Raw genomic sequence first — 57,671 nt, 5'->3', positions numbered from 1 at the left:
GGCCTTCTCCATCGTCGACCCGCTGACCGACGAGCCGTACTCCCGCGATCCTCGTCAGGTCGCCGGCAAGGCCGAAGCTTACCTGAAGTCCACCGGTATCGCCGACACCGCATCCTTCGCTCCTGAAGCTGAGTTCTTCATCTTCGACAAGGTTCGTTTCGAGAACGGCATGAACCGTTCCTTCTACGAGGTCGACTCCATCGAAGCTCCGTGGAACTCCGGCGTTGACGTTGAAGAAGACGGCACCCCGAACATCGGTTTCAAGAACCGCGTCAAGCGCGGCTACTTCCCGGTTCCGCCGATTGACCACACCCAGGATCTGCGCGACGACATGGTCGCCAACCTGCAGAAGGTTGGTCTGATCCTCGAGCGTTCCCACCACGAGGTGGCCGGCGCTGGTCAGCAGGAGATCAACTACCGCTTCAACACCCTGCAGCATGCAGGCGACGACCTGATGAAGTACAAGTACGTCGTCCACGAGACCGCTGCTCTGGCCGGTAAGTCCGCAACCTTCATGCCGAAGCCGATTGCTGGCGACAACGGCACTGGTATGCACTGCCACCAGTCCCTGTGGAAGGACGGCAAGCCGCTGTTCTACGATGAGAAGGGCTACGCTGGCCTGTCCGATCTGGCTCGCTGGTACATCGGCGGCCTGATCAAGCACTCCTCCTCCGTGCTGGCCTTCACCAACCCGTCCCTGAACTCCTACCACCGTCTGGTTCCGGGCTTCGAGGCTCCGGTCAACCTGGTGTACTCCGCTCGTAACCGTTCCGCAGCCATCCGTATCCCGCTGGCTGGCACCTCCCCGGCTGCAAAGCGTATCGAGTTCCGCGCTCCGGATCCGTCCTGCAACCCGTTCCTCGCCTTCTCCGCTCAGCTGATGGCTGGTCTGGACGGCATTCTGAACCACATCGAGCCTCCGGAGCCGGTCGACAAGGACCTCTACGAGCTGCCGCCGGAAGAGCACGCTGGCATCAAGCAGGTTCCGAGCTCCCTGTCTGAGGCCATGGACGCCCTGGAAGAGGATCACGACTTCCTCACCGCTGGCGACGTCTTCACCGACGATCTCATCGAGACCTGGATTGGCCTCAAGCGCGACGAGATCGATCAGGCTCGCCTGACCCCGACCCCGCTCGAGTACGAGCTCTACTACCACATCTGATAGGTAGTTTCAGGTCATGGTAAAACCCCAGTTGCTTAATGCAGCTGGGGTTTTACTGTTTCTTTCCTATTGCTGGATTCCTGATGCGCACAGGACACTGAAATGTCTTAGAACAACGGCTCCATACCTTCGGCTTGAGGCTTACGCACCTTGGTCACCCTGCCGGCGTAACGCGCATACACCAGCCAGCTGCCATCCTGATTCTCCATGCGGGCCTCAAATTTGCCGCCCTCGAAACCACGGCGCTCGCCATTGCGGATTTTCAACACCGCCTTATTGGCCGCCGCACGATTAACCGACTCGCCCACCTTATACCAGCCGGGATGCGCCTTCAGCCATGCCGCCAAAGCCGGACCATTGCGCTTGACCTGCGGGCGCGAGTCCTCCACCTGCGCATCATAACCTTTTCTACGGCATTGTTGCAGGAAATGCGCCGCCTCAAGCGGGTCATCAAAAGCTACCCTGATCGTCGTTTTTCCCATGAGTGGCTAGTATACCCTGAAAGTACGTTACAGGCGCCTATAATGCTGCCTCGAAAGAGGGAATCATCATGTCTGATCAGAAGAATGCAGGAGCCGCAGTCAAGGCTGCTCTGCTTGCCAATGTCGGTGTCGCCTGCGCAAAATTCGCCGCCGCGGCATTTACCGGCTCGTCTTCAATGTTTTCGGAATCCGTGCATTCGGTGGCTGATTGCGCCAACGAACTCGTGCTGATGTTGGGAGATAAGGCTTCTGATCATAAATCCCGCGGAGATCACCCATTCGGCTTGCATCGTGTGAAATATCTGGCCAGCTTCATTGTGGCAACGTTGCTGTTCTTCGTCGGCGGCGTCTTTGCGGTTTCGCAGGCCGCCGGCAAACTCGGCGGTCTGATTGAAGGCACCGTGCCGCGCGAGGCCGAATCGCTGGAATTGATCGCCGCATTGGTTGTGGTAGGTGTTTCCGCATGCTTGGAAGGCTATGGCCTGCATACTTCCGTGCATGAGGCCCGCGAACGTATGAAACGAGTCAAGGTTGAGGATAGTTCCTTGGTCGGGTTCTGGCGCCGCACCAAGTCGGCCGAACTCGCTTCAGTAATGATGGAAGACACACTGGCATTGATCGGCTTGGCTTTCGCAGGGCTCGGCATCGGCTTGTCCATTATCACCGGCGACGAACTCTATGATGCCATCGGTGGTATGCTCGTCGGCTTGGTGCTGGTCTGCGGTTCGGCGGCCTTGGCTTTTAAATCCGGTTCCCTGCTGGTTGGCGAAAGCCTTGACCCAAGCACGCGCGCCCAAGTGGTCAAGGCAGTGGAAAGCACCAGCGGCGTGGACCGCCTGATCAATATGCAGGCGATTCACATGGATGAGGATTCGGTACTGCTGTGCCTGAAAGTCGAGACCTCGAAGCTTGACCGTGATTTCGACGTGCAGACCGTCGATAAGATCGAGACCAATATTCGCGGCGCATTGCCGTGGTATGAGTGGGAGATCTACGTCGAGCCGGACATCTGGCGCGCTCAGCATTAGCTGCCCTTCCCACAGCGAATGGTTCTCAATAAGAAGCGTGCGGGGATTATTTGGGTGTAATCTCACATGATCAGGCTGGAATTCGCAGAACGAAGCCAATTTCAACCCTGTTCGGTTGTGCGTTTATGCGCGTTTTCCCCGCACGTTTCTTATTGAGAACCATTCGCTGTGGGAAAGTAATGTGGATAACTTCCAAAGCTCGAACCACATACCCCCAATTAGCTTGCAGACTATGCCCCAAGACATTTACCGTCGAGGCATGGTTTCCTTTATGAATGAGAGCATCGCCGCCAAGCGGAAAATCGAACGGGACCGATGCAATGAGGCAGCGCAACGAGCCCGTGGTCCATTACGCGTCGGGTTCACCAACGCCGCAAATTATTGGGGTGCACCAATACCTAAGAGTTGCGCACTTACCTTAGATACCGTCCACGCAACCGTGCCGAACGCATCCATGAGAAGCGAGATCAAAGGTGTGACCTTCCATGTATTTAAAGGCAAAGAGGAGTATCTCAAACGTGAATATGAGCAATTTTGGGTGACATCACCAGCTATGACATGGGCACAAATGGCGAAATATTGCAGTGTGGAAGAACTAGCCGCCTTAGGCTCAGCATTGATGAGCCGTCATCGCAGCCGCAAAGTCACGACACTCAATAAATTGAAAAAATATTTAGATACTAGCCCGAAATTCGTAGGCCGTAATACGTGCCTTGCCGCACTCCCCTACATCGTTGAAAACACGGATTCACCACCTGAGACAACATTGTATGGAACGCTTAACGACTCGGGCCTAGGTAAACCGATTCCTAACTACCGTATCAATTTCGGCGACAATTCCTATGTCATTGCGGATATGGCCTACCCCGATTGCAAAGTCGTGTTTGAATACCAAGGCGCATACCATGCAGATCCCGCTCAAATGCGCGCAGATATGGCACGCATCAATAAGCTGCAGACACGCGGATGGGTTGTCATATTAGTCACCGCCGATGATTTTCGTACCTCCGAAGCTCGCCAGCATTTTCTTGACATGGCGAAAACCATAGTCAATCGGCAACGACATCTTGTACGGTCAGCCCGGCTCTGGGATTTCCCCGCAGCAAATGGTTCTTAATAAGAAACGTGCGGGGAAAACGCACATAAACGCACAGATGCATAGGGGCTGAGAATGGCTTTATTCAGCCACTCCCAGCCCCTACCATGTGCGATTCGCCGGCAAAAATCCCCGCACGGTTCTTATTGAGAACCATTCGCTGCGGGATGTGCTATGCTGACATCGCAAAAGAAAGGACATACTAAGTTGCTGATCTGATAGCTGCGGATACCATGCGCATCGACGCGCACTGCCATGCTGCTATCAATCTGTATCCGCTGCCATCACTCGCAAAAAGGCAGTGCGCCCAACCATATGGAGGCGCTTATGCAACCTATCACCTTGTCCTTAAGCAATATCACTTTTACCTATCCGACGGCCGACAGTCCGCTCTTCGCTCAGGCCAATTGCACTTTCCCACAAGGTTGGACTGCGGTATTGGGCGATAACGGCATCGGCAAATCAACATTGATGGCAATCGCGCGAGGCAAACTCCGTCCTGATAGCGGTCAAGTGTCGCCCAATAATCTCGTGTTGAGCTACTGTCCACAAGATATAGCGGTCCGGCCCGTGAATCTGGAAGACTTCGCCGCCGATTGGCAGCCTGAAACCATTCGGATTCGAGAGCGACTCGGCATTGAAGATGATTGGGCATACCGGTATGACACCTTGTCAGGAGGAGAAAGGAAGCGTCTGCAAATCGCATGCGCGTTGATTTTGAATCCCGATGTACTGATACTCGATGAGCCGACAAACCATGTTGACGAGCCCACTCAGCAAGCCATCATTGAGGTCATGCGAAATTACCAAGGAATTGGCATCGTTGTCTCCCATGATGTGACGCTCATCGACGCCACCTGCACGCGCTGCATCATGTTTGAACGCAGGCACGTCAACGGGCGAAATCTCACCGAGATCATTACCTATCAGGGCAATTACAGTCAAGCCACGCAACAGAAGCACTGTAATGACCGTGCCGCTTCGCAACGGCTTGCCGATGCTCGAAAAGAGATCAGCCGATTGGAATCCGCACAGTCGCAACGATTTGCCAAGGTGCAGCAGATCGAATCCGCCAAGCAGCACGGAGAGCGCATCAATCCCAAGGACCACGACGCCCGCAATCGCAGGAATCTGGCAAAAATGACCGGACTGGACGCCGGAGTCAGTCGCTCATACGCGCAGCTCAATGGCCGGCTCGCCAAGGTCCGGCAAACCGGCGAAGCGATATCGACGGCATCCAAACGGTACGACGGCAATATTTGGCTGAATATCGAACCCAGTAGCAGACGCGAATTAATCCGCCTGAAATCAGAAGTCATTCCATTCAATAAGCAACTATTGCCGGAACAGCTTAAGGACAAATCGTTGACTATGGCGGCTCAATCAAGCAATGTCATTCGGCTTAATCCTCCACAGGATGGCGAAGCTCCTCAAGGAGTGAAAATACCATTGATCAGCATTGGTCCGCGTGACCATCTTGCCATTATTGGGCCAAATGGAGCTGGGAAAACAACATTGATACGCGCGATGATTGATGCTGCCATTGATATACCTATGCTGGTCATCCAGCAAAATACAACGCTTGCGGATACCGAGCGGGCTATGACATTGCTGCATGGTTTAAGCCAAGCCGATAAATCGATGGTGTTAAGCGCATACGCGCAGCTTAATGCAGATCCTGATCGGCTTCTTCAAGGTGAGGTGGCCTCCCCCGGTGAGCTGCGCAAACTGCTGCTATGCCTTGGACTGGTGAGTAAGCCGCAGCTTATTGTGATGGATGAGCCAACGAATCATCTTGATCTCAATTCCAAGGTTGCCTTCGCACGCACGCTCGGTAGCTACCCTGGCGCATTGATTATTGTTTCGCATGATGATTGGTTTGTGCGGCAGCTTACCGCAGCGAATGGTTCTCATTAAGAAGAGTGCGGGAAAAACGCACATAAACGCACAGATGCATAGGGGCTGAGAATGGCTTTATTCAGCCACTCCCAGCCCCTACCATGTGCGATTAACCAGCAAAAAATCCCCGCACAGTTCTTAATGAGAACCATTCGCTGCGGGGTATGCTACGCCATTAGCTGCTCCGCCAGGGACCGGAAGGTCTTGCCGATGCCATCATTGCGCAATGCACCGTCGGCATCCAAGACGGCTGGGCGTCCGGCCTCGCCGGTTTCGCGTACTTCAGGTTCCAACGGCAGCTGAGCCATCAACGGCACGTCATAGCCCAACGCTTCGGTCAGCTGCTCGCTGACTCGCTGACCGCCGCCTTCGCCGAAGATGCGCAGTTTTTCGCCCTTATGCTCGTAGTAGCTCATGTTCTCCACGACGCCGCGCACCTTCATCGGCACCTGCAGTGCAACCAGGCCGGAGCGTACGGCGATGTCGGAGGCGGAAGGCTGCGGTGTGGTGATTACGACCAGCTCCGCATTCGGCAATGCCTGGGCCACGGAAATCGCCATATCGCCGGTTCCTGGCGCCAAGTCAAGCAACAGCACATCCGGCTGACCCCACCATACGTCGGACAGGAACTGCTCCAGCGAGCGCTGCAGTCGCGGCCCGCGCCAGAGGATCGCGCGATCAGCGCCCGCGAACATGCCGATGGAAATAAGCTTTACGCCCCAAGCAGTAACCGGCATCAGCATGCCGTTCAGGTTCGTCGGCTGCGTATGCACACCGAACAGGCGCGGCAATGAGAAACCGTAGATGTCCGCATCAATGGCGGCAGTGTCATAGCCCAGCGCCGCAAAAGTGGCTGCAAGATTCGCGGTCACCGAGGACTTGCCTACACCACCTTTACCGGATGCGATGGCGAAGATACGGGTTTTGACACCCGGCTTGTTGAACGGATTCTGCTTACGCTCGGCTTTTAGATCGGCCACCAAGTCGTCCAGTTTGTCCCGGCTCATTGAGGAGACTTCAATATGCGGGGTGAGTTTGGCATCCGGGTAGGAGGCGACCGCGCCGTTGATCTGATTGGTGATGGTTTCCGAAAGTGGGCAGCCTTCCACGGTGAGTTCCACGTGCACAGTGACGTCGTACTCACCATCGGCGCCATCCGCAGGCACCGCGTTAATGGCGGCAATCATGCCCAGATCAGTGACCGATCGACCTAATTCCGGGTCGATCACACGGCTCAAACGGTTGTAGATTGCTGCTTCAATCTCGCGGGTTTCGCTCATCAATCCTCCTTATTGCCGCCCACTAGAGTACCGTGCAATTCGCCGGCATGCTAGAGCTATGATGAGATTACTTTCGCCGAAGAAAAGGAGCGATGATGCCCATCATCCTGCAAATAGTGCTCAGCGAAGTAATACTCATCGCGATTGGCGTATTCCTGCTGTGGAAGCCTGATCTTGTCTGGAAACTGGAGCATTTCCTTGATGTCAAAGGCGGGGAGCCCACAGATTTTTACACGGGAAATGTACGCCTATTAGGCACGCTCATGCTGGTAGGTGCGATTGTATTCCCAGTGATCATGCTTGCAATGCACTGACTTCGCCGGTTTCCAAGAGTTCACCGAATTGGTCTTCATTGAGCATCGGAATACCAAGCTCCTCGGCCTTGGCGGCTTTGGAGCCAGCGTTCGCGCCAACCACCACATAATCAGTTTTCTTGCTCACCGAGCCTGCGGCTTTGCCGCCACGCTCGAGAATCGCTTCCTTGGCGGAATCACGTGAATAGCCTTCGAGCGAACCGGTGACCACCACGGTTTTGCCAGCCAAGGTCTGCGGCAATGTGCTCTTTTCCGCAGCTGCCACGCCGACGCCGGCTGCCGTCCATGCTCGCAAGGTCTCTCCACGCCAATCCCCCGGTTCGCGCGCGGCGGCAAACCAGTTCACCACAGATTCTGCGATTTCCGGGCCGACACCATCGATTTGCGTCAAATCCTCCACGCTGGCAGCTTCAATAGCTTCCAGCGAGCCCATTGCCGAGGCAATCAGGCGCGCAGTGGGCGGACCGAGACGACGAATCGACAACGCCACCAGCACACGCCATAGGTCGGCATGACGAGCCTTGTCCATTTCCTCGAACATCTTGCGCGTGTTCTCGCCCGGGCGGATGTACACCGGCACATCCGTCTCACCGGTACGGGTCTTCTTATGGTCCACACGCACAATCACCGCATCAGCCGGAACATCGTAATCCGGGTAGGCGGTCACCGTGATATCTGAAGCCGCCGCTCCCCCGCGCGCGGCCAACTGCTTGGCGGTCAATTTCTTGGCGGCAACCGGCGCCGTCCAGAATGCCGGCACCTGATGCCACAGGCCAGAGCCGCCCACCCGCTTACGGGTACGCTTCTTCTTACCGTTGGCATCCACGGTTTCACGTAATTCGATGATCGCCGCTTCACGCCAGACACGCACGTCCTTCAAATCGTTGGCATTCAGCGCGAACAAGCCAGCTTCACTGGAAAGCACTGGCGTCTGCTCGGCCGGCAATTCCAATCCGGCGACCGGCTCGTATGGCTCAGGCTCCTCACCAGGCTTGACGATGATTTCCGCGATGTTCGGCGCATAGGTGTCTACCGAACCTGGGCGGTTTTCCTCAGGATTCGTCAACGCCATAGCTGATTGATCGCCCAAATGCTCGATATCGAAGGCCTTCCGGGAAGCCAGAGAGATGACTCGTTCGGTCAACTGCGCCGGGCAGCTTTCCACGTTCGGGCAGCGAATGTCCTTATCGCCTTCTTTGGCGGGAGCCAGCTTGGCACCGCAGGATGGGCAGTATTCAGGCATTACGAATTCACGAAGCCGGTCTTCGCGGCCCTTACGCCGCTCCAATACCGGGCCGACGAGTTCAGGAATCACATCGCCGGCCTTACGCACCACCACGGTGTCGCCAATCAAAATGCCTTTGCGCTTGACTTCGAACGCATTATGCAAGGTGGTGCGGGCCACCGTGGAGCCCGCCACATATACGGGCTTCAAAATGGCCACCGGCGTGACTCGACCAGTGCGCCCCACCTGCACACGGATGTCGAGCAGTTCGGTGTTCACTTCCTCAGGCGGGTATTTGTACGCAATGGCCCAGCGCGGTGCGCGCGACGTGGCGCCCAACGTATGCTGCAATGCCAAATCGTCGACTTTGACCACGATGCCATCGAGCGCATGTTCGATATCGCCGCGATGTTCGCCATAGTAATCGATCATGTCCAAAATCTCTTGGAACGATGTCACCGAACGATTGTGCGGGGAAACCGGCACACCCCATTTCTGGTACAGCTCATAGGCCTGTGACTGGTCGGCGACCACATCATGGGTACCGCGAGGATGGTCGGCACCCCACGTGAGCTGGCCCAAACCGTGCGCGTAGAAGCTGAGACGTCTGGTGGCGGTGATGCGCGGGTCCTTTTGGCGCAGGGACCCGGCTGCGGCATTGCGCGGGTTGGCGAACGGCGCACGGCCGGCGTCCTCCTGCTCAGCGTTCAAAGTACGGAAATCATCCCAACGCATGAACACTTCGCCTCGGATTTCCACAAAGTCTGGAATATCCTCCTTGGGCCCTCCCAGATTCGCCGGAATGGAACCGATGGTGCGCACGTTCAACGTGATGTCTTCACCGGTGACGCCATCGCCTCGGGTCAGGCCCTGCTCCAGTACGCCATTGCGGTAGATCAGGTTCAGCGCGAGACCATCGATTTTCACCTCGCAGCTCATCGGCAGCGGCTTTCCTTCAGGCCAGTCGAGGTCGCGGATCACCGAATCGTACCAGTCTTTGAGCTCTTCGATGGAGAACACATCGTCAAGGCTCATCATGCGGCTGGGATGGCGTACGGAAACGAAATCGTTGGAGAACGTGCCGCCGACGCGATGCGTGGGCGACTGCGGATTATCAAGCGCGGGGAATGCGGCCTCGAGCCGTTCCAGCACCCGCATGCGGGCATCATAGGCGGCATCGGAGCTAACCGGGGAATCGTCGATATAGTATGCGATCTGGTCGGCCTCCACCCAGGCGGCCACACGCGCCCACAGCCGTGCGGCGGCTTCGGCGCTCAGCGTGTTCACATCCAACCGATCAATGCGCACGGCATCATCGTCAGTTGGCTGCAATGCGGCTATCCATTGCTCGGAGCCAGGCGCGAACTTGGTTGCACCTTCATTCGGCTTTACCGCAACGGTATCGCCATCGTCAAAATCCCATGCCAACTGTTCAATGCTCATATTCGACTATCCTAGCCGAGCTAGGGAATCGAAGATTATTCCAAAGCTTCTCTCCCTCAGTCAGCTTTACATCCATACGCTGTTCCATCAGAGGGAGCCGATAATGGTCAGGTAGTCAGGGAGCGCAGGTACTGAGCCTGGATAACGTCGATGTCGCCGCCTTCGCCATCGTTCATGCGTGCCACGGCCACCGACAGCGTGCGGGCCGGCACGAACATGCCCTCGTCCACGCAAACACGGGCGGCGTCGCGCACGATGCCGCCGACCTCGATATTCGGCCATACCGGCAGATCATGCGATGCCAGCACATAGGAGGCGGATTCCACGGATTCCGGCACATGGATGCACTGCGAGTCGGCGCGTGCCACGAGCTCCTGCAGTTCACCTTCCAAGGAAGCGATGGCACCGGGCGCAATATGATCGCTCATAATGTATGCGGCCACCGCGGTCTCGAAATGATCGAGCATCCATTCGCAGTAGGCGAAACGGTAATAGGCGAACGCCGCATCATCACGGTCCAGGGCCACGCGCAACGCGTTCAGACAGGCGGCACGGGCCGAATCCCAATCCTCATTGCGCGCCAGTTGAATGGCCAGCTTTAAATGCGAAAGCGGATATGCGGGGGCGTAGGCAACCATACGGTTCAGATGCGGAACGGCGGCCGCGGCGCCCTTGATCTGGCCGAGCACGTCGGCTAGCTCCATATGCGCGTAGAACAGGTTGTCCGGAATAAGCAACGTACGTTCATCGCGCGTAGCGAACAGACGGTTGTAGACCACACGTTCGGCATAGGAGTTGAAATAGCGCGGCACGCCCGAGCCGGCCGCAAAAATCTGATCCATTCGGGCGACCGCCGCTTCAGCCACCTCGATGGCTTGGTCGGCCTGACCGGAAAACAGCAGGTCGCGAGCCCGCAAACGTTCCTTGTCAAGCTCGTCGGCAAGCGTGAACTTGAAGTCCGGCGTATCCTTGCCGTCGATTAGCGCGCTGGTCACCTGAGAGGCAAGATTGGTCAATTCCGGATCGCACATGGTATCGATGATGCTCATCGCCTGCTGTGCTTTCTCCACGGAATCCAGCTGATCGTTGTGGGCGATGGTGTGGAATTCATTGACTGCGCGCTGCAGCCTGTCCACGCGCTGAATCGCCAAGCCGTCGCTGCCGGAGGCACCCAACACCTGTGCGGTGGCCGGGTTGAACTCACGTTCCGCCAGTTCGGGTTCCTCCTGCGATCCCAATGGGGAGAAACGGGAATCGGCAAGATCGAAGTCCGCGTTGATGGGCTTCAGACCGCCTTCGCCGTCCACATCCATCACCGCGCCGAACATGCGGTAGGTGGCTTGCGGATGATCAAGACCGTCCGTATGCAGACGCTCAAGGAAAGCGTCACGGGTGAGCGTGACCGTGACCATGTTGCGCACAGTCGGATTGCTGCGCAGCACGCTCATCGGATCGGCATTGCTGATGTCCATATCGGCATCGTCCGTGCTCTGGTCATCGCCGGCTTCGTCATCCGATCCGAGTCCAAAGGCCATCTCATCGATGTCGATGCCTTTCATCAGATCCTCGAACTGGGAATCGATGGATACGTTATCGGCACCGGAAGCATTGTCGCCTTCCTGCGCCTCGGCATGCTGATCCGAGCCAGACTCCGCCGCATTCGCCAGACCGGAGCCAGCACCTGCACCCGATGACGAGGATTTCTGGTTGAACGTCTCCTCGTGTGTGATCGGACGCGTCGGATCACCGTGGAAGTCGCCGTCCTTGGGATCGGCCTTGGAGCCGGAGCGGCCCAAATCGCCGCTGCGCAGATGCTCGAACGCGCGCAACGCCTCGCTCATCATCTGTTCGATGGCACTGTCTTGTTCGGCGATGGCTTCTTCCAATCCGATGGAATCGATATGCAACGAAACTTGTTTGACAGCCGGGCTGGCGCCGAAGCTCATCGCCGCCATCATCAGACCAACGCGCAGATTGTAGGCCACGCTCATGGCCGCGCGCTCGGTGCTGGACAGGTTGCGCCATGTGTGTCTGGTGTCGTCATATCGACTGTTCGGCATCATTGATGTGCCGGCAGTGGTGAAACCAATCGCCACCTCCCCGTTCTCCAGGCAGGAGCGGAATTCCACGTCGAAACGGTATGGCAGGCGTAGGCGGCGTAACAGTGTGGAAAGGGTCTGACGATACACCCATTCGCTGGGCTCGCCGGATCCGTTTGGCCCGCCCAGCCCACTCGATTCGCCATTATGCGCAAATCCGGCATCAGTATTGCGTGGATCCGGAAAATCGTCGCGAATCTGTTCAGCCGTCTGCTTGGCGATATCCACCAGGCGAAGCACCGCCTGATGCTCGTCGGCGCCGTCGTATGGATCAAGGGCCATAATCGCCGGATTCTCGATGAGCTTCATGTCGATCTGCGCGGCCTCGGCACGGGTCACCGTATCTTCGGTCAGCGTGCGGCCGAGCGAGGAATTGCGTTCCAACCATGCGCTGACCGCAGCGAACCGGTTGAGATTGCCTTCGATCTTCAACGCCTTCAATGCCTGGGTGAACGCCAGGGACTTGTCCCAAGCGAAGAAGTAGCTGTTCGAATAGCTGGAGGTATAGAGATGCAACGCTTCGGCGCCATGCACCGCCTCAAGGCCGGGCAACTTGTCCATCGCACCGGCTTCGCGCATCAAATCGGCGAAATGGTCCTCCAGACCGGAGGCACGCATGCCATGGGCTCGCGCGGCCAACGTATCCCTCACCGAACGCCGGATGGCACCGATCGGCGCCTCACGGTTCAGGCGGCGGAAAATGTTGCCGGAGCCGAAACCAATCAGTAGGCCGTTGATCTGCGGCAGCATGTATGCGGCGAAGAATGCGATGGCGATCGCATCACGGTATTCGAGGTTGTGGCGCATGTCCGCAGGCAGGTTGGCACGCATCTGCTCCAACGTGTACCTGTTGCCGGTCTTCAGCCAGGAGGCGAGCCATGTCATGCGTCCGGTATCGTCTCGCCCAACCACTCCGCCGGCGATGGCGTTCACCGATTTGCCGGCGCGCTGACGTACTGCATGCTCCAGCGAGCGCATACGCCCGGCACGAGAATGCTCATCAAGGCCCAGACGCTCGCCATCGGGCAACGTGACTTCCTTTTCCTTGCCGAACATGAACCGTGGCTTCATATCCTGCACGTCCATGTCCGGGTCGGAGCCCACGAACACACGGCCGTGCGAATCGGCGAACGCCACTTGTGCGAAATGATCGCGGTCCGGGAACACACCCAGAGAGAACCCACGCCCACGGGTGGACGGCAACTGCGCCCATCCAAGCACCAGACCTTCAGGCACGTTCTCCAATGCGGGGAATGTGTGACGCTTCACCACCGGGCTGATAGGCACCGCTCTGCGAATCAGCTCGTCAATCACACCGCCTTTGCGCTCACTGTTTTCACGCAGCGCATCGCCGAACGGATTGGTCTCGGCCTTCTTCGGTTTGACGAGACCCAAATCGGATGCGAGCGCGTTCATCGAATCCTTGAGTCCACCCAGTAACGACGTGTGGGACTTCTTCTTGGGAAACGACATACGATTTGGCATGATTCACATTCTACTGTTTGCCAGACATACAGCTCGGCATAAAGCTTATAGAATAATGGCGTGCATTCCATAGACCTCTCTTCCGCAGCCGCACCGGCAGCGCATCACATCAGGCCTTTCCGTATGTTCAGGCGGATTCGCAGGCTGCTTGCCTTGGTATTGGCCGCGCTGGCGATTATCACGGCAGTGGAATGCATCGTGTTCAATACGCCGTTCTGGCGTACGCTCGGTGCCAGCACGGATACCAATGCCGTGCACAATGCGCTGGGCAGCGGTCTAAAACGCACCGATGACGGTATGCTGACCGTCACGGATCCGACCAACGCCTATCTGGAATTGACCGCGGACGGCACATCCGATTTTCTTCGCATCGATAGCGTTGGCAGATCGGTCATCGCCAAAGCGTGGAAGCAGGCGGACGAGCAATCCCGCGCGCAGGGCGACGCCGCAATCCCGAAGCCTCTTACTACCGTTCATGTGCGTGTGGATATCACCAGCCAGGCGACGCAGGTCACCCAGACCGGCAAAGCCCAATCCATCGGCATCTCCTCGTCTCGCAGCCATTACATCAATGCTTCCGGTTCGGGCGTCGTTCGCGTATGGATCCAGGAGGAACACGGCGCCATAGTGCCGATCAGTGACGCACGTGCCAATGTCAAAGTGCCGTTCGTCTTTAATTGGGTTCGCGTGGCGGCCATGGCATTGATACTCACGCTTATCGCGCTGTGGAGACCAGGTTCCAAGCTGTGGCGCATCACGCTGAATCCGGCAAGCATCAAGCAACGCCTCGCATTCGCCGCCATTATGCTGATTCCCACTGCGGCGCTCGGCTGGTCGATCATCTGGCAATTGCTGTATTCCACACCATTGGCATTCCATACGGCCGGTAATTACACCTATGACTTCGACCAGTATGCGCATGTGGCCGACTCCCTTATCGCCGGCCGCCCCTGGCTGGATCTGCAGGTGCCCAGCCAGTTGGCACAAGTCACTCACCCCTATGATGTGCCTACGCGTTTGAAGCTGCTCAGCGAGGGCGTGAGCCCCATCTATTGGGATTACGCGTTCTATGACGGCCATTGGTACTCCTATTTCGGCGTGCTGCCGGCGGCCTTGCTCTTCGCCCCCTACCGCCTTGCGACCGGCCGCGTGCTGCCCACGGGAGCCGCGGAACAATTCCTGATGCTGCTGTTCATCATCTTCTTCTCGATGCTGTTGCTGCGCACCATTCACCGCGTTATGCCGAAGACATCGCTGGCGGCCGCCTCACTGGTCACGACCTCAGGTCTGCTGGGTGCGCAGGTCGGATATCTGGTGTACCGCACGAACTTCTATCAAGTTCCGTTCGCTGCATCATTGGCGCTCACCTCTCTCGGCCTATGGTTCTGGCTGGGCGCTGACACATCGGCTCGCCCACTGCTGCCCGCCGACCGATGGCATGCCGGCGATACCGCTCCCCTGTCCTTGCCCCGTCTGGCCGCCGGCGCCTTGTGCATCGCCGCGAACTTCGGCTGCCGCCCTACATTCACGCTTACCGCTTTGCTGGCATTCCCCTTGTTCTGGCCACAGATCCGAGCGATGGTCGGCGATCTCAGGCAGCATAGGGTTCCTCTGCTCAAAGCGTTGAGAGCCCCCGCGGCCATGATCATTCCCGCCATTATTGTGGTGACCCCACTGATGCTGTGGAACAAGGCCCGTTTCGGTTCCCTCTTCAATTTCGGCAACGCCTATCAATTCACCGTCTCGGACATGACCCGTTACACCACGCCCATGGCGGATATGCCGTCAACGGTCTGGTATTACCTGTTCCTGCCATTGCGGTTCACCCAGCAATTCCCATGGTTGGCCATATCCCCCGCCCCCATGCCGGTCTGGGGATATTACGAGGTGATGGTCGGCGCATTGTTCACGGCGACCCCATTGATGCTTTTGTCTCTGGTTCTGCCATATCTGAGCAACCTCGAGATGCACGGCATGCGCCCATGGCTGGTGAGCTGTCTAGCACTCGGCGCAGGACTCGTCGTATTCGACAGCGCAGTCGGCGGCTTGGGCTGGCGTTATATGGCCGATTTCGGCTGGCTGATCGCCCTCGCCGCGGTTCCCGGCACCTTGTGGCTGATCAACGGCCGTGAACCGAGCACATCTCTGGCCGGTGCGAACGACGCCGCTTCGGGAGATGGCATCGCCCACGTGACCCCATGGCGTTGGCTGATGCGCTGGACCGTTTTACTGCTGGTGCTATGGGCGTTGGCCATTGCGGTGTTGAGCTGTTTCGTATTGGCCAGGGACGATGCGATGATCATCAATAATCCCGGGCTCTGGCACGATATACAGTCCTGGTTCTCACTGCTGTAGTGCTGCGGTGGCCGTGCAATGGTCCAGCGGCAGCATACCAAGACTCAGCAAACTACGTACTTTTTTCGAGTCGTGCTTAGGCAAAGCCTCAGCGTATGCACAGGAATTACCTTAGTCTTCTCCAAGTCTCGCGCCATAATGTACACGATGTAATTTTTATGTGCTGTATCGCTTAATCGTAAGGATTTCCATGTCCAGTACCGTGCGCGCCCGTATTTTTAGAATTGCCGCCGCAATCATCACCATCGCCATTGCACTGGGCTTGTGCCTGTTCTATCAGGACGACGTGAGCGCAGCCATCAAACAGCGCCGCGTTGAGCGACTCAACGCCCAGGTGGAGAACATCTATACCACCGATTACCAGTCCATGATGGATGAGCAGCTCACCAAGGAACGCGACGGCAAAGAGCGCACGGTGGACAGCATCTATACCAAGGTGAATCCATACGGCACGAACACCACATCCATGTACGTGTACTTCACCACCGATACCGCTTCTACCGTAAGCTACACGGTCTCCGCGGACGGCTACCCGGATTACACCGCCACCGCCGTGACCAGCGATGAGGCTGCGAGCGCCATCCGTTCCGCCATCAACGCTTCGGAAAGCTCCACCGGCAACACGTTGAGCCCCAGCGCCTCCGACGAGGATTCCGTGGCCTCCACCGTTGCCGAGGATTCGCTGGCCTCCGCCACGCATGAATTCCTGGTTCTGGGTCTGATTCCTCAGATGAAGAACACGGTGACACTGACCATCACCGCCACCGACGGCACTACCACCACTCGCACGATCACGCAGAACGGCCCGAAGCTGCTCGGCAGCGAGGAAGTCAAGCTCGAGGAAACCACTTCGCCGGACAGCACTACGCTCGGCGAACTCGGCAACGGCCTGTACGCCGTTCTCGGCAATGATTCCGACGAGCAGGATTTCATGTACTACTACGATGCGAACGGCGTGCTGCGCGGCGAAGTGCCGGTGCTCTACTACCGCTCCCATCGTCTGCTGTTCGACAACAACGGCTTGATGTGGCTTTCCGCCTCCACCAAGAACTTCGTGGCGATGAATCGTCTCGGCAAAATCGTCAAGAACATCGACTTGGGCGACCGTTTTATTCTGCACCATGATTATGCGTTGGATTCCGATGGCAACATCGTCTCCCTGGCGACTGATTTGCAGCGCAGCGACCATGCCGTGCAGGATCAGGTGATCAAGGTCAACACATCCACCGGCAAGGTGAGCCTCTTGGTCGACTTCGGCGAACTGTTCGCCGACTACAAGGCTTCCACCGATCATTCCGGCATTGACGAGTCGGATCCGACCGCCAAGAACCGCTGGGATTGGATTCATTTCAACACGATTCAGCTGATGGATGATGGTTCCGCTCTGCTTTCCGCCCGTGAGACCTCCACGATGATCAAGATCAACGATATCGAGGGCACGCCGAAGCTGGATTACATGATTGGTGAGCCGACCGTATGGGATGGTATGAGCGAGCAGGATTCCTTCCTGACCAAGGTCGGCGATTTCGGCGACACCGGCGGCCAGCACTCGATTACCGTGCAGTATGATTCCTCGCTGCCGAGCGGCCAATACTACGTGTATCTGTTCGACAACAACTTCGGCTATGCGATGACCCGCCCGGATTACGATTGGACGGTGATCGACGGCATTTCCACCGCTCAATCGTCCAAGGACGAGAACTCGAACTCCCAGTTCCGCAAGTATCTGGTTGATGAGAATGCCGGCACCTACACCGAAGTGCAGTCCTTCGATGTGCCGTATTCCCCGTACGTCTCCTCCGCACAGGAACTGTCCGACGATCTCAATCTGGTGGATACCGGCATGCAGGGCGTCTTCGGCGTCTACGATGACAGCGGCAATCTGAAGGCGCAGTACAAAATGGAGCTCAGCACCGCATACATCTACCGCGTCTACCAGTACGGCTTCCGTGGCTTCTACTTCGCGTAGGCGTCAGGCTTCTTTCGCAGCCTCATACTTGCGGCGAATCAAATCCTCATAAAACACCACGGCATCCTTGGGAGTGCCATCGAATACGACCGTGTGCTCGTCCAGTACGAGTGCGCGGTCGATTGCATATTCGGGCCGGCGAATCATATCTGTATCGTGCGTGGCGAAAATCACCTGTTTGTCGTAGCTGAACAGGGCTTTCGCCACATGAGCGGTGCCGATCTCATCCAAGCCTTTGCTGGGCTCGTCCGCCACGATGGCGCTTGGCTCGAAGCTCAGCGCGGCGGCGATGGCCAACAGGTGCCGTTTCAGCGAATCAAGTTCACTGGCCTTGGCTCGGGAAACCTGCGCAAGGTCGAAATGCGCGAACAGATTGCCGATGCGGGCCTGACGCTCCCCCTCGGGGATCTTATGCTTCTTCAGCGCTTCGGAAACGGCTTCGGAGATATTCTTCGCGCGGTAGAACGAGTTCGGAATCTCCTCGCGGCGCACAATGCCGACCAGATCGTCGATGCGTTTGGCATCCTTCTTGACGCCGGGATCGAGCCTCTCCTCGCCACCTTCGACACGGACCGTTCCTGTTGTGGCCTTCAGCGTGCCATCCAGCAGCCCCAACAACGTGGACTTGCCGGCACCGTTCAGACCGATGATCGCCACACGTTTCTCACTGATGGTCAGAGTGGTGGGCGCAAGCCCCAATTGACCATCATCATAGGTATGACCAGCCTGCTCGAGGCGGAAAGTCAGCGATTGCGGGCGCGGCAGCTCTTTGGACTTGAAGAAGAATCCCATGCCGCCTATTGTATGCCTAGCTCGCAAGGAGGGCGGCCACCTCATCTAATATCGCCCGCACATTGCGTTCGAATTCCTCTGGCTCCGGCAGCAGAGATATGGCCAGATAGCCGTTGGATGTCATATCGAAGAAGTAACCAGGCTGTCCGCTGAGCTTGTGATGCTCAATCAGCCCCAATACCAGCTCATTTTCGTCGATGACCGATGGCACGCGCAGCAGCACATTCCATCCGCCTTCGGCACGCAGCACATTGACCAGCCCATTGGAGTCAGCGTCTAGCAGTTCATGGAGTCTCGTAAGATTGCCACGCACGCGTTCCTGCACGCGGGTGGTTTGTGCGGGAGCGGCCTCAAGCAGTGCGGGGATCCGTTCCGCGATGATATCGCTCATCGGCAGGTAATCGTCGGCGATAACATCGAGGCGGCGTTTGGCCTCCGCCACATCTTCGGCAGGCCCGGATACCTGAATCCAGCCGACTTTGGCATGCGGCGCGGCGAGCATTTTGGAGAACCCGTCGAGGGCGAAGGTGAGTACGCCGGGCTCGCCGGCGAGCCGGGCATTGCCGGCAAATGGTTCGAGGCTGTAGTCATAGAACACTTCGTCGGCGATCAATGCAATGCCATGACTGCCGCATAGTTCCACAATGGCCTTGCGCTCGTCGGGCTTCACATACGAACCGGAAGGATTATTGGGGTTGATCAGCACCAACGCACGAATGTTCTCGCCATGAGGTGAGTCAAGAATCTCCTCCAGACCTGCGGCATCAATGAACCATGAACCGTCGAACTGCAGCTGATATTCCACGGTTTCCACGCCTTCGAGCCGCGCAATGGATTCAATCAGCGGATAACCGGGCTTAGGAGCCAACACCGCGTCTCCTGGGTCACACAGCAGTTTGATCAGCCATGAATAGGCCTCGGATGTGGAGCTCAGGATATACAAATCGTCTGCGTCTGGTCGGTCTTCCCCATCGGAGAGGAATGCCGCCAACGCCGCCCGCGCCATTCGAGGCCCACGTGGATCGGCCGTGTACACGCTCGGCACCAACGTTGGAGCCAAGCCATGCCGTGTGGGGTTGGAATCATTGAGTTTGCCAAGGGTTATGCCTTGCGCCTTGGCTTGGGCCTCGGCGGAGGCAATCGGGTTCGGGGCGCTGATATCCACGCGAGAGGAGAAATGCACGGTCATAGGCTTCTACCTTAGACCTGCCCCGTCCTTTTTGGCGGGATGACAAAAAGCTCTCCTCAATAACGAGGAGAGCTTGTAAGCAATGCAGCTAGCGTTGAGTTCACTGCTGCTTGGTGCTGGCGTAGTAGGCGGCGCCCACGATGCCGGCCTGGTTGCGCAGCTTGGCGGGCACAATCGGCGTCTTGATATCGACGTACGGCAGGAACTTCTCGCTCACACGGCTCACACCGCCGCCCACGGTGAACAGATCCGGGTTGAAGTACTTCTCCATCAGGCCGTAGTACTTGGTCAGGCGCTTGGCCCACTTCTTGTAGCCCAAATCCTCGTTCTCGCGCACAGCGGAGGAGGCATACTTCTCAGCATCCAGATGCTTGGCGCTCAGGATGATGTGACCAAGTTCGGTGTTCGGAATCAGTTGACCGTTGTAAATCAGCGCGGTGCCGATGCCGGTGCCCAGTGTGGTTGCAATGACAAGGCCTTCCTGGCCCTTGGCTGCACCATACTGCACTTCGGCAAGGCCGGCAGCATCCGCATCGTTGACCACGACGACCGGGCGACCGCATGCTTCGGAGAACACTTCAGTGACGTCCACGCCGATCCAGGACTGATCGAGATTGGCCATGAAGTCCAGTTTCTGGCCGGGCTTAATCGGAGCCGGGAACGCGATGCCCACCGGAGCGGATTCCGGCACCTCGAAATGATCGAGCTGCTGCTTGACGATGGCGGCCACAGCCTGAGGCGTGGAGACCTCCGGAGTCAGGATCTTCAGACGAGGCTCGGCGAAATCACCCTTTTCCAGATCGACCGGAGCGGCCTTGATGCCGGAGCCGCCAATGTCAACGCCAAAAGCCTGTGCAGTTTCAATCATCGTTGACCTTCCTTTCGTTTCAGACGAGGAATCACTTTGCCCTAAGTGTAACGCCGTGCAAAGCACATTCCAAAGATTGTGACCACGCGATGCAATCGTATGCATCAGCTACGTAGTCGAATTTCATGCGACACACGCGAAAAACCGGGCGTTGCGCAGACTCCGCGAGCCACGAACGGGTAATAATAAGAAGCATGGCAGAACATAATCAACTTATTGATGCGATTAATATTCGTACCGCCGTGCGCGCCTATGATGACGAGCCGATCGATGACGATGCGGCACGACAGCTTGAGATGGCATTGCAGCCGGTCAACCTGCTTGGCAACCTAAACCTGCAACTGGTGCTGAACCAGCCCAAGGTGTTCGAGGAGGCCAACGCTTCCGGACATCTGACCGGCGCCGCAAACTATCTGGCTCTTGTGGCTCCTAAGAATGATGAGCAGGCCAAGGAACGCGCTGGCTTCTATGCCGAACGCGTGGTGCTGACCGCAACCCTTCGAGGCCTGGCCACACTGTGGGTGGCCGGCTCTTGGGATAAGGCCGAAGCTGCGAAACACTGCCGCATCGCCAACAACGAGGAACTACTGCTGGGCGTGGTGATCGGCCATCCGAAGAATCATCTGGCGTACCAGTCGATGACCTACGACGAGTTGTGCGAGCGTCAACGCACGCATCGTTCCAGCAAGACCTACGAGCAATTCACGGCAACGATGAACGATGAGGCTCGCGCACAGGCTCCGGATTGGTTCAAGGCCGGTGTTGAGGCTGCGATGAAGGCGCCAAGTGCGATGAACCGCCAGCCAATCACGTTCTCCTATAATCCGGATGACGATACTGCTGCAGCGCATATTGATACGGCTGCAGGCGATGAGCATCATGCGCTTAACGATCTGGGCATTGCCAAGCTGCACTTCCAGATCGGCGCCGGCCAAGGCCAATGGGCCTGGGGCGACGGCGGCCTGTTTATTCACAAGTAAGTAATGAAATAGCTCCCTCATCAGAGGGAGCTATTTCATTACTCCAGTGGAGGCATTGGCTTCCAGTCGGGATCGTGCAGCAGCTTGCGGGAATCCCACCAGCCTTGCGCAATCTTGGCCAAGCCGGTCCTCACATGTTCGCGGTCCACCATCACGAGGCGAATTACTTCCTTGACTGCGGTCAGGAACGTGCCGAAGCCGAAAATCAGCGGATGGAAGTCGCCGTGCACCATGAAGTAACGGGCCATGTAGCCGCGGTTGCGCATGATGTGGTAACGGTTCATGTCGGAGGTGGAGTTGAGCTGGCGCACACCGGCGATATCCCAGTTGCCGATTTCGCGGGTCCGGCGCAGAATCACATCCGGCACCACGATCGGATTGGTGACCTTGCTGGCACGGTAGCCGTAAATCGTGTCATCCCAGTAGATGAAGAAGCGCGGGTCCGGCAGGCCGATGGCCTTGACCACGCGGCGGTTGAACAGGCCACCTTCGAAGCACAGGGTGTCCATCACACGGTATCCGGCCGGACCGAATGCGGCCGGAGCGATGGGATTCGGAATGCCCAGCGGCACGATGAAATCGTACTGCCAGTAGAACGGGCCGCCATCATAGTCATAGCGGGAACCTTGAATCACTTCATGCTTATCGGTCCACTTGGCGAGTTTGCCGAGGGCGTCCGGCAGCACGGCCACATCGTCATCCATCACCCAGAACCATTCGGCACCAAGTTCGTAGGCCTTCTTCACGCCGGCGGAGAAGCCACCTGCGCCGCCAAGATTCTCGGTTTGCGGAGCGTATACCACACGTTCCTCGTTGCCGGAAAGATCCGCCACAGTGGTCCCCCACTGGCCGGTCACCTTTGCGGAGAATTCACTGACCATGTCGGCGGTCTTGTCGGAGTGCTCGTTGTCCACGATGATGATGCGCCAAGGTGCCTGTTCCAGCGCGAGAATCGAATCGAACAGCACTTCAAGCAGCTGCTGACGCTTGAAGGTGGTGACGATCAAGGCAAGTTTGTTGATGGTTCGCTTTGCGGCATGCTTTTCACTCATGGGTTCCATTCTATGCACACTTGTTCCCTAGCTCACACGAACGGTGTTCAGTACAGGCAGGCATAGCATCAACCCCGATGTTCGGGGCATGACGCTATGCCCAAAATGAAATACGGCTTGCATCTGTACGGAACATGGCGTATGAATATGCCTGTTAGTTTCAGGGAAGGTGAAATTCCTTACTGGCGGTAACTGTGCACCCGGGGTTCATAACGGGAACGCGCAGAAGCCCGCGACCCGCGAAAGCGGCTGATCCGGTGAGATTCCGGAGCCAACGGTATAGTCCGGATGGAAGAAACGAGGGCTCTAATGAGCATTTCTTCGCGTATTCGCATGCAAGCAATCCGTTCCGTCGCACCCGAGGCGGAAGGCGCAGCCGGTTCAACCGCCAACGCCAAGCTCGGCTCGCACTCCACTGGCGTCGCCGATTCCGGCCGCTGGTCCACCAGGCGCATCGCCATGTACGCCCTGTTCGTGGCACTGGCCATGGTCACCAGCTTCATTGAATTCCCGATCACGCCGGTCGCCTGGCTGAAGTACGACCCATCCGGCATCGTCTGCCTGATTGCCGGCTTCGCCTACGGCCCCTCCGCCGCCATCATCGTCTCCGTGCTGGGCTTCGTGCCCCATATGTTCGCCGATCCGTGGGGTTCGCTGATGGCCGTGCTCGTGGCACTGTGCCTGTCTGTTCCGGCATCGCTCATCTACCGTAAGATTCGTTCCCGCAAGGGCGCCGCTCTCGGCATTCTGGCAGGTGCCGTGCTGGCCATCGTGGCCGCTTTGCTCGGCAACCTGGTGATCACCCCGATCTACGCGCACATGTCATACGCTGCGGTCGCCGCCATGATTCTGCCAATCCTGCTGCCATTCAACCTGGCTAAGATGGCCATCCACGCCGTGGTGACCTTCCTAATCTACAAGCCGATCTCCAACCTGCTCGCCAAGCAGCAGTGACAGATGCGTGAGATCATTCGATTTCTGTAAACAGGCATTATGTGCGCGGCTGAACGACAGTCCCGCGCACATAGTGTCTTTTCAATGGCCCAAACAGGCATTATGTGCGCGTGCTCTTCGTTCGGCCGCGCACATAATGCCGAAATCACCTGATTTTCCACAACATTGAAGCCCAACAGAGCATTGTCAACGAATGAGTACCATGCCAGACAGTCCGCAACAGTCCACCACCCCAGCCGCCGAGCTCAGTCATATTCGATTCAGTTATGATCACGGTTCGACTTGGGCGTTGGATGACGTTTCGCTCACCGTATATGCCGGTGAGCGACTCTGCCTCGTAGGGCCGAATGGCTCCGGCAAATCCACGTTGGCCAGATTGATTGCCGGCCTGACCGCACCCGACTCCGGTGCCATCACCTTACTTGGCCACACTGTATATACTTCGTCAGCCGGTCCGAACGCCGCTGAATACCGTGCCGCACGCCGTGGCATCGGCATGGTGTTCCAGAATCCGGAAGACCAGATCGTCACCACAGTGGTCGAGGACGATGTCGCCTTCGGCCCGGAAAACCTAGGGTTGGAGCGCTCCCATATCGGCGAGCGCATCGAGGCAAGCCTTACAGCCGTAGGCCTTGCCTCGCATCGCGCCTCAGACCCCACACGCATGAGTGGCGGCCAGCAGCAGCGTGCGGCCATCGCCGGTATGCTTGCCATGAATCCGGCTATTTTGGTGCTCGATGAACCCACCGCCATGCTGGATGAGACTGCACGTGCGGAAGTCATGACCGTGCTTGACAGGCTGCAGGCCCGAGGCACCACCATTGTGCACGTGACTCATCACGCCGATGAGACGCTGCATGCCGACCGCATCGTGCATATGGAACAAGGGCGCATCATCGAAATCGCCAATCCTCATGATGCTCCTTGCCCTGAACCTGGAGTTGTGCAAACTGTAGTGCCCGTTGGCACATCAGACTCTGTAACTGGCGGTAATCTGCCGCTTCTGGGCGATCAAGCGTTGGACAGCGAGCCAGCCGGAACACATGCTTCCGCAGCCATTCGTGTGGAGCATCTGCAATACCGTTACGGCTCTGGCCGCACGGTTATTCAGAATCTTTCATTCCATGTGATGCAAGGCGAGACCTTGGCCATCATGGGCGCCAATGGTTCCGGCAAGTCCACGTTGGCCAAGCTGTTGTGCGCTTTGGGCAAGCCGACGGGCGGTTCCATCGAGGTGTCGGGTGTCCCGGTATCGCAGGTAACGCGTGCGGGAAAGCTTCGTGGCGCGAACCGCGAACAGCTTATGCAATTGCGCAGCCGCGTCGGCTATGTGATGCAGCATCCTGAGCATCAGTTGTTCGCGGATACCGTGGCCGACGATGTAGCGTACGGTCCTCGCAACCAGAAGCTGGACGAGGCGCAGGTGCAGACTCGCGTGGGCGATGCGTTGAAAGCCTTGCATATCGAGCACCTTGCGAACCGCTCCCCATTCGATCTTTCCGGTGGCCAGCAACGACTGGTCGCCATCGCCGGCGTGGTGGCATGCCAGCCGAAAGTCCTGATTATGGATGAGCCAACGGCGAGTTTGGATATGCGAGCCAAGGCGCGCATCCATGAGCTGATTCGCACGTTGCAGCGCCAAGGGGTGACCATCGTGATGATCACCCATGATCGTGCCGAGGCATTCGCATTGGCCGACCGTGTGACGTGCATGCCGGATGAGCATGAAACCGTGCGTGAAACATCCGTTGATACGAATGGCAGCTCCAAACCCGTACGCAACCATTCCTACGTGGGCCGACTGGATCCCCGAATGAAAATGGTGGGATTCCTGGCGGCTATGTTCACCATGTTTGCGGTCAATACGCCCGCGCAACTCATATTGGGCGCGGCTGTGACCTTCGGTATCATCACCGCCGCCGGAATCCACCCAATTCGGTTGTTCTCCGCCATTCATCCGATTCTGGCGTTGCTTGCACTGATGAGTCTGACCAATCTCATCGTGGTACGTACCGGCAGCACGCTTGTCAGCCTTGGCCCGCTTTCCATAACCTCGGACGGTGTGATGATTGCAGTGCTCTACGCATGCCGATTCGCTCTGGTGATCATTCTTGGCGCGGTGTTCCTACAAACCACCACACCCACGGCCATGACCGATGCCTTCGAATCATTGCTGCACCCGTTGCAGCGACTCGGTATGCATACTCAGGAGATCGCATTGGTGATGAGCCTCGCACTGCGATTCATCCCTACATTGACCGGCGAGACCAAGTCAATCATCGACGCCCAGGCGGCACGTGGCGGATCAGTGGAAACCGGTTCTCTCGGGCAACGTGTGAAAGCCATGAGTGCAATCATCGTGCCGGTGTTCGCGGGCACCTTGCGTCATGCAGACAATCTGAGCCTGGCATTGGACGCCCGTTGCTATGAGGAAGGCATCACGCGCACGCATTGGCGAGTGTTCTCCCCCGGCCCCGCCGATGCGCTGTTCGCTGTAATCATCATCGCCTATATCGCGGCCATCGTGATGCTCTAGCCGTATAGCCGTCAAGCTTGCAGTCACATCCGGCCCGACGGCTATGCTCGAGTGGTTACTCGAATGTAAGGAATTCTCATGGCATTAACCAAGAAGCAAATCAAACAGCTGCGCGCAATGGCCAACACATTGAAGCCGCTGTTTTATGTGGGCAAGAACGATCTGACCGAGGCGGCCATCAAGCAGGCTGATGAAACCATCGAGAAGCATGAGCTGATCAAGTGCGCCGTGCAGGATGGCTCAGGTCTGACCGCCAAAGAGGCGGCCGCCGAACTCGCCGAGCAGCTTGGCGCCGAAGTGGTGCAGTCCATCGGCAACCGTTTCGTGATCTACCGCGCTTCCAAGCGTGAGGATGTGGAGCACATCAAACTGGTACGCGAGTAAGGCTCAGATAGTCTCAGCACTATTTGAATTATCTATGATGCGGCTGGCGGCTATGTTCCAATGGAGGAACATAGCCGCCAGCCGCATCGTGTTGTGCGAGCCGATGTTTCTGTTTTAGACAAAACGTGAGAAGATGTATGTCAATGACGAAACAACATCGCCATATACCTCGAGAAGGGGCCCAATGATGAGTGATAATCAGCAACCGTATACTCCGGTTAATCCGGACCCCAACGCGTACACCACTCCGGAACCATCGAACGTGCCGGACCCATCCGTTCAGCAGCCGGCACCAACTGCCCCTGCGGCAAACGCATACACGCAACCGGCTCAACCGGCCGGCGGCTACGAGCAGCCACAGACGAACGCTTATGAGCAGCCGGCATCCGCTCAGCAGTATGGCCAGCAGCCGGGCAATGCCTACGCTCAACCTGGCGCCTATGCGCAGCAGCAGCCTTACGGACAGCAGTATGGTCAGCAACAATACGCGCAACCGCAGTATGGTCAGCCTGCCAACGCGTACACGCAGCCGCAATACACCGCCCCCAACCCGCAGTATGGCGCTCCGCAGTACAGTGCCGGATACTCATCCAAGTCCAAACTCGCCGCAGGCCTGCTCGGCATCTTCCTTGGCGCTTTCGGCGTGCACAACTTCTACCTCGGCAATACCGGCAAAGCGATAGCCCAGCTGCTGCTCACCTGCGTGGGCTGGATTCTGCTCGGACTTGGCCCGCTGGCCGCCACCATCTGGGGCTTGGTGGAAGGCATCCTCATTCTTACTAGCCGCTATGGCTCCCCATGGCATCAGGACGCTAACGGCCACGAGCTTTCCGACTAGCATCCTTCGCCGTCAAACAGACGCAGCGCAATCATTGCGACACGCCGGCCGTGCATGTTCCAATCATGTACGGCCGTTTTTGTTGTTCAGTTGCAAATTAAATCGAACATCATAAATGTTCACTTTAGCAAAAAACACACACTGGATATCACAGAAAAACAATACCTTCCAAAACAGTTACCAACGCATGAATTACTTGTTAAACCGCTTATTTACGCCATTTTGAGTGCTAGGCTAAAGAACCAGCACAAACCAATGTGCATATCCTTTCTCACAAGAGCAAGGATTAGAGATGTGCGTTTTACTACGTAATTGAACATTACCGACTTCACCATGAAGCACGGCATTACAGTGAAAGGATCATCATGGCTGAAGAAAAAGTCATCGTTGTAGACCCGGATATGTTCGGCAAGGACCCGGCATCCAAGACCGCCAAGGCCAATTCGGTTGCCAAGAGCTTTGGCATCAGCGATCAGGCGCTCGACGAGGTGGAGTATTTCAAGACCCAGCTGACCAACCACAACGCCTGGGGCCTGCCGTTCATGGGCTACGTGAACGAGGATGGATACGGCTACGCCTACGTTCCGGACGCCGCCATCACCCATAACCCGTACTGGGATGCGCACAAGGCGTTCCTTGCGCTGCCGGAGGATGTGCAGACGGCGTTCGCCATCCGTATGCTGTTCACCCACCGTCCGGTTGATCGTTACGGCGCCGCCATGTTCCTGCACTACCAGCGTGGATTCAAGGTTGACTTCGAAGGCAACGGCGCGAACAAGTACTGATCGCGACTGATTGTCTTCTCCAATATCATGAATGCGGCCCGCAGGACAATGATGTTCTGCGGGCCGCATTCATGTTGTTTGGTTGCTCACTCATTTGCGAGCGAGGTTGATCAGCTCCTGATGACGCGCATAGCGGGATACATTGGTCTGTGCAATGCGAATGATCTGTTCGGAGGTCTTTTCCAAATGATTGCCGCCGGCCACGTGCGGGGTGATCAAGCAGCGAGGTTCATCCCACAGCGGGCTTGACTCAGGCAGCGGCTCCGGTTCGGTAACATCCAAACCGGCTCCATGAATCCGGCCTTCGTGCAGCGCCTCGGCCAACGCATCCGGGTCGATGGCATCGCCACGTCCAGCGTTGATGACGATAGCGGTTTCCTTCAGACGTGCCAAGCGTTCTGCATTCAACAGATGGTGGGTTTGCGGCGAACGCGGCACGGCGAGAGCCACGACATCCGCCAATGGCAACAATGCATCCAAACGTTCGAAACCGTACATTTTCTCGATGCCTTTTGCCGGCACGTCAGCGTGACGACGCACCCCAAACGTGCGCATACCGATGCCCTGCGCCAATTGTGCGAAATGCGAACCGATATCGCCGGCGCCAATCACCAGCGCGATGCCACCTTCAGGGCTCAATACTGAGCCCTGATCATGCCAACGATGCTCACGCTGGTTTGCGGCATATTGGTTAATGTTCTTCATCAGCGCCCACATCAGGGCGAACATGTGCTCGGAGACGCTCTGCCCATATGCGCCGGAGGCGTTGGTCACCATTGTGCCGCGAGGCAAGACTCCTTCTTTGAGATAGGCGTCCACACCGGCACTGAAGGTCTGCAGCCATTCAAGTCTGGGGAATTGTGCGGCTTCGCTTGGCGGAAAGTTACCGATTACGGCCGTGGCTTTGGCGCGGAGTTCCTCCGGAATGGACACCGGCCACACCATATCCGTTCGATGCGCATAATCACCCACGAACTCCTGAGGCACCCCATGCGCAGCCTTGATGAAGGTCTGCCGTTCGGATTCGTTCAGCGGCAGGCAATTGACAATCAGCTTATGCGTGTTCTCGATTCCCATGGCCACCAACCTAGGCCGCGGTGCGGATAAAAATCGGCTCCTCTTGGTAAGAGGAGCCTGACCGGAATCACCTAACGACGTGTGGCGCGGATACGGAAGGCAGCCGCCAAACAACCCCAGCCAATGAGGCAAATCACGGTCATCGTGGCGAAAGTCCATGCGCCACCGACCGCCGTGGCGTGTGCGAACCGCGACGTGCCTTCTTCGCCGGCGCCTGCCTGCGCCACCGCCAGAATAGTGGAGAACAGGGCCGTGCCGGCCGCGCCGCCGAACTGCAGACAGGTATTGAAGATGGCGTTGCCATCGGGGCGGAACTCATGCGGCACACCGCTTAATCCGCTGGTCATGATGTTCGCGGCACCCACGGCGTAGAAGAAGCCGAAAATGAAGTAGAAACCGCACAGCATTGCAGCAGTCAGATGCATGGAGAAGATGAGCATCAGCACCGGCCCCGCGATGGCGATGCCAATAGGAATCAGAATCGGCTTGACCGCACCGAAACGGTCATACAACCAGCCACCCACAGGAGCGCACACCACACCAATCAACGCACCAGGCAGTACCAGAGAGCCGGCGACAAAGGCGCTCACGCCAAGGGAGAGCTGGGACACATTGGTGATCACGTAACCGTATCCTATGGCCACCAGCGGCAGCACCAGATAGGCGATGACATGCAGCAGTACCACAGGATCGCGCAGAATGCCCAGACGCAGCAACGGAGAGAACGCCTTCTTGGAACTCAAAGCGAACAGCAGCAGAGAACCTAGGCCGATGATCAAGCTCACGATCGCAATCACACCGGACTTGGCTGCCGCCTGGCCGGACACCGCCGCGCTGATGGCCACACCGCCCTGGTTCAATGCCAGCACCAACCCGACCAATGCCAGAATGATGGAGCCCAACTGAATCGGATCAAGGAATGCGGCCTCCGTGGGGATTTTCTGCTCAATGCATTTCATACCGATAAACGCGGCGATCAGCACCAACGGAACAACAGCCACGAAAATGGCACGCCACGGCAAAATCGCGGTCACGGCACCGCCGACGGTCGGACCGATGGCGGGAGCGACGGTGATGACCAGGGAGCCGACACCCATCAGACGGCCAATCTTGGAGCGTGGCGACTGTTCCAGAATGATGTTGATCATCAGTGGTGTGGCAATGCCGGAACCGATGCCCTGAATAATGCGTGCCACGATCAGCAACGGAAAGACGTGTGCCACAATCATGATCAACGAACCGATGACGGCCAGCGCTACTGCGGCAAGGAAGATGGCCTTCAGCGGAAAACGGCGTTTCAGAAACGAGCTGATTGGCATCGTGGCTGCCACGGACAGCAGATAAATCGTAGTGATCCACTGCACGGTGGCGGTGTCCACATGGAACTCACGCATCAATGAGGGGAACAGCACAGTCATCACGGTTTCGGTCAGAATGCCGATAAAGGCCAGCGAGCCCACAGCTACGATGGCGCCAATCAGTTTCAGCGGAATCTTCTCCGTATCGAGTGCGCGCATCTGCTCAGTTTCGGGCATAGAAAAGCTCCTCTACGTCTTTGGTTCAAACAAAATGGAATGTCAGGTTTACCAACCGGCGTATGTGTCTCTACGCACCTTCTGATAAGACCGAAACAGGTTCCGAGGGTGCGTCCCGTTTATAGCCATAACGTAGTCTAGGCCTGAAGGCGGACGCTGCATCACAGCATCGGCATGAAAAAACGTGTGGGGCGCAGCCCGGAAATCCGAACTGCGCCCCACACGTCGATGAAAGGAAGAAAAGAGAAAGGAGAAAGATTGCGGCGAGCCCCGGTTGAACCGCTCCACGATCTTCAATGATTGATGAAGAACGGCCGAACCGGAACTCACCTATTCAGTTATTATTCAATTATTTACTTGGTTCCGGGGATCTGGAGAGCCTTCAGGCTCGGGACCTATTTTTTCTCCCCGACTGCCATCACAGCGCGCTGCAGCACCACGAAGACGAGGATCATGAGGCCGACCACGATGGTGGTCCATTCAGCCGGCACACCAAAGTCGGAGGTGAGCGGGTCGAGGATGGAGCGGACCAGAGCGCCGAGCACGGAACCGAGCACATAGCCGAAGCCACCGGTGATGATCGTGCCGCCGATGACCACGGAGGCCACTGCGTCGAGCTCCCAGCCCACACCAACGGTGTTCTTTGCGGAACCGATGTTGGCGGTGTACACGATCGAAGCCAGAGCCGCAAGGATTGCGGAGGTCAGGTAGATGGTGTACTGGGTGCGCTTGACCGGCAGACCCATCAGCTCAGCGGAGGAACGGGAGCCACCGATGGCGTAGATGGTGCGGCCAGTACGGGTGTGGTGCAGGAAGATGTAGCCGTAGACCACAACAACCAGAGCGATGATCACACCGACGTTGAAGGACAGATCGTTGGAGATCTTCGGGTTATCGATGATCTTGATCTCGTTGGCGATGAACGCGAAGTTGTTATTGTCCGGGAAGGTCAGGGAATCGGTGGAGATGATGGAGGCGATACCACGGGCCAGGAACATCGTGGACAGTGTCGCGATGAACGGCTGCATGTTGAATTCCTCAATCAGCGTGCCGGCGAGCAGACCGAACACAGCACCGATCAGCAGCATGATTACCATGACCAGGACAGCGGGAACACCGGCGTTTGCCAGCTTCAGACCAACGACTGCGGTGATTGCCACGATGGCGCCGACCGACAGATCGATACCACCGGTCAAGATCGGCAGGGTCATGGCCACGGCCAGGATGATCAGGTAGGCGTGGTCGATGAACAGGGAGGAGATGAAGCCCAGTCGGATGTAGGTGCCGAACAGTGCCTGTCCCATGATGATCATCAGGAGGAAGATCACGACGGCCGCGAGGGTCGGGATCATCTGACGATCGAGCTTGAAGCCCTTCTTAGGAGCCTTTACCTTGTTTGCCGTAGCTGTTGTCATGCTGCCACCGCCTTAGCTTGAGCCTTGAGCGCGCGCTTACGCTTCATTGCCGCACCCAAGTTGTGGATCTTAGGAGCCTGCATCACGCAGATCACGATCACGACGACGGCGAAGAAGGCCGGGGTTGCTTCGGCGTTGATGCCGAGGGTGATGATGGTCTTGCGGATCATGGCGATAATCACAGCGCCGACAGCGGAGCCGGCGAGGGAGAACTTACCACCGAGCAGCGAGGTGCCGCCGATGACGACTGCCAGAATGGCGTACATTTCGAGGTCCTGACCGGTCTTGACCACGTCGACACGCATCACGGATGCGGTGGCGAACAGACCAGCGATAGCCGCAAGGAAGCCGGAGACCGCGTAGACGAGGAAGAGGATCTTCTTCGGCTTGATACCGGTCATACGGGAGGCTTCCTGGTTGATGCCGACGGCCTCGATCATCATGCCCATTGCGGTCTTGCGGCACAGCAGGCCGACGAGAATCACAATGACCACGGCGATGACGAAGTTGGCGGGGATACCGAGGATGAAGCCGTTGGCGATCCACTTCAGCGGTTCGTTGCCGGCGACTGCGGAAGCATCGGTGTTCTCACCGGAGGTGATCACCTTGGCGATACCACGGCCGGCGAGCATCATGATCAGGGTGGTGATGAACGGCTGCAGGCCGAGCAGGGAGACCAGAGCGCCGTTGACGCAGCCGATGACCAGGCCGACGAGCAGGGCGATCAGAATGGCGACCCAAACGTTGACGCCGTTGGAAAGGGACTGCATGGCGGCTGCGCCGGCCACTGCCATCACGGAACCGACGGAAAGGTCGATGCCTGCGGTGGAGATGACCAGGGTCATACCGGTTGCGATCATCAGGTATCGGGCGGATTCCTGAAGCATGGTGATCAGCGGGCCAGCCAGACCGCCGGTGTTGGTGTTCCAGCTCAAAGCCAGGAAGTCATGCTGGAAGATGGTGCAGATGACAACCAGGAGGATGAATGCCACAATGGACCAGGTCAGGTTGTTGCCCAGCAGCTTCTTCACGAGAGCGTTGCCCTCTTCCTTTGCCTTTTCAGCCATCTCACGCCTCCTTTCCGTTCACGTTGGTGTTAGCGATGGTTTCGACGATGGTCGCCTGGGAGACGGTGTCGCCGTTTTCGATTTCTGCGATCTTGTGACGATCCTTCAGGACCTCGATGTCGTCGGACAGACGCACAACCTCTTCAAGCTCGGAGGAGATGAAGACGACGCCCATGCCCTTGGCGGCGAGGTCGAGCACGACCTGCTGGATTTCAGCCTTGGCACCGATATCGATACCACGGGTCGGTTCGTCGAGGATGAGCAGCTCCGGGTGGGTGGCCAGCCAACGGCCGATCAGCACCTTCTGCTGGTTACCACCGGACAGGTTCTTGATCGGGCGATCGGGGTCACGCGGACGAACGTTGAGTTCCTCCATGTACTTGTCGACGATCGCGTCCGCTTCCTTCTTCGGAATCGGGTTGAACATACCGCGGGTGGCCTGCAGAGCGATGAGCATGTTCTGGCGAACGGTCAGGTCGCCGATGATGCCCTCGTCACGACGGTTTTCAGTGGAGTATGCGATCTTGTTCTTCAGGGCGGTGTACGGGTCGGAGATGTTGACCTTCTTGCCGTTGAACTCGTAGGTGCCGGAATCCGGCTTGTCCGCACCGAAGAGCAGACGGCCAAGCTCGGTACGGCCGGAGCCCAGCAGGCCTGCGAAGCCGACGACCTCGCCCTTGTAGATGTCCAGATCGACCGGGTTGATGGTGCCCTTCTTGCCCAGGCCCTTGACTTCGACCAGTGGCTTCTCGCCGGGCTCGATCTCGCGGCGGGACTTCTTGGCGCCGATCTGGGAGAGCTCTGCGGCGGACTTACCGATCATCATGCCGATGAGTTCGTCACGCGGAGTGTCCTTGGTCATGACTTCCTTGATGAACTTACCGTTACGCAGAATGGTCAGACGGTCGGTAATCTCGTAGATCTGATCGAGGAAGTGGGAGACGAACAGGATGGCCACGCCCGAGTCACGCACCTTGCGCATGATCTTGAACAGGTCCTGCACCTCGTTGGCGTCCAGGGAGGAGGTCGGCTCATCAAGGATCAGCACCTTGGCGTTGATGACCATGGCGCGTGCGATGGCGACCAGCTGCTGCATGGCGATGGAGATGGAGCTCAGCGGGGTGTGGGGATCGATGGATTCCAGACCCATCTGCGCCAGGTAGGTCTTGGCGGCTTCGTGGGTCTTCTTCCAGTCAATGCCGAACGGGCCGCGCTTTTCGTGGCCGAGCATCACGTTCTCACCAACGGAGAGGTTGGTGCACAGGTTCACTTCCTGGTACACGGTGGCGATACCGGCGTTCTGTGCGTCCAGGGTACCGTTGAAGCTCTGCGGCTTGCCTTCCACGGTGATGGAGCCGGCGTCGATCTTGTACACACCGGTCAGAGCCTTGATCATGGTCGACTTACCAGCGCCGTTCTCACCCATGAGAGCGTGCACTTCGCCTGGGTAGAGGGTCAGGTCGACACCGTCCAAAGCCTTGACGCCCGGGAATTCAATCGTGATGCCCTTCATCACGACGATAGGGGTTTTATCAGTCATGTCTTTGCCTTAAACGAGAAGGGAATTGTTATCGTTTTGTGATATTTGGGCCGAACATGAGTGATGGTGTGGAAGGAATCGATTTTCCCTTCTCACACCATCACTACTGGTTCAGTTCAGTTATCGGTTTTGGACAGCCGTGCTATCAGTAAGCGCGGGAGTTGTTGTCCAGGGCTTCCTTGGCGCTGGTGGCGTCGAAGGTCTTGGACTCGATCTGGATGTCCTTCTCAACCTTCTTGCCATCCAGGTAATCCTTGACGGCCTGAGCGGTTTCCTTACCGAAGATCGGGTTGTACTCGATCACGTAGGAGAGGTCGCCGTCAACCAGAGCCTGCAGAGCGTTCTTGGTACCATCAATGGTGATGATCTTGACCTTGCCCTTGAGGCCGGCGGCGTCAACAGCCTGAGCGGCGCCGAGGCCCATCTCATCGTTCTGGGCGAAGATGAACTGCGGGTTCTCGGACTTGTACTTGTCGAGCAGACCAGCGGTCACGGTCTTGGCCTCATCAGTGGACCAGTTAGCGGACTGGGACTCAAGGACCTTGATGTTGGAGGCAACCTTGTCGGACCAACCAGTGCCACGATCCTTCACCACGGACAGGCCTGCAGGGCCTTCCAGGATGAAGCCGTTGGCGCCATCCGGGAAGTTCTTGTTGACGAACTCGGCGGCCTGCTGGCCAGCCCATTCGTTGGACGGTCCGATGTGGGAGACGATGGCCTTCTTGGCGTCGGCGTCCTTGACCTCGACGTTACGATCCACGGTGAAGACCGGGATCTCAGCCTCAGCGGCCTTCTTCAGGGAATCATCCCAACCGGAATCCTCAGTGGAGGACAGAATGATGGCGTCAACTTCGTCGTTCACGAACTTGTTGAAAGCCTGAATCTGCTTCTGCTGATCGTTGTTCTGAGTCGGGGAGTAGACCAGATCAAAGCCTGCATCCTTGAATGCTGCCTTGATGTCGTTCTCGTTAGCGGTACGGAAGCCGCCCTCAGGACCAACGGCCACGAAGCCGACAGTCTTCTTGCCACCATTGCTGCTACCGCCGGCGCTGCTGGAACCGCAAGCCGCGACACTAACCAGTGCAGCAGCAGAAGCAACGAGGGCAATGGCCTTCTTCCAATTCTTCATGAATACTCCTCCTCGAGCAGTGTTCTCTGGATGTTCATCCATCCACATTGATGACTTCGTGTCATCGACAATCTCAAGTATGGAGCGAACAGATTGAATGTTCAATCGTGAGCGATAACATTTTGATAACAGGTTTATAACAAATTGATAACAGTGCCGGGAAAATGGCGAAACTTGGCGGAATCTGGCCGTTTATCTACCATAATGGTAATCGTTGCACAGCGGCAGAGTCGCTTGCTGGTCGAGCGACAAGGCCGCCGCCACAAGGTATACAGAAAGGTTAACTATGCAGACCGTTTTCCTTATCATCAAGCAGGTTGAGGGTGTCAAGCACCTGGCCGGCGTGGCCGCCACCATCGGTGACGCCGCCAAGCTTCTGGCCAAGTGGGAGCCGGAGTGCCCGGATAACTTCAACTTCCTGGGTACCAAGGAAGAGTATGGCGTGACCCGCCACCTGTTCAACATTCCGTTCAACATGGAATACCTCATCTACGAGGTTCCGATGAACTCCGAGGTGCCGGCCGAACTGTTCAAGAAGGAGTACGGCGGCATCTGATTCGGTGTCCCCCTACCGCAATAACTCCCGGCGCTTTGAGCGAGCGTACGGGAGTTATTGCATATAAGAGGCGATTCAGCCGGCATGTATTCAGTGGCGCTCACTGGGAGCCGAGCGCATCGACCTGACTGTCGGCAATGGACCAGGAGCCATCGAGCGAACCGGACACCGAGCGCACGGTACCGGTGTTGTCCAGTACGGATAGACGACGGTACAGGCTGATCTGGCCGGATGCCATCGATACACTCGTGCCTTCCGGCAGTCGCTGGGTCACGGCCGGGCCGGGCACAATCTGACGATACGCGCTCTGCCGCGTGCCATCCGTGCCGGCCGAAGTGGCATATACAAGATTCAAATCGTTATAGAACGACAGCATGGCCACATCCTGCGTAAGACTCACCTGTGCCGCCGCCTTGCTGAGCCCGGTCACGTCGTTGTTTTCATCGCGCACGATACCGGTAATCGCCACACCACTGAATGAGCCACCGTCAACGGCAAGCGCCAATCGGGACCCTTCAGTGGAGACGTTGACCGAGGTCACCCGTCCGTCCGCATCCAGCCACGGGATAGTGATCTTCGCGGATTGCCCGTTGCGATGGATGTACAACGTTCTGCCATCATCACCCACGGCCCATACTTCGCCATTCAAACCGGCGGTCACCGAACGTATACGAACGCCACCGAACAGCACACCGCACGAACCGCCGTTAGCACTTAGGCATTCCGCAACGCCGTCAGCGCGAAGCACTGCTCCCCCATTGGCGGAAAACGCGAAACCGAGTGCGTTATCGAATCCCGGAGCATCCGCCACACGTAATGGGCTGGAGCTGGACAGGGACACGATATGCCCGCCGGTCAATGTGTATACGCCCACCGCCGGCTGGTCGGCGCTGAGTTTGATGTTGGAATCAGCATCCGAATAATCCACGCCATCACCGGTCACTTTGAGGTTGTATCCGGAATTGCCGTCCCCCAGCGTCAATCTGATGCGATGCACCAACATGCTGCGGTCCTCGTCGCTCAACGCGTTCATGCCGTTGGTGAGGCTGACCGTGACGGCCGTGTCCTGCATCGGCACCGAATCCACCGCAAGCGACACCGTGGCCAGATGAGGCTCCTGAACGGCACCCTCCAGCCAGCTCGGAACACTACCAAGGATTTCCCGCACCGCCTGCGTACGCCAATTACGCCAGCTGAGCCAGCGCACATCCGGCACCAATTGCTTGCCGGACGAGGACACTTGGTATACGGAGACTTGGCGGAACACCTGGTCGAAATCCGCAGTGGAAATCACCACGCCATTCTCCAGCGATGAAATGCGCCACTGCCCCTTTTGCTTAATCAGCGTGTATGAAAGCTTACGGGGCTGCGTATCATGCACCGGCGTATACAATCCACGGGAGTCCAATATGCCCACGACTTGGACTTCCACTTCCACGATCAACGTGCTTTCCGCCCCCTGAGGCGCGGTCATGGTGTTGGCGCGGCGGCGGAAATCCGGAGTGCCGCTGTAAATCACCGCAGCATTATCGCCGTTCCAGCCCACGGAGGCTGAAGAGGTGAGGAACTCACGAGCCACCTGGTATCCATCGGACTGCACGCCAGCCGGCATGGCATCATAAAAGCCTTGCACGATGCCTTCCGGCTGCGCATCATCCACCGGGCCTTGTGGATTGGTATATACACGTTGCGTCTGCTGTTGCACGGGCGCCAATGTCTGCACGCTGCCGCCGGTCGGCAAGGCAAGAGGACTGGAGCATGCGGTCAGCGCCATGAAGCACAGTGCGGCCACAGCCGATGAGATTGTTGTGTGCAGTCGCCGGTTCATTGCTCACCGCCTTCCTCATCATCGTCCGAAGATATATGCGCATACGATGCCGTCCGCTGCTGCGGTGCCATGGCAGGCAGAGTCGCAATGGCATTGCTGCGATCCGCCACCGGGCTCTCCGCCACGCCGAATCCGCCGGTGATGGTGAAATCGTTCGATGCCGCTCGGGCGAAATCGACCGGCAAATCGCTATCGGCTATCGATTCCTCCCTGGGGTCCCGTGGCAGCATCACCAGGAACCAGGTGCCTTCCCCAAGTGCCGAGCGAACCCGAATCGAACCATGGTGCAGCAATGCGTCGGTCATGGCGATGGATAGGCCGAGGCCTGTGCCGCCGGTGATACGAGAACGGGAGGGGTCACCTCGCCAGAAACGATCGAACACATGAGCCACCGTATTCGCGTCCATGCCTACGCCGTAGTCTCGAACACTGATGACCACTGCCTTGCGATTAGCCGCAATACGCACCTCAATGGGCTTATCCTCGGCAAAATCAACCGCATTGGCGAGCAGATTGCGGATAATGCGCGTCACGCGACGCGTATCCACCTTGGCCAGTATCTGCACGTTGGGCAGCACGGCGCGAATATCCACATGCTTGGCCGCCGCGATACCAGCCACCTGTTCGATTGCCGCGTTCACAGGGTCGCGCATATCAGCATCGACCAGATCGAGTGCAGCATAGCCGGCATCATATCGGGAAATCTCCAGCAAATCGGCGAGCAGATCCTGGAATCGGTTGATTTGCCCGGAGAGCAACTCGACCGTGCGTTTCGTCGCCGGATCGAAATCATCCTTTTTCATTTCCAGCAAATCCGACGCCATACGCATCGTGGTCACCGGCGTGCGCAACTCATGGCTCACGTCAGATACGAACCGTTTCTGAGAAGCACTGGCCTCTTCGAGCTCATCGATTTTCTGGTTGAGCGAGTCGGCCATGCCGTTGAACGAGCGTTGCAATACGCCAAGCTCATCCTTGCGATTCACTTCCACACGCGTGTCAAGATTGCCGGATGCCAACGTTTCCGCCGCGTAGGCCACATGCTCTACCGGGCGCACAATGCCGCGAATCACCATCCACATCACTACGCCCACGGCTACGGAGAGCAGCGCGCACACAGCGAGCAGGCTGAGCTGAATCTGCGTCAATGACTGCTGCTGCAAGGCATACGAATAAATGGTGAAGAACTCCAGATTACCTGCCACGCCATAGTCCAGCACAGTGCCCAGCACCGCACCGGGTGTATTGCCGCTTAATGCGTCGGAGGCTATAGGCAGCGTAACCGGCTGATAGAACACATTGCCTTCCACATCAGAGGCCACCGCGGAATGAATCTCATTCGTGATGACATCCTCATAGGTGGGCTCGGTGGAAATCGGGATGATGGAACGGGCTGTGGATTCGCGGCTCCACATGTACACGCCCACCAAATTGGAGGCGCCATCGGATTGCAGATTGGAGGCCAGATCATTGACCAATTGCTGGATCTGCACGGTGGTGGTGGCGTCGGAGGCGTCCAAACCATTCTGCGCCTGCTCCACCATATTGGAGAAATCCGATTGGGATTGGGATGTGGTCTGCGTCAACAGCGATGCCCGCACCGAAATCATGGACACCACGGAAAATACGATGGCCACGGACAGGGTGAGAATCACCGTCAACGCCACGGTTCGCGCCTGCAACGAGCGACGAACTTCCGAACGCCCGTGTTTGAGCAGTCTTCGGAAGCTGAACCGAAAACGATGACGCGGATCAAGACCATCAGCCGGCGGAGCCGTATTAGCCTCTATGACTGACGGTGAGGTCTGGGAGGTCGGCATCAGTCTCAGTGCTCAGGATTGACGAACTTGTAGCCAATGCCACGAACCGTCTGGATAATCTGCGGGTTTTCCGGATCATCTTCGACTTTGGCGCGCAAACGCTGCACGTGCACATTCACCAATCGGGTGTCGCCGGAGCTCTCATACCCCCATACATCATGGAGCAGAGTGGAACGGCTGATGGCCTCCCCCGCGGCGGCCGCTAGGACGAACATCAGCTCGAATTCCATCGGCGTCAGGTTCAAATCCTTGCCGTTCTTGGTGGCGGTGTGCTCGAGGCGGTCGATGACGATGCTGCCACGCTCAATATGATTGGTATTCGCCACGCTGTTGCCGCTCTGGTCGGCGCCGGAGCTTTCAGCCGGGCGCGCAATGCGGAAACGCGCACGAATGCGGGCCAGGAGTTCAGCCACCTTGAATGGCTTGGGCACGTAATCATCCGCTCCGGCTTCGAGGCCGGCCACCACATCCGTGGTGTCGGACTTTGCGGTGAGCATAATGATCGGCACATTGGAAGTCTCACGGATGCGACGGGCCACTTCGGTGCCATCCAGGCCGGGCAGCATCACATCCAACAGAATCAAATCAGGTTTGACTGTGGGGAACATTTCCACGGCGCGCAGACCGTCCATGCAGGTAACAGTCTGGAAGCCTTCATTTTCCAACACGAGGCTGAGCATCTCGCCGATGGCCTGATCGTCGTCCACGATGAAAATGACCGCCATGCCGTTCCACGCTCCTTATCTTATGTTCCGCTCCCCTGCACCACTGAAAGCGTTTACTGTTCCGTTACACTTTACCCCTTTTGCCCGTCCTCGCCATGCAGAATAGGGCGAATCTTGGCAAGTCGCTGGCTCACCTCATGTTCATAGCCGCGATCGTTGGGATGATAGTATTCAGTGCCACGCAGAATCTCGGGCATGTATTCCTGAGGAGCCACCGCACCAGGCCAATCATGCGCATATTTATAGCCTTCATGATTGCCCCATTCCTTCATCAGCTTGGTGGGCGCGTTCCTCAGATAGAGGGGCACTGCGCCGATTTTGCCGGCGTCCACATCGGCGAGCGCCTGGTTGATGGCGTTATAGCTCGCATTCGACTTCGGTGCCGTGGCCACGGCGATGGTGGCTTCGGCCAGAATGATGCGCGCTTCCGGCATGCCCACCAATGCCACGGCCTGCGCCGCGGCTACGGTGACTTGCAATATCTGAGGCGCGGCCATACCGACTTCCTCGCTGGCGGCGATCATGATGCGACGGGCGATGAAGCGCGGGTCCTCGCCGGCCCTGAGCATGCGCGCCAGATAATGGATGGCCGCATCCGGGTCCGAACCTCGCATCGATTTAATGAATGCGGAAATCACATCGTAATGGTCATCACCATCTTTGTCGTAGCGCACGGTGGCGGTATCCATGACGTTGGCCACCACTTCAGGCGTGATAATGGGCCGACGGGCGCCTTTTTTGCGCGCCTCATCGCCGGTTACCGCTCCGGCGGCGGCCTCCAGAATCGTCAGGGACTTGCGGGCGTCCCCTCCTGCCATACGCACGATATCCGCGATGGCTTCGTCCGTGGCTTTGACTTCGCCTTTGAGACCGCGATCATCGGCGAGGGCGCGTTGCACCAATTCAGTGAGCTGTTCAGGTTCGAGGGACTCGAGTTTGACTACGACCGAACGCGAGAGCAATGGCTTGATGACTGAGAAACTTGGGTTTTCGGTGGTGGCTCCGATGAAGGTCACATCACGGTTCTCGACGGCGGGCAGCAACGCATCCTGCTGGGATTTGGAGAACCGATGTACCTCGTCGATGAACAGTACCGTCTCCTGGCCTTTGGCGACCAGTCGCTCATGGGCGCGATTGAGTACGTCGCGCACATCCTTGACCCCGGAGGTCACGGCGGACAATTCCTCGAACACACGGCCGGACTGGCCGGCCACAATGGTGGCGAGCGTGGTTTTGCCGACGCCTGGAGGGCCGAAGAGAATCACCGAGCTTGGGGCGGTGAGACTGCCACGGCTGGCTGGATTGGCGAGACGACGCAGGGGCGAGCCCTCCCCCAGCACATGCTTCTGCCCAATCACCTCGTCCAGGGTGCGCGGCCGCATGCGCACCGCCAGCGGGCGGGTCATCGACTCCGGCGCATCCATAGCCCCAAACAGATCATTCTCAGTCATACTTGCATACTACCCCAGCGTTCGAACATGCGTTCGATATTGAATCGGCCTGCGGCCGATGCCTTAGTTGCTGACTTTGTAGTCGTAGAAGACCACTTCGCCGGTGTCCTGGGTGGCATCGAGATCCACGATGCCTTCGATGGCCCAGTCATGATCGCCATCCGAGTCATCGATAATCTGGCGGACCTTCCACGTATGCTCGTCCTGCTCGTGGCTGTCATCGAGCATAAAGAGCTTGGGCGAACGGGCGTTTGCACCGATGCCCACATATTCATGTTCGTCGTAGTAATCGTCGAGCGCATCCTCCCACTCGTGCACGCCGTAGCCCCAGTCTTTGTCGAGGGCTCCAAGCTTGTCCGGATCGTCAAGGTCCATCAGCTGCACACGGCGGAACAACGCATTTCTGACCAGCACGATCAGACCGCGGCGATCTTCCACCACTGCGTTCTTCTTGCCGGGGGCCGCCAGGGACGCCGCCGCTTCGGATTGATCCGTGGAGTCTCCCGCGTTCTCCCATTCGTCCACCAGCGAGGAGTCGATGGAGCGTACGAGCACGCGCAGCCACGAAATGATGTCTTTCAACTGTTCGTCGCGCTTCTCGGGCGGAACCGTGCGGGCAAGCGTACGGTAGGCGTCGGAAAGGTATCGCAGCAGTGTGCCTTCGGAGCGGGCGATGTTATAGCGCGCGATGTATCCGGTGAAATCAGATGCGGTCTCCACCATGTCACGCACCACCGATTTCGGGCTTAGATAGTAATCATTCGCCCACGGCACGTCGTGACGATACTGGTCGAATGCGGCTTCAAGCATGTCTTCCAATGGCTTGGGATACGTAATCTCCTGCAACTTATCCATGCGTTCGTCGTAATCGAGGCCGTCCGCCTTCATATCAGCGAGTGCCTTGTCTCGCGCCTGGCGCTCCTGGGCGCGCAACACCTGCTTCGGGTCTTCCAACGTGGCTTCGGCCATGGAAATCACGTCCAGCGCATAGGTTTCGGATTCAGGGTCCAAAAGCTCCAGTGCGGCAAGCAGGAACGGCGAAAGCGGCTGATCGAGGGCGAAGTCATCCGGCATGTCCAAGGTCATGTAATAATCCTTGCCGCCGTCCGGCCTCTCTTCGGTTTCAATCACCTCGGTGTCGAACAGGGTCTGGAAGATTTCGTCGGCACGCTGGTGCAGATGCTCCTTTTGCTCCGGCGTCTGCGCGCTGTCGTCGATGAGATCCTCCACGCGGGCTCGTGCATCGCCGCCTTGCGCCACCTCGTTCAAGACCATCGAATGTGTGATCTTCAGATGCGGCACCAAGGTTTCCGGCTCGGCGTCGATGAGCTTGTTGAACGTGTTCTCATTCCACGTCACAAAGCCTTCGGGGGCTTTCTTGCGCTTGATCTTCTTGAGCTTTTTCGGGTCTCCTCCGGCCTTGGCGATGGCTTTCTGGTTTTCGATCTCGTATTCGGGGGCTTCGGCGATCACCAAGCCTTCCGTATCAAAGCCCATGCGGCCGGCGCGGCCTGCGATCTGGTGGAATTCACGAGCCCTGAGCCGGCGCATCTTCGAGCCGTCGAACTTGGTCAAGGCGGTCAGCACCACCGAATGAATCGGCACATTGATGCCCACGCCGAGCGTATCGGTGCCACAAATCACCGGCAGCAGACCTTGCTGGGCAAGTTGTTCGACCAGTCTGCGGTAACGCGGCAGCATGCCGGCGTGATGAATGCCCACGCCGGTGCGCAGCAGGCGCTGCAGGATCTTGCCGAAAGCCGTCGTGAATTTCACGCCTTTGATGGCTTCGGCGATGGCCTGGCGCTGCTCCTTGCTGGACACACCGGTGGAGGCGAGCGCCTGTGCGGTTTCCAGAGCGGCGTCCTGGGAAAAATGCACCACGTAAATCGGGGTCTCACCATTGCGGAAGGCAAGCTCCACGGTTTTTTCAAGTGGGTCGAGCGTGTACTCGTAACTCAACGGCACCGGGCGCGGCGCATCGGCGATCACATCCACATCCGGGGTGTCATTCAGATCCGAAAGCTTATCGGCCACGGCATCCACATTGCCAAGCGTGGCGCTCATCAGCAGGAACTGGGTTTGCGGCAGAGTGAGCAGCGGCACTTGCCACGCCCAGCCGCGCTCCGGGTCACCGTAGTAATGGAATTCGTCCATCGCCACGAGTCCCACATCGGCATGCGTACCTTCGCGCAGCGCCTGATTGGCCAGAATCTCAGCGGTGCAGCAGATGATCGGCGCATCCGCGTTGATATGGCTGTCGCCGGTAATCATACCCACATTCTCGCGGCCGAACACTTCAACCAGATCGAAGAACTTCTCCGAAACCAGCGCTTTGATGGGTGCCGTGTAATACGAGCGGCGACCTGTGCACAGGGCGGCGAAATGCATGCCGAGCGCCACCAAGGATTTGCCGGAGCCAGTCGGGGTGTTGAGAATCACATGGTCCCCGGCAAGCAGATCCATAATGGCCTCCTCCTGGTGAGGCCACGGTTCGATGCCCATAACGTCCGTTACCCAATCAAAGAACCGCTCATAGATATCGTCGGCAGTGAGATTGCGCTCACGTTCATTGCCGTCCCACTCGGGGGCCAGACGCCCCAAAGAACCGTATGCTTGTTCCTTCTCGTCAGTCATAACTTCCAAGTCTAGCGACCGTCCAAACTTCAACGCTCCCGGCGTATTGGGCACATCTATGGGTTGATTACGCAAGGAATTACGTCAGATACAACGAACAAGGCGTCTGCGGATCTGCATGTCGTGCAGTAATCCACAGACGCCTTGTGATTGCCAGGTGGCCAACCGGTCAGGTCAATCGGTCAGCTGAATTGTCAACTGTTACTTGTTGGCGGCATTGCGACGCTTCACTGCAAGCACCGTGCCACCTGCGGCAAGCAGCAATGCGGCGACCGCAATCGGCGCGATTGCAGCACCGGTATCCGCAGTGCGCTTGGCTTGGGCCTTCACAGCGGTCTTGTTGCCGTTGTTCTTACCGGTCTGCTGATTTGGCTGCTGCCCCGGCTGCTGGGAGCCGCCATTCGCAGAGCCTGTAGTGATGGTCAGCGGCAAGGTCACGGTGGTCTTGTCCGTGGCGCCGACCACGGTCAGCGTTGCGTCACCGGCCTTGGCATCGGCCGGAACCGTGACCTTGAGCACAGCGGTATCACCGTTGGCGACAGCCGCTTCGCCCGCGGCCTTGCCATTGATGGTGGCGGTCAGCTGGGTTTCGGCCGGCACACCGAGCGAGGTCAGCGTGAGCTTGGAGAAGTTCAAGGTGAACGTCTCGCCAGCCTTGAGCGAACCGGTTGGAATACCGGTTACAGCCACCGCACGGCGGTCGTAACGCGGGGAGACCGGATTGTTCTTGCCCAAGTAATCGATCCAGGCGTCACGATCGACCAGACCGGAGTCGCGAGTGTCAGTACCTTGGGCGAAGACGCGGAAGTTATCGCCGCCCTGCAGCAGGAAGCTGAAGGAACCGATGCGGTAGTTCTTCTTCAGGTCGAGCGGCTTGCCGTTCACCGTCACGGAAGTGATGTGATGGCCCTGCTCGGCGTTCGAATCATAGGTGTAGGACACGTTGTGCGAAAGGCCCAGCTGCAGATACGGACGAGACGGCGTGGTGCCATCCGTAGTGGTCTGCCACTGCTGTTCCAGAGCTTCCTTGAATTGCGCACCGGTCAGCGTAGTGGTCCACAGGTTATTCAGGAACGGCAACACGGCGTTGGCCTGAGCGTAAGTGATGGAACCATCTGCGGCCAGCGGGCAGGAAGCGTTATCGCCGGTCTTGCACAGTTCGGCACGAAGGCCGCCGGGGTTCACCACACCGATTTCAGCACCGCCGCGATCGGCGCTGGAGAGCGAGGAGAGCAGCGAGTCAGCCACCAGATTGCCGAGTGTGGATTCGGAACCACGATCATCGCGCTTGCCGTCCTTGAAGGCGGTGGTGATGTCGGCGGAAACGGCACCGACCTTCTTATTGCCTTCCTCAGTGCCCTTGGCGACAGCCGCGTCCACGATGGACTTGACCTGCTTGACCGTATCGTCGCCGGTAGCCGCCAACTCATCGTCGGACTTGCTGGTGTCCACGGCCACGGTACCGGTCTTCTCGTAGGTCACCTTGCCGGTGGTCTTGTCGTAGTCGAGCACGACCTGGCCGACGTTCGCGGCGTAGCTGCCGGTCTGAATGATCGGGCGATCGTTCTTGTTCGGATCGGTGTACGAGTACCGCATGTGGGTGTGGCCGGTGAAGATGGCGCTGACGGAAGGATCCGTGTCATCGACGATGTGCTTGAACACTGGGCTTGCGGCCTTTTGTTCGTCCAACGTCGGCTTGCCGGTGGACTCGTCTTCAGCTTCAGGAGCGCCCTCATGATATTCAGCCACGAGCACGTCAGCCTCACCATTGGATTCGTCGCCATCGGTCAGCTGCTTGGCCACGCGGTTTACGGCTTCCACGGGGTCGCCGAAATCAAGGTTCTTCACGCCGTCAGGAGCAACCAAAGTCGGGGTTTCCTGAGTAACGGCACCGATGACGCCGACCTTGACGCCGTCGACGTCTTGGATGCTGTATTCCTGGAGCACCGGGGTCTTGGTGCCCTTCTTGTAGACGTTGGCACCGAGGTAATCCCACTTGGCGTTGCGTTCACCATCCTTGCCGATCACTCGGTTGACCAGATCGTCATACCCCTGATCGAACTCGTGGTTGCCCACGGAGGAGGCCTTCAGATCCAAGGCGTTCAGCACATCGATGGTGGGCTGGTCCTTCTGCACGGAGGAGTTGAACAGCGAAGCGCCAATCAGGTCTCCAGCACCGAGCAGCAGCGAGCTGTTCGGATACTCCGCCTTGAGCTGTTCGACAGTTGCGGCGAACGGTACGGTCAGGTTCTTGTCGATGCGGCCGTGGAAATCGTTGGTGTTGAGCAGGTTGATGGTGGTCTTGGTGGATGCCGGCTTGGCGGTTTCCAACCAGCCTTCACGCAGAGAGTGGCCGTTGGTCACGCCATCATCAGACCAGAACACCGGCTTGTATGCCTTGCCATCCACAATCTTGGTGGCTTCGGCATCCGGGGTCACCGCATAGCCTTCGGAGTTCTGGCCGGCGATTTCCGCAGGGGTAGCAGTGAGCTTGGTCAGTTCGAGAGTACCGTTCTTGAATTCATAGGTGCCGATTTTTGCACCGGTGTTCAAGTCGTTATCGCCTTCGGCGATCAACTGATTGTGCTCGCTGTCCCAGAACAGATCGCGCGGACCGGAGTATCCGGCGTTGGTGGCGGCTGCAGGCAAATCGGTCTTTGCGACCGGGTATGCCACGTCCTGACCGTCTACCGTGGCCAATGCGAAGGCGTACACGCCACCGGTCTTCTCCAAAGCGGCGAAGAACAGGCCGCCGAAATCATTGGCGGTACCGTCCGGATTGTAGGCATGCACGTTGTTCGGGTCGAGGTTCGACTGGAACTTGTTGGCCAGCAGAGCGGAATCGGGGATGAAGGCCACGCCTTCCACACCGAGGTTGGCGTCATCGCCTTTCTCAAGCTGAACGCCGAACTGGGTGAGCGCCGACTGCAAATCCCATTCGTGCGTTGCCGTCAGGTCCTGCGCACCATCACCATTGGTGTCGGTGGCTGCGGCGGTCACGTCATACTGCAGAATGGATGGGCGAGGAACCTTCTTGTTCTCGTTGTCGCGCTCGGCGCCAACGAACACGCCCTTGGAGGCATCGAGAGTACCGTTCGCACCAGGAATCAACGTGATGCCCTCGGAATCGACGCCGCCCTTGCCATCCTTGAAGTGCAGCTGCTTACCGCCCTTGGTCTGACCATCCTTGGTGAAGGTCCAACCGTCAGACGGATCCTGCTGCCACTTGCCATCCTTGTAAACGAACTTGTTGATGGACCCCGGTCCCTTTGGACCAGTGATGCCCAGAGTCGGGTTCAAGTCATTGTCCGCGGCCCAAAGCGTGCCTTCAGCACCATTCGCACCAGGCTCGTAGACCAACCCGGAAAGGTTGCCGTCAGTGTGTTCACCGGTGGCTTGGCCGGCTCCGAATTCATCGGTGTTGTCCAGCGCGGTTACGTCCGCGAGACCTGGCCATGCGGATACGGTCAACGCCGGTGCGGCAAACGCCGCAGGTGCCATACCGGCCAATCCCGCCAATGTGGCGATGGATGCGACGAGCGCGATGGCACGAGACGCACCTCGCCTGAATTCATTGTGTTGATTCACTGCCCTATCCCCTTCCTCGGTTGTTCATGAGCGGAATCAAGCCAAGGTGACTTTCCGCTGAGCAATCATGAACTTATGGTCGAGCGTAAGGAGAGGACATGAACCAGATGCCCTATTCGGAAGAATGAGGGGAATCCGCCTGTTGAACTCTAACTGAACTTTATTGGCGCTTGCGGCGTAGGCGTAGCAGGAAGCCAACAAGCAACGCCGCCACCGTTCCTACTGCTACGGCGGTCAATGCGGGTTGTTGAGTTGCATGCAGTACGGCGAGGTCCGGGCCTGCGGACTCGGCGCTGTTCTGACCTGCCGCCGCATCCGAAGCTGGGTGGTTACCCTTATCGGCACATTGGGCGTTGATCACAGTCGGCCCATCAAGCGCCACCTGATCGGCGGTCTCGACTTTGGCCACATCACCATTCTGGTTCAGGGTCACGCGGGCGCACAAGGCTTTGGCCCAGTTGATCCGCTGCCAACCATCCGAGGATTCCCATAATGGGTAGCCGGAGTCCATCGCGGTGGCTTTCAAAATCGCATTGCGCTGGTCGACGTGCAGCTGCGGATAAGCGAGACGCAACACATCAGCCGCACCGCGCGGGGCTTTGAATTTCACGCCGGCTTGGGATTTGACCTGCGGGAAGGTGTAGGTCATGCGCGCAGTATAGACGCACACCGCTGAGGCCTGGTCCTTCACCGGCTCGGTGGCTACAGGATCGACGAAATCATTGGTGTAACCATCTGTGGAATTGGCTTTGAGATTGCTAATGCATTCGGGCAATGTATCGCCATGATGGTCTGCTTTGCAGCGTTCGGTCAGATAGTCGCGCAATTGCCGGGCTGCGGGAACTATCGATGAGGCGAATTCGTTATGCCAATACTGGCCGTTCTGCGCCGAAGCGCCGATGCGCCCGCCCATGATGTCGAGCGGATAATGCACGCCGAGCACAATGCGATTGTTGCCTGCTTCCGAGGTGCGCGCCATGATTTGCGGAGCGAGTTCCGGCAATATGCCGGCGAGCGCGATGCCCCACGAATATGCGCCGGTCGTATGCCCGGATGGATAGGAACTGTTCTTCTGCAGCGTGGAATAACCCGGAATATGCTCCAGCCATGATGGCGATTGCTTGATATCGAGCGTGGCTGGCAGGCCGGCCAGATCGTTGGTGCCGCCCAAGGTGCTTTGAGAACGGTCCAGATAGGGCCTCGGATGCATGGCTGCACGCTTGGATTGGAACGTGGAGGCCACATTGAATTTGAACAGGTCGGAGATCAGGTTGAGCTTGCCTTGTTTGAATCCTTCGCTCATGTATTTGCCGAGCACAGGGCCCAGGGAATCCGGGAGCGTTTCTTCGCCATACAGGTCAGAGTCGATCAAGGCGCGTTTACGTTGAGCGGTCAGTCCGTCTTTATCGGCGTTCTTGGCACCCAGATGATTGATTTCGACGGTGATATCCTCATCGAGTTTCATGGTTTTGGCGTCCAGCACTTTGCCGCCATGTCCGGCGTCCACTGGAGCCTGCCAGTAGTTCTTCTCATAATCGGAAAGCAATGCGACCCAATCCGGATTCGGCAGCTGGTCGGCTTGTGCGGTTGCCGGGACCGCGGCCAACGCCAACGGCAGGCATATGGCAATAGCAAAAACGGAGGATAGGTTCTGAAACGTCTTCATACGTTCCAACCTATCCTCCGTTAGGCTACGTAGCCTCAGGCACGATAGAACACTTGGTGAACTCTTCGTGCCGCCTTAGCCAAGGCTTAGACCCAGATCAATCAGATCTTCGGTTTGCCGCCGAACTTCACATGGCCCTTGCCGATATCGTTGCCGTGCTTGAACACGGTACCGTGGTCGGCCTGTTCATGTTCGTTCGACGACAGCTTCGGATCATTGGCCTTGGGGCTTGCCGGCTTGCCGTTCTCGCGTTCATGCTTGGCTTCCGATTCCGGCTGGGTCACGTCATAGCCCTGCTCGTACTTGGTTCTGCGCCAGTTGCGAATCGAAGCGTTGGTGCCACGGTGATGCACATGGTACTTACGCGGCGTGCCGCCCAGCGGCAGTTCCTCGACCTCCTTGGCCACTGCGATCTGATTCACATTCGAGGCGTCGCCGGCGGCGATTGGAGCCACCGGCTCGGGCTCGGCGGGAGCGGCGGTGCGCTGCTGCATACGCTCAGGCAGCCATTCGGCAAGTCTGGAGAGCAGCCAGCAGGCGATGAAGTAGATCACCGCGGCCATGACCAGCGTCTGCAGAATGTTGAAGTACATCGAGCCGAGTCGGCGGGATTCCTGCAACAGGTCGGTGTACATGATGATGGAACCGAGAGCGGTATCCTTCAACACCACGACCAGCTGGGTGACTGCCGCCGGAAGCATGGCGTAGACGGCCTGAGGCACTTCAATCTCCATCAGAGACTGGGTCTCGGTCAGACCCAAGGCAAGGGAAGCCTCACGCTGGCCACCCGGCAGATTGCCGACGCCGGAGCGCACCAGCTCGGCGACCACCGAACCGTTGTACAGTACCAGCGCCAGCACCACAGCCCAGTAGGAAGGGCTGGGCAGACCGGCGAACGCGAACCAGCGCCAGAAGAAGATCATGAGCAGCAGCACCGGCACTGCACGGCAAAACTCGACGATAACGGCGGAAATACCACGCAGCAACGGGTTCGGCAGCAGTCGGCCGACGCCGAATACCAAGCCGAATGCTACAGCGCCAATCACGGCCAACACGGTGGCCTTGATGGTCATCCACAGGCCGGGCAGGTAGAAGTCGGTCCACGCCTCACGCTCGATGGCCGGCTTCCACAGCTCCCAGCTCAGCTGGTTTTCGCCGTTCGGTGGATTATGCAGACGCATCAGGATGAGTACCAGCACCACGGCGAAGAGGAAGCCGGCGACCCAGTTGACGATGCGGATGGTGCGGCGGCCCTTAGGACCAGGGGCGTCGAACAATACGGAATTTGCGGTATCGGCCATCGGTCACCTCCTCACAGCGAGCTTGTTGGACAGGTACGTGGTGAGCATGCCGATCGGGATGATCAGAATCACGTAGCCGAATGCGAAGATCAGGAAGATCTGGATGATCACGTCCGGGCGGAATTCGATCATCTGGCTCATCAACGATGAGGTCTCAGTGGAGACCGATGCGGCGGCGGCCACGGTGGAGTTCTTCAACAGTGCGATCAGCGTGTTGCCGAGAGGTGCCACCGAACCGCGGAAAGCCTGCGGAAGGATGATTTCAGTGGCGGACTGCATGAAGCCCAATCCCAGAGCGCGTGCGGCCTCGGCCTGGCCGAGCGGCACGGTGTTGATGCCGGAGCGCAGGGATTCGCAGACGAACGCGGCCGTGTAGAGGCTTAAGCCCGTCACGGCCAGCCAGAAGAAATTCGTGGCGAACGTGTCGGAGAAGCTGAGCTTCAGCTGCGCATAGGCACCGAGCACCATGAACACCATGATGATGGTCAGCGGCAGGTTCTTGAACAGCTCCACGTAGGCGCCGGCCACAGCTCTGAGCGAGGAAATCGGCGAAATGCGCATGACTACGAGAATCACACCAAGAATCAGGGAGAACAGTGTGCTCCACAGGGTCAGTTCGATGTTGACCAGGAAGGCGCCCAGCACATCATACTGGCTAAACAGTTCCAGGAATCCGTTCATCAGTCGGCCTCCCCCTCATCCGGAGTGGGCGGGTTGTAGCGCACATCAGGCGTGTAGTTGGTGCCCTTGGTGTTGTCGCTGATGGCGTTCTCCCACGAACCATCCTGGATCATGTCCACGATGGCGTTGTTGATCTTCGTGGCGAATTGCGTATCGCCCTTCTTGATGCCCACGCCATAGTATTCCTGGGTGAACGGCTTGCCCACCACGCGGAGCTTGCCGCGGGATGCGGAAGCGAGGCCTGCGAGGATGATGTCGTCGGTGGTCACGGCATCCACGATGCCGGAGAACAGTGCGGTGGCGCATTCGGCGTAACCAGGCTGTTCCATGAGCTGCACTTCGGAAGCGAACTTCTCCTTGACGGTTGCCGCCGAGGTGGAACCGGTCACGGAGCATAGGCGCTTGCCGTTCAGGTCTTCCGGGCCATTGATGGACTGGTCGTCCTTGCGCACCAAGAGATCCTGGCCGGCCACGAAATATGGGCCGGCGAAGGAGACGGCCTTCTTACGCTCGTCAGTAATGGAGTAGGTGGCGAGGATCATATCCACGTCACCGTTCTGCAGCATAGCTTCACGCTGCTTGGAAGGGGCTTCCTTCCAGATGATCTCGTCTTCGGAATAGCCGAGCTTCTTGGCGATGTACTTGGCCACGTCCACGTCGAAGCCCACATAGGTGCCGGATTTCTTGAAGCCCAGACCCGGCTGGTCGAATTTGATGCCGATGCGGATTTTGCCGGCTTCGTCCTGCCCGCATGCCGCCAAGGACATGGTGCAGGCCAAAGCGCAGGCAGCCGCGATAATGCGCCCGGCTGTGCGCTTGAATCGTTTGCTCAATGTCATGCGTGCACCCTCTTTCAGTGGGTGAGGATCTTCGAGAGGAAGTCCTTGGCACGGTCGGTCTTCGGATGCTCGAAGAACTCGTCCGGAGTGTTTTCCTCAAGGATCTGGCCGTTGGCCATGAACACGATGCGGTCGGCCGCCTTGCGGGCGAAGCCCATCTCGTGGGTCACGCAGATCATCGTCATGCCTTCATGGGCGAGTTCGACCATGACGTCAAGCACTTCGTTGACCATTTCCGGGTCGAGCGCGGAGGTAGGCTCATCGAACAGCATCACCTTCGGGCGCATGGCGAGTGCGCGTGCGATGGCCACGCGCTGCTGCTGGCCACCGGAAAGCTGGGATGGCATCTTGTTGGCCTGGCTGGCCACACCGACGCGGTCGAGCAGGTCCATTGCGAGCTGTTCGGCTTCCTTCTTATCCATGTGGCGCACCTTGATCGGTGCGAGCGTCACATTCTCGAGGATGGTTTTGTTGGCGAACAGGTTGAAGGACTGGAACACCATGCCCACTTCGGCGCGGAGGCTGGCGAGCTCCTTACCCTCCTGAGGCAGCGGCTTGCCGTCGATGCGGATATCGCCGGAATCAATGGTTTCGAGTCGGTTGATGGTGCGGCACATCGTGGATTTGCCGGAACCGGACGGTCCGACCACAACGAGCACCTCGCCCTTGGTGACGGTGAGATTGATGTCTTTCAGAACGTGGAGATCGCCGAAGTGCTTTTCCACGTGGGTCAGTTCGACCAGCGGTCGTCCTGCAGGTTCATTGCCCGGCACCAGCGGTGCCACAGGGCGCGTTTCTTCTTGTTTCTCTGACATAAGCGGTCAGTATAACGGCAATGTGTTACCGAAATAACACCTATCGGACGCAGACCGTTCACTATATGAGACCATCACGATCATATTGCGCAAAGTAGTAGCTGTGAGCGCTCACACGCGTATTGCAGCCGATTGTTGGTCGTTCCGCAATAATCATGCTGCGCGTAGCAATAACGAAACCTCTACGCACCAGATGATGGCCTGCCATCTCATCCTCGCGGCTTACCAAGCGCAGAGACGAACTGCACACCCGGAATATCAGCGAAAATGGAACCATCCACTACAAGCTTGGATGGGCGGATACCGGAACCCAGATAGAGCTTCGGAATCGAAAGAATATGCTGGTCCACCAACAGTGGCCAGCCGTCCGGCAGACCGATCGGAGACATGCCGCCGGATTCCATACCGGTGGCCTCCACCGCAGCATCGATTGGCGCAAAGCTCACCTTGGAGACCTCCAACGTGTGCTTGACCACACCATTCAAATCGGCGCGCGTGTCAGCCGTTACAAATGCTGCCGCGAACTCAGGCGGCGCTTTACGCGTCTTGTGCGTGTGGACCACCACTACGTTGCCGGTAATGGCGAATGGAATACCGTACTTGGGGCACCACAGGTCGGTGTCCGACTCCTCATCGGTGTTGATGGTGACGCCTAGAATCTTCGACTCCGGCACGCCGGCCGCCACCAATGCGTTCAGCTTGTCGAATACCGGCTTGGCCAGCAAATCCCCGTCATGCCAGTCCAAAATCTCCAACGTCATAGCCATACCCCCTCATTATGCGAATGAACGGGGCCCAGAATAGCGAAAGCGCCAGCGGCACATGCCACTAGCGCTATTCGCATTAGCTATACAGCGTTATTATATTCAGCCGTTTTCGCAGAAAACTTAATAATGTGTGCGGTAGCAAGGCGCACCGAGGGAAGGCGTACGAAGGTACGTCGACCGAGGAGCAACGCAGCTAACGCTCCATTATTCAGTCTTCGTCATCCGGGTCGTAGTCGACGCCGGTCTCAGCACGCTGCTCGTCCGTGATCGGAGCCGGGGCACCGGTCAGCGGATCGCGGCCGCCGCCAGCCTTCGGGAAGGCGATGACGTCGCGGATGGTGTCGGCACCGGCCAGAATGGACACGGTACGATCCCAGCCGAGAGCGATGCCCGCGTGCGGCGGAGCACCGTACTTGAAGGCTTCGAGCAGGAAGCCGAACTTCTCCTGGGCTTCCTCCGGGGAGATGCCCAGCACGTTCAGGACGCGATCCTGAATGTCGTCGCGGTGGATACGCACGGAACCGCCGCCCATCTCCTCACCGTTGCAGACGATGTCGTAGGAGTCGGACATGGCGTGCTCAGGATCCTTGTCGAACTTGTCGATCCAATCCTTGCTCGGCATGGTGAACGGGTGGTGCATGGAGGTCCACTTGGAGTGGCCGACTGCAACATCGTCATCGTCCGGATCATCGGTGGGCTTGAACAGCGGGAAGTCAACGACCCAGGTGAAAGCGAACTTCTTCGGGTCGAGCAGACCTTCGCGGCGAGCGAGCTCCACACGAGCGGCACCCAGCAGCAGCTGAGAGGATTCACGGGAACCGGCAGCGAAGAACACGGCATCGCCCGGCTCGGCGCCAACGGCTTCGCGCAGGCCAGCACGCTCTTCCTCGGAAAGGTTCTTAGCCACAGGGCCCTTCAGCTCGCCATCTTCAGCGAAGACCACGTAGGCGAGACCCTTGGCACCGCGCTGCTTGGCCCATTCCTGCCATGCGTCGAACTGGCGGCGAGGAGTGGAAGCGCCGCCCTTGAAGAGCACGGCGCCCACATACGGAGCCTGGAACACGCGGAACGGGGTGTTCTTGAAGTAATCGGTGAGCTCGACCAGCGGATTGCCGAAACGCAGGTCCGGCTTGTCGGAACCGTACTTATCCATGGCTTCCTGCCAGGTGATGCGCGGCAACGGCAGCTGAACCTCGTAACCGGCGGTCTTCCAGATGGCGGCGATGACCTTCTCGGCCATGGCCATCACATCTTCCTGATCCACGAAGCTCATCTCCATATCGAGCTGGGTGAACTCAGGCTGACGATCGGCGCGGAAGTCCTCATCACGGTAGCAGCGGGCGAGCTGGTAGTAGCGCTCAACGCCGGAGACCATAAGCAGCTGCTTCAGGAGCTGCGGGGACTGTGGCAGGGCGTACCAAGAGCCCGGCACCAGACGTGCCGGAACCAGGAAGTCGCGAGCGCCTTCCGGAGTGGACTTGATGAAGGTCGGGGTTTCCACCTCGGTGAAGTCCATATCTTCGAGGGCGTGGCGAGCGGCCTTGGCCATGTCGGAGCGCAGCTTCAGGTTATGCTGCATGGACGGACGGCGAAGATCGAGGTAACGGTACTTCAGACGAACGTCCTCGCCCGGCAGCTTGTTCTCGGATTCGTTCTCGAGAGCGGTGGAGACCTGGAACGGCAGGGCGTCGGCCTTGGCCAAAATCTCAATGTTCTCGGCAACGACCTCGATCTTACCGGTGGCCAGGTGGGTGTTCTCGTTGCCGTCCGGACGCAGGCGCACCTCACCGGTGACCTGAATCACGAACTCGGAGCGGAGCGGACGGGCCACTTCCTCGTCATAGATAACGACCTGCACCAAGCCGGTGTTGTCGCGAAGGTCGATGAAGGCCACGCCGCCGTGGTCACGACGACGGTCGACCCAACCGGCGAGGGTGACCTTCTGGCCGACCAGGGCCTCGGTCACGTCAGTGGCATGATGTGTTCTGTAAGCCGTCTGGCTCATTGTCTTGTTTCTCCTCGATTTTTCGCGCGAATTCGTCAGATTTCGACGGTTTGCTGGGCAACCACAGTATCCGGCTCCCACGACGTGCAATCTGCGGCGACCTGCTCGCCGGTGACGATGTTCTTGACCTCGTCTCCAGCGGATTCACCGTTCTCACTGTCCGCGGCGCTAGCTGGGAACCACACGTACGGAATACCAAGCTTGTCCGCGTACTTGATCTGCTTGCCAAGCTTAGCCGCGGTGGGTGCCACGTCGGTGGCGATGCCGCGGGCGCGCAGCTGGGCGGCGATGCGGTTGGCGGCCGGACGATCCTCTTCGTTCCACACGGCCACAAGCACGGCGGCCGGTGAAACGCGGTTGGCATGAGCGCCTGCAGTGTGCAACATGTAGCTCACCAGTCGGCTCAAGCCGATGGACAGGCCCACACCCGGGTACTTGCGATTGCCCTGGGAGGCCAGATTGTCATAACGACCGCCAGAGCAAATGGAGCCGAGGGATGTGGCACCGTCGAGGAAGGTCTCGTAGACGGAACCGGTGTAGTAATCCAGACCGCGGGCAATCTTCAGATCGGCAATCACCGAACCCGGACGAATCACAGCGGCCTCGTCCACGATCATGGCCAGCGTATCGAGACCCTGACGAGCCAGCGCATACGCTTCCGAATCCTGTGCGATACCGTGAGCGGCACACAGCGCGTCGAACTTTTCGGCCAGCTCCTTGCCATCGGCCGCGGTCAGCTCGGCAAGCTCGAGGCATGCACGAGCCTGGGCTTCGGTCGCGCCGCAGCTTTCGGTGAGCAGTCGGGCCACTTCATCGGCACCGATCTTGTCGAGCTTGTCGATTTCGCGCAGCACACCTTCGATATCCGTCAAGCCAAGACCACGGTAGAAACCTTCGGACAGCTTGCGGTTGTTGGCGTGCACGGTGGCCTTCGGCAGACCGAACGCATGCAGCTCCTCAAGGGCGGAGACCATGACCAACGGCAGTTCGACTTCGTAGTGATCCGGCAGGTCG

The 57,671-nt window shown here is 58.1% G+C and carries 42 protein-coding genes and 1 riboswitch (2 of these 43 running past the window's edge); of the genes, 14 read left to right on the top strand and 28 right to left on the bottom strand.

Translation table 11 applies throughout. From position 1 onward, the window contains the following. Nucleotides 1-1,162, top strand: partial view of a type I glutamate--ammonia ligase gene (glnA, locus tag CSQ86_RS03510; RefSeq protein WP_100493673.1) — the 3' portion only. The gene continues 275 nt to the left of window position 1, outside the view; only the last 1,162 of its 1,437 coding nucleotides appear in the window; its start codon lies beyond the left edge, outside the window; its stop codon occupies nucleotides 1,160-1,162. Nucleotides 1,163-1,269: 107 nt separating this feature from the next. On the opposite strand, the gene CSQ86_RS03505 is transcribed toward glnA, so the two are convergent. After that, on the bottom strand, nucleotides 1,270-1,644 hold the full coding sequence (locus CSQ86_RS03505; protein ID WP_100493672.1) for a hypothetical protein: 375 nt from the start codon (nucleotides 1,642-1,644) through the stop codon (nucleotides 1,270-1,272). Nucleotides 1,645-1,712: 68 nt separating this feature from the next. On the opposite strand from CSQ86_RS03505, the gene CSQ86_RS03500 reads away from it, so the two are divergent. From CSQ86_RS03500 to CSQ86_RS03490, 3 genes are all read left to right on the top strand, one after another. Next, on the top strand, nucleotides 1,713-2,672 hold the full coding sequence (locus CSQ86_RS03500; protein ID WP_100493671.1) for a cation diffusion facilitator family transporter: 960 nt from the start codon (nucleotides 1,713-1,715) through the stop codon (nucleotides 2,670-2,672). A 271-nt stretch (nucleotides 2,673-2,943) separates the two neighbouring features. Continuing rightward, the gene (locus CSQ86_RS03495; RefSeq protein WP_100493670.1) at nucleotides 2,944-3,789 is read left to right on the top strand and encodes a PDDEXK family nuclease; all 846 of its coding nucleotides are present in this window, start codon (nucleotides 2,944-2,946) and stop codon (nucleotides 3,787-3,789) included. Between the two features lie 306 nt (nucleotides 3,790-4,095). Beyond that, nucleotides 4,096-5,685 carry an ATP-binding cassette domain-containing protein gene (locus tag CSQ86_RS03490; protein WP_100493776.1) on the top strand — a complete coding sequence of 530 codons (1,590 nt, stop codon included), beginning with the start codon at nucleotides 4,096-4,098 and terminating at the stop codon, nucleotides 5,683-5,685. Nucleotides 5,686-5,834: 149 nt separating this feature from the next. On the opposite strand, the gene CSQ86_RS03485 is transcribed toward CSQ86_RS03490, so the two are convergent. Further along, the gene (locus CSQ86_RS03485; RefSeq protein ID WP_100493669.1) at nucleotides 5,835-6,947 is read right to left on the bottom strand and encodes an Mrp/NBP35 family ATP-binding protein; all 1,113 of its coding nucleotides are present in this window, start codon (nucleotides 6,945-6,947) and stop codon (nucleotides 5,835-5,837) included. 92 nt (nucleotides 6,948-7,039) lie between these two features. Here CSQ86_RS03485 and CSQ86_RS03480 point away from each other — a divergent pair, with 92 nt between their 5' ends. Further along, the gene (locus tag CSQ86_RS03480) at nucleotides 7,040-7,261 is read left to right on the top strand and encodes a DUF6199 family natural product biosynthesis protein (protein ID WP_133119262.1); all 222 of its coding nucleotides are present in this window, start codon (nucleotides 7,040-7,042) and stop codon (nucleotides 7,259-7,261) included. On the opposite strand, the gene ligA is transcribed toward CSQ86_RS03480, so the two are convergent. Beyond that, a complete protein-coding gene (gene ligA, locus CSQ86_RS03475; protein WP_100493667.1) occupies nucleotides 7,242-9,929 on the bottom strand; it encodes an NAD-dependent DNA ligase LigA in 2,688 nt (895 codons plus the stop codon). The genes CSQ86_RS03480 and ligA overlap by 20 nt on opposite strands. 107 nt (nucleotides 9,930-10,036) lie before the next feature. Beyond that, entirely contained in the window at nucleotides 10,037-13,444 is a 3,408-nt protein-coding gene (locus tag CSQ86_RS03470) for a hypothetical protein (RefSeq protein ID WP_100493666.1), read from the bottom strand. Between the two features lie 192 nt (nucleotides 13,445-13,636). On the opposite strand from CSQ86_RS03470, the gene CSQ86_RS03465 reads away from it, so the two are divergent. Together CSQ86_RS03465 and CSQ86_RS03460 are read left to right on the top strand one after the other, a co-directional pair. Then, a complete protein-coding gene (locus tag CSQ86_RS03465; RefSeq protein WP_100493665.1) occupies nucleotides 13,637-15,868 on the top strand; it encodes a hypothetical protein in 2,232 nt (743 codons plus the stop codon). 190 nt (nucleotides 15,869-16,058) lie between these two features. Further along, a complete protein-coding gene (locus CSQ86_RS03460) occupies nucleotides 16,059-17,837 on the top strand; it encodes an aryl-sulfate sulfotransferase (RefSeq protein ID WP_100493664.1) in 1,779 nt (592 codons plus the stop codon). 3 nt (nucleotides 17,838-17,840) lie between these two features. Here the strand turns inward: CSQ86_RS03460 and CSQ86_RS03455 are convergent, their stop codons facing one another. The 3 genes from CSQ86_RS03455 to ppgK form a co-directional block, all read right to left on the bottom strand. Beyond that, nucleotides 17,841-18,629, bottom strand: coding sequence for an ATP-binding cassette domain-containing protein (locus tag CSQ86_RS03455; protein WP_100493663.1), 789 nt, complete (start codon nucleotides 18,627-18,629; stop codon nucleotides 17,841-17,843). A gap of 16 nt (nucleotides 18,630-18,645) precedes the next feature. Continuing rightward, the gene (locus tag CSQ86_RS03450; protein ID WP_165773716.1) at nucleotides 18,646-19,818 is read right to left on the bottom strand and encodes a pyridoxal phosphate-dependent aminotransferase; all 1,173 of its coding nucleotides are present in this window, start codon (nucleotides 19,816-19,818) and stop codon (nucleotides 18,646-18,648) included. Nucleotides 19,819-19,918: 100 nt separating this feature from the next. Continuing rightward, nucleotides 19,919-20,686, bottom strand: a complete 768-nt coding sequence (gene ppgK, locus CSQ86_RS03445) for a polyphosphate--glucose phosphotransferase (protein WP_100493662.1) — start codon at nucleotides 20,684-20,686, stop codon at nucleotides 19,919-19,921. A 194-nt stretch (nucleotides 20,687-20,880) separates the two neighbouring features. On the opposite strand from ppgK, the gene CSQ86_RS03440 reads away from it, so the two are divergent. Next, nucleotides 20,881-21,666, top strand: a complete 786-nt coding sequence (locus tag CSQ86_RS03440) for a nitroreductase family protein (RefSeq protein WP_100493661.1) — start codon at nucleotides 20,881-20,883, stop codon at nucleotides 21,664-21,666. A 38-nt stretch (nucleotides 21,667-21,704) separates the two neighbouring features. Here the strand turns inward: CSQ86_RS03440 and CSQ86_RS03435 are convergent, their stop codons facing one another. Further along, complete coding sequence (locus tag CSQ86_RS03435) at nucleotides 21,705-22,718, bottom strand: glycosyltransferase family 2 protein (protein ID WP_100493660.1); 1,014 nt, start codon at nucleotides 22,716-22,718, stop codon at nucleotides 21,705-21,707. 152 nt (nucleotides 22,719-22,870) lie between these two features. Then, nucleotides 22,871-23,022, top strand: a riboswitch (FMN riboswitch). A gap of 5 nt (nucleotides 23,023-23,027) precedes the next feature. On the opposite strand from CSQ86_RS03435, the gene CSQ86_RS03430 reads away from it, so the two are divergent. The 5 genes from CSQ86_RS03430 to CSQ86_RS03410 all read left to right on the top strand — a co-directional run bounded on the left by CSQ86_RS03430 (nucleotide 23,028) and on the right by CSQ86_RS03410 (nucleotide 28,215). Then, nucleotides 23,028-23,672: an ECF transporter S component gene (locus tag CSQ86_RS03430; RefSeq protein WP_100493659.1), complete on the top strand. Its 645-nt coding sequence runs from the start codon at nucleotides 23,028-23,030 to the stop codon at nucleotides 23,670-23,672. A gap of 193 nt (nucleotides 23,673-23,865) precedes the next feature. Further along, nucleotides 23,866-26,208: an energy-coupling factor transporter ATPase gene (locus tag CSQ86_RS03425; protein WP_243387588.1), complete on the top strand. Its 2,343-nt coding sequence runs from the start codon at nucleotides 23,866-23,868 to the stop codon at nucleotides 26,206-26,208. A gap of 78 nt (nucleotides 26,209-26,286) precedes the next feature. Then, the gene (locus CSQ86_RS03420) at nucleotides 26,287-26,592 is read left to right on the top strand and encodes a YhbY family RNA-binding protein (RefSeq protein WP_100493657.1); all 306 of its coding nucleotides are present in this window, start codon (nucleotides 26,287-26,289) and stop codon (nucleotides 26,590-26,592) included. Between the two features lie 187 nt (nucleotides 26,593-26,779). Continuing rightward, complete coding sequence (locus CSQ86_RS03415) at nucleotides 26,780-27,430, top strand: TM2 domain-containing protein (RefSeq protein WP_214378518.1); 651 nt, start codon at nucleotides 26,780-26,782, stop codon at nucleotides 27,428-27,430. Between the two features lie 365 nt (nucleotides 27,431-27,795). Next, nucleotides 27,796-28,215, top strand: a complete 420-nt coding sequence (locus CSQ86_RS03410) for a glycerophosphodiester phosphodiesterase (RefSeq protein ID WP_100493655.1) — start codon at nucleotides 27,796-27,798, stop codon at nucleotides 28,213-28,215. 90 nt (nucleotides 28,216-28,305) lie between these two features. Here the strand turns inward: CSQ86_RS03410 and CSQ86_RS03405 are convergent, their stop codons facing one another. From CSQ86_RS03405 to fruE, 6 genes are all read right to left on the bottom strand, one after another. Then, on the bottom strand, nucleotides 28,306-29,292 hold the full coding sequence (locus CSQ86_RS03405) for a D-2-hydroxyacid dehydrogenase (RefSeq protein ID WP_165773715.1): 987 nt from the start codon (nucleotides 29,290-29,292) through the stop codon (nucleotides 28,306-28,308). Nucleotides 29,293-29,363: 71 nt separating this feature from the next. Next, nucleotides 29,364-30,827: an MFS transporter gene (locus CSQ86_RS03400; protein WP_100493654.1), complete on the bottom strand. Its 1,464-nt coding sequence runs from the start codon at nucleotides 30,825-30,827 to the stop codon at nucleotides 29,364-29,366. Nucleotides 30,828-31,222: 395 nt separating this feature from the next. Beyond that, a complete protein-coding gene (gene fruG, locus CSQ86_RS03395) occupies nucleotides 31,223-32,242 on the bottom strand; it encodes a fructose ABC transporter permease FruG (protein ID WP_100493653.1) in 1,020 nt (339 codons plus the stop codon). Next, complete coding sequence (gene fruF / locus CSQ86_RS03390; protein WP_100493652.1) at nucleotides 32,239-33,309, bottom strand: fructose ABC transporter permease FruF; 1,071 nt, start codon at nucleotides 33,307-33,309, stop codon at nucleotides 32,239-32,241. Before fruF ends, fruG begins: the two co-directional genes overlap by 4 nt. 1 nt (nucleotide 33,310) lies before the next feature. Beyond that, nucleotides 33,311-34,849 carry a fructose ABC transporter ATP-binding protein FruK gene (gene fruK, locus CSQ86_RS03385; RefSeq protein ID WP_100493651.1) on the bottom strand — a complete coding sequence of 513 codons (1,539 nt, stop codon included), beginning with the start codon at nucleotides 34,847-34,849 and terminating at the stop codon, nucleotides 33,311-33,313. 145 nt (nucleotides 34,850-34,994) lie between these two features. Continuing rightward, a complete protein-coding gene (gene fruE / locus CSQ86_RS03380) occupies nucleotides 34,995-35,978 on the bottom strand; it encodes a fructose ABC transporter ATP-binding protein FruE (protein WP_100493650.1) in 984 nt (327 codons plus the stop codon). 286 nt (nucleotides 35,979-36,264) lie between these two features. Here fruE and CSQ86_RS03375 point away from each other — a divergent pair, with 286 nt between their 5' ends. After that, on the top strand, nucleotides 36,265-36,534 hold the full coding sequence (locus CSQ86_RS03375) for a hypothetical protein (protein ID WP_100493649.1): 270 nt from the start codon (nucleotides 36,265-36,267) through the stop codon (nucleotides 36,532-36,534). Between the two features lie 100 nt (nucleotides 36,535-36,634). On the opposite strand, the gene CSQ86_RS03370 is transcribed toward CSQ86_RS03375, so the two are convergent. From CSQ86_RS03370 to hisS, 14 genes are all read right to left on the bottom strand, one after another. Continuing rightward, on the bottom strand, nucleotides 36,635-38,362 hold the full coding sequence (locus CSQ86_RS03370) for an LpqB family beta-propeller domain-containing protein (protein ID WP_100493648.1): 1,728 nt from the start codon (nucleotides 38,360-38,362) through the stop codon (nucleotides 36,635-36,637). Next, nucleotides 38,359-40,182, bottom strand: a complete 1,824-nt coding sequence (gene mtrB, locus CSQ86_RS03365; protein WP_100493647.1) for an MtrAB system histidine kinase MtrB — start codon at nucleotides 40,180-40,182, stop codon at nucleotides 38,359-38,361. The genes CSQ86_RS03370 and mtrB overlap by 4 nt, the downstream gene beginning before the upstream one ends. A 5-nt stretch (nucleotides 40,183-40,187) precedes the next feature. Continuing rightward, nucleotides 40,188-40,907, bottom strand: a complete 720-nt coding sequence (gene mtrA / locus CSQ86_RS03360; protein ID WP_100493646.1) for an MtrAB system response regulator MtrA — start codon at nucleotides 40,905-40,907, stop codon at nucleotides 40,188-40,190. A 71-nt stretch (nucleotides 40,908-40,978) separates the two neighbouring features. Beyond that, nucleotides 40,979-42,358 (bottom strand): replication-associated recombination protein A, encoded by a 1,380-nt coding sequence (locus CSQ86_RS03355; protein ID WP_100493645.1) that lies wholly within the window; start codon nucleotides 42,356-42,358, stop codon nucleotides 40,979-40,981. 63 nt (nucleotides 42,359-42,421) lie between these two features. Next, entirely contained in the window at nucleotides 42,422-44,995 is a 2,574-nt protein-coding gene (locus tag CSQ86_RS03350) for a DEAD/DEAH box helicase (protein ID WP_100493644.1), read from the bottom strand. 201 nt (nucleotides 44,996-45,196) lie between these two features. Next, complete coding sequence (locus CSQ86_RS03345; RefSeq protein WP_243387586.1) at nucleotides 45,197-48,583, bottom strand: bifunctional metallophosphatase/5'-nucleotidase; 3,387 nt, start codon at nucleotides 48,581-48,583, stop codon at nucleotides 45,197-45,199. Between the two features lie 160 nt (nucleotides 48,584-48,743). Then, the gene (locus CSQ86_RS03340) at nucleotides 48,744-50,249 is read right to left on the bottom strand and encodes an acid phosphatase (protein WP_165773714.1); all 1,506 of its coding nucleotides are present in this window, start codon (nucleotides 50,247-50,249) and stop codon (nucleotides 48,744-48,746) included. Nucleotides 50,250-50,350: 101 nt separating this feature from the next. Further along, nucleotides 50,351-51,550, bottom strand: a complete 1,200-nt coding sequence (locus CSQ86_RS03335; RefSeq protein ID WP_240542268.1) for an amino acid ABC transporter permease — start codon at nucleotides 51,548-51,550, stop codon at nucleotides 50,351-50,353. A gap of 3 nt (nucleotides 51,551-51,553) precedes the next feature. Next, a complete protein-coding gene (locus tag CSQ86_RS03330) occupies nucleotides 51,554-52,231 on the bottom strand; it encodes an amino acid ABC transporter permease (protein ID WP_100493642.1) in 678 nt (225 codons plus the stop codon). After that, nucleotides 52,231-53,070, bottom strand: a complete 840-nt coding sequence (locus CSQ86_RS03325; RefSeq protein ID WP_100493641.1) for a glutamate ABC transporter substrate-binding protein — start codon at nucleotides 53,068-53,070, stop codon at nucleotides 52,231-52,233. The genes CSQ86_RS03330 and CSQ86_RS03325 overlap by 1 nt, the downstream gene beginning before the upstream one ends. A 14-nt stretch (nucleotides 53,071-53,084) precedes the next feature. After that, nucleotides 53,085-53,885, bottom strand: coding sequence for an amino acid ABC transporter ATP-binding protein (locus CSQ86_RS03320; protein ID WP_100493640.1), 801 nt, complete (start codon nucleotides 53,883-53,885; stop codon nucleotides 53,085-53,087). A 209-nt stretch (nucleotides 53,886-54,094) separates the two neighbouring features. Further along, nucleotides 54,095-54,646 carry a YbaK/EbsC family protein gene (locus CSQ86_RS03315; RefSeq protein ID WP_100493772.1) on the bottom strand — a complete coding sequence of 184 codons (552 nt, stop codon included), beginning with the start codon at nucleotides 54,644-54,646 and terminating at the stop codon, nucleotides 54,095-54,097. A 214-nt stretch (nucleotides 54,647-54,860) separates the two neighbouring features. After that, nucleotides 54,861-56,657 carry an aspartate--tRNA ligase gene (aspS, locus tag CSQ86_RS03310; protein WP_100493639.1) on the bottom strand — a complete coding sequence of 599 codons (1,797 nt, stop codon included), beginning with the start codon at nucleotides 56,655-56,657 and terminating at the stop codon, nucleotides 54,861-54,863. A 35-nt stretch (nucleotides 56,658-56,692) separates the two neighbouring features. Beyond that, on the bottom strand, nucleotides 56,693-57,671 hold the 3' portion of the coding sequence (hisS, locus tag CSQ86_RS03305; RefSeq protein WP_100493771.1) for a histidine--tRNA ligase. It continues 419 nt past the right edge of the window; the window shows 979 of its 1,398 coding nt (coding positions 420-1,398); its start codon lies off the right edge, out of view — the gene reads right to left on this strand; its stop codon occupies nucleotides 56,693-56,695.

It is taken from the genome of Bifidobacterium felsineum (genome assembly GCF_002802915.1).
GTDB lineage: Bacteria > Actinomycetota > Actinomycetes > Actinomycetales > Bifidobacteriaceae > Bifidobacterium > Bifidobacterium felsineum.
Note: the sequence above shows the minus strand (reverse complement) of the source record. Positions and strands in the feature narration are given on the sequence as shown.

Excerpts from the sequence above, each read along its gene's own strand:
- CSQ86_RS03505 (WP_100493672.1), bottom strand. The coding sequence starts at position 1,644 with ATGGGAAAAACGACGATCAGGGTAGCTTTTGATGACCCGCTTGAGGCG.
- CSQ86_RS03500 (WP_100493671.1), top strand. The coding sequence starts at position 1,713 with ATGTCTGATCAGAAGAATGCAGGAGCCGCAGTCAAGGCTGCTCTGCTT.
- CSQ86_RS03495 (WP_100493670.1), top strand. The coding sequence starts at position 2,944 with ATGAATGAGAGCATCGCCGCCAAGCGGAAAATCGAACGGGACCGATGC.
- CSQ86_RS03490 (WP_100493776.1), top strand. The coding sequence starts at position 4,096 with ATGCAACCTATCACCTTGTCCTTAAGCAATATCACTTTTACCTATCCG.
- CSQ86_RS03485 (WP_100493669.1), bottom strand. The coding sequence starts at position 6,947 with ATGAGCGAAACCCGCGAGATTGAAGCAGCAATCTACAACCGTTTGAGC.
- CSQ86_RS03480 (WP_133119262.1), top strand. The coding sequence starts at position 7,040 with ATGATGCCCATCATCCTGCAAATAGTGCTCAGCGAAGTAATACTCATC.
- ligA (WP_100493667.1), bottom strand. The coding sequence starts at position 9,929 with ATGAGCATTGAACAGTTGGCATGGGATTTTGACGATGGCGATACCGTT.
- CSQ86_RS03470 (WP_100493666.1), bottom strand. The coding sequence starts at position 13,444 with ATGAACGCGCTCGCATCCGATTTGGGTCTCGTCAAACCGAAGAAGGCC.
- CSQ86_RS03465 (WP_100493665.1), top strand. The coding sequence starts at position 13,637 with ATGTTCAGGCGGATTCGCAGGCTGCTTGCCTTGGTATTGGCCGCGCTG.
- CSQ86_RS03460 (WP_100493664.1), top strand. The coding sequence starts at position 16,059 with ATGTCCAGTACCGTGCGCGCCCGTATTTTTAGAATTGCCGCCGCAATC.
- CSQ86_RS03455 (WP_100493663.1), bottom strand. The coding sequence starts at position 18,629 with ATGGGATTCTTCTTCAAGTCCAAAGAGCTGCCGCGCCCGCAATCGCTG.
- CSQ86_RS03450 (WP_165773716.1), bottom strand. The coding sequence starts at position 19,818 with ATGACCGTGCATTTCTCCTCTCGCGTGGATATCAGCGCCCCGAACCCG.
- ppgK (WP_100493662.1), bottom strand. The coding sequence starts at position 20,686 with ATGATTGAAACTGCACAGGCTTTTGGCGTTGACATTGGCGGCTCCGGC.
- CSQ86_RS03440 (WP_100493661.1), top strand. The coding sequence starts at position 20,881 with ATGGCAGAACATAATCAACTTATTGATGCGATTAATATTCGTACCGCC.
- CSQ86_RS03435 (WP_100493660.1), bottom strand. The coding sequence starts at position 22,718 with ATGAGTGAAAAGCATGCCGCAAAGCGAACCATCAACAAACTTGCCTTG.
- CSQ86_RS03430 (WP_100493659.1), top strand. The coding sequence starts at position 23,028 with ATGAGCATTTCTTCGCGTATTCGCATGCAAGCAATCCGTTCCGTCGCA.
- CSQ86_RS03425 (WP_243387588.1), top strand. The coding sequence starts at position 23,866 with ATGAGTACCATGCCAGACAGTCCGCAACAGTCCACCACCCCAGCCGCC.
- CSQ86_RS03420 (WP_100493657.1), top strand. The coding sequence starts at position 26,287 with ATGGCATTAACCAAGAAGCAAATCAAACAGCTGCGCGCAATGGCCAAC.
- CSQ86_RS03415 (WP_214378518.1), top strand. The coding sequence starts at position 26,780 with ATGAGTGATAATCAGCAACCGTATACTCCGGTTAATCCGGACCCCAAC.
- CSQ86_RS03410 (WP_100493655.1), top strand. The coding sequence starts at position 27,796 with ATGGCTGAAGAAAAAGTCATCGTTGTAGACCCGGATATGTTCGGCAAG.
- CSQ86_RS03405 (WP_165773715.1), bottom strand. The coding sequence starts at position 29,292 with ATGGGAATCGAGAACACGCATAAGCTGATTGTCAATTGCCTGCCGCTG.
- CSQ86_RS03400 (WP_100493654.1), bottom strand. The coding sequence starts at position 30,827 with ATGCCCGAAACTGAGCAGATGCGCGCACTCGATACGGAGAAGATTCCG.
- fruG (WP_100493653.1), bottom strand. The coding sequence starts at position 32,242 with ATGACAACAGCTACGGCAAACAAGGTAAAGGCTCCTAAGAAGGGCTTC.
- fruF (WP_100493652.1), bottom strand. The coding sequence starts at position 33,309 with ATGGCTGAAAAGGCAAAGGAAGAGGGCAACGCTCTCGTGAAGAAGCTG.
- fruK (WP_100493651.1), bottom strand. The coding sequence starts at position 34,849 with ATGACTGATAAAACCCCTATCGTCGTGATGAAGGGCATCACGATTGAA.
- fruE (WP_100493650.1), bottom strand. The coding sequence starts at position 35,978 with ATGAAGAATTGGAAGAAGGCCATTGCCCTCGTTGCTTCTGCTGCTGCA.
- CSQ86_RS03375 (WP_100493649.1), top strand. The coding sequence starts at position 36,265 with ATGCAGACCGTTTTCCTTATCATCAAGCAGGTTGAGGGTGTCAAGCAC.
- CSQ86_RS03370 (WP_100493648.1), bottom strand. The coding sequence starts at position 38,362 with ATGAACCGGCGACTGCACACAACAATCTCATCGGCTGTGGCCGCACTG.
- mtrB (WP_100493647.1), bottom strand. The coding sequence starts at position 40,182 with ATGCCGACCTCCCAGACCTCACCGTCAGTCATAGAGGCTAATACGGCT.
- mtrA (WP_100493646.1), bottom strand. The coding sequence starts at position 40,907 with ATGGCGGTCATTTTCATCGTGGACGACGATCAGGCCATCGGCGAGATG.
- CSQ86_RS03355 (WP_100493645.1), bottom strand. The coding sequence starts at position 42,358 with ATGACTGAGAATGATCTGTTTGGGGCTATGGATGCGCCGGAGTCGATG.
- CSQ86_RS03350 (WP_100493644.1), bottom strand. The coding sequence starts at position 44,995 with ATGACTGACGAGAAGGAACAAGCATACGGTTCTTTGGGGCGTCTGGCC.
- CSQ86_RS03340 (WP_165773714.1), bottom strand. The coding sequence starts at position 50,249 with ATGAAGACGTTTCAGAACCTATCCTCCGTTTTTGCTATTGCCATATGC.
- CSQ86_RS03335 (WP_240542268.1), bottom strand. The coding sequence starts at position 51,550 with ATGGCCGATACCGCAAATTCCGTATTGTTCGACGCCCCTGGTCCTAAG.
- CSQ86_RS03330 (WP_100493642.1), bottom strand. The coding sequence starts at position 52,231 with ATGAACGGATTCCTGGAACTGTTTAGCCAGTATGATGTGCTGGGCGCC.
- CSQ86_RS03325 (WP_100493641.1), bottom strand. The coding sequence starts at position 53,070 with ATGACATTGAGCAAACGATTCAAGCGCACAGCCGGGCGCATTATCGCG.
- CSQ86_RS03320 (WP_100493640.1), bottom strand. The coding sequence starts at position 53,885 with ATGTCAGAGAAACAAGAAGAAACGCGCCCTGTGGCACCGCTGGTGCCG.
- CSQ86_RS03315 (WP_100493772.1), bottom strand. The coding sequence starts at position 54,646 with ATGACGTTGGAGATTTTGGACTGGCATGACGGGGATTTGCTGGCCAAG.
- aspS (WP_100493639.1), bottom strand. The coding sequence starts at position 56,657 with ATGAGCCAGACGGCTTACAGAACACATCATGCCACTGACGTGACCGAG.